Here is a 42,086-nt window from a genome sequence, read left to right on the forward strand (position 1 = left end):
CCCCCGCACTGGTGAAGTAGCGGATCGCCACCCGCCCCGTGCGCCCGGCTCTCAGGTCGGCCAGCGCGGTCTCCGCCTCCGCGACGTGGTTGCCGATGAGGGTCGCGTACTCGTTGAGCAACAGCCCCGCATCAGTCGGCCGCACGCCTCGTCCCGACCGCTCGAGGAGCGTGATCCCGGCCTCCTTCTCCAGTGCCGCCATCTGCTGGCTGACCGCCGAAGGCGTGTAACCGAGATTCCGTGCGGCTGCGGTGACCGACCCGCTGGTGATCACCGCTCGCAGGAGCTGCATGCGTCGCAAGTCAAGCATGTAGTACAGCTTAACGGTCCATGTAAACTTTTTCGCTTGTCTTACCGAAGAGGTCGAGGCACTGTTCAAAGCCGGACATCAGCCAGGAGGCGAACAGTGCTCAGCGGCCAGCGAGGGACCCTCATGCGCATGGCGATTCTCGCCCTGCTGTGGGGGTCGGGATTCCTCTGTATCAAGATCGCCCTGAACGGCGGCCTCTCTCCTCTACACATCACGGTCATCCGATGCGCGCTCGGCGCGGCCGTCCTTCTGGCGCTCGCCCGCTCGGCCCGCCAGCGCTTCCCGCGCGGCCGCAGGACATGGGGCCACCTCCTCGTGGCCGCCTTCTTCTGCAACGTCCTGCCGTTCTTTCTCTTCAGCGTCGGCGAACAGACTGTCGACTCCGGGGTGGCCGGTGTCCTCAATGCCACAACTCCCCTCTGGTCCATGGGAATCGGCCTGGCCCTCGGTACGGAGCGAGGCCGGCACCCGCTCCGCCTGACCGGCCTCCTCCTCGGCTTCGCCGGCGTGCTGCTCGTCTTCGCCCCCTGGCAGGAGAGCGGCCTGACCAGTTGGGGCGCTCTGCTCCTCCTTGCCGCGGCCGTGAGCTACGCCGTCGCCTTCGCCTACATGGCCCGCTACCTCCTGGGCCGGGACGGCGCTCCTCTCGCCCTGTCCGCGGCCCAGCTCGTGGCCGCGACGGGCCTGACCACATTCGCCCTTCCCGCGGGCCCGAGCCTGGCGGTTCCCAGCCTCGGAGCGGTGATCGCCGTCGTCGTCCTGGGCATCTTCGGCACGGGTGTCACGTTCCACCTCAACTCGCGGCTCATCGCCGACGAGGGCCCCACGGCCGCGGCCACCGTCGGATATCTGCTGCCGGTCGTCTCGGTCGCCCTGGGCGCCCTGGTCCTCGACGAGCAGTTGAGCGCCCGCGTCGTCACGGGCATGGCCGTTGTACTCATCGGAGTCGGCCTGACCCGCACTCACCAGCCCGAAGTCCCCGCTGACGGAGCCGACGGACCGCGGCGACGCCTGAGATCAACCACCGGATGAACGGATCATGCAACCCGATTCTCCCTGGCGGAACTCGGACTTCCGCAACCTGTTCACCGCGACCTCCTTCGGGCAGCTCGGCACCAACATCGGCTACGTCGCCGTACCGCTCATCGCCGTGTCCGCTCTCGACGCGAGTCCTGGCCAGGTCGGGGCACTTGCCACCCTGAGCACGGTCGCCTTCCTCCTCATCGGTCTGCCCGCCGGGGCATGGATGGACCGGATGCGTCAGCGGCGGGTGCTGATCGCCGCGGACCTGGCACGGGCGGGGCTGTTCGCCTCCATCCCGTTGGCCTGGTGGCTGGACGCACTCACACTCTGGCAGTTGTACGTGGTCGTCCTGCTGCATGGCTGTGCCACCGTCTTCGCCGACGTCGGATCACAGAGCGTGCTGCCGCAACTGGTCGGCCGCGCCGACCTGGTCCGGGCGAATGCCGCCGTGAACACCCTCATCGCCGCCGGCACCGTGGTCGGACGCGGTGCGGGCGGAGGCCTCGTCCAACTGCTGACGGCACCCGTGGCGGTGGTCTCCGCGGCCGTGGGCTATCTGATCTCCGCACTCCGGCTCACCGCCATCCGTCGCACACCGTCGCCGCCCCCGAATCCACCCGGGCAGGCCGGCCGTCTGGGGCCGCAGATCGCCGAGGGACTGCGCCACGTGTTCGGCAACAAGGAGCTACGGTCCCTCGCACTCACCTCGGCCTGTTCCAACCTCGGCTCCCAGATCCTCAACACCATGCTCCCGGTGCTGTTCGTCCGCGAACTCGGCTTCCCGGAAGGCGTACTGGGCCTGTTCTGGGCGGCGGGCGGCGTCGGCCTTCTCCTGGGCGCCCGCTGCGCCGGCTTCGTCGCACGGCACCTCGGCTACGGCCATGCCCTTGGCGTGGTCGGCCTGTACATGGCACCCGCAGGGCTGCTGGTACCGCTCGTCGACCGTGGCCCCTGGCTGTGGGTTGCGGGAGCGGGCTGGCTGCTGACCATGTTCAAGACGGGTATGCACAACGTGCTCGGCGTGAGTCTGCGCCAGCGCATGACATCCACCGCCCTCCTCGGCCGCATGAACGCCACGTTCCGCTTCCTGCTCACCGGTGCGCTCGCCGTCGGCGCCGCCGTGGCCGGTGTGATCGGCGCACTGGCGGGCGTGCACGCCACGCTCTGGGTGGGCGGCGTCTTCCTGACGCTCTCCTTCCTGCCCGTTCTTCTCTCACCGGTCCGCACCAGGCGCGAACTGCCGCAGCAGAAGGAGGCGCTGGACGTCAGGACCCCGGCAGCGGGGCCCTGACGTCCCATGATCCTGGTTGTGTCACTTGGTGCGATTTCCAACCCGCTACGGCGCCAGCACGCGTGCGCGGTGCCATCGAACGGCTCCGGGCTCATCCAGCAGTCCGCTTCCCAGGCAGCCCAGTTGTCCGGCTTCTCTCCCACGGGCGGCAGACCACCCTCATCAGGCGGACCGCCGTCTGTACCGTTCGCGATCTCAGCCACGACGGTGCGATACGGCTCGTACAACGCCCCGCGCATGCCCGGAGCTTCACCGAAACCTGGGGGCTGTGAACTCATCGCCGGAAGCATCGGCACCGTACGGCAGGACGCTGTGGGGCCGGGCAGTCGGCGTTCTTGCAGGCTCCGCGCTCCGAGAGCGCTGTCAAACCTGATCGAGAGTCAACTACTGTGCCGGGCGAGGCTGTAGACGAGGATCAGCACAGCCGCTGCCATCACCACCAGGTGTAGCCACGCGGGAGCGGCGGAGGCGTCTGCAGCTGTGGTCGTCATGAACGGTTCCATCGCGCTTCTCTCCTTCTTCGCAGGTGTCGAGGTGGGACGGTCAGTAGTAGTCGATGCCGGCGCGCCGGCGCCGTATGTGCGCATCGTCGAACGGCGCCGGGCGAAGTGCCGGCAGCTTGTGGCGACGAGCTGCCGGCCCGTCTGTGACGCGTTCGGCGTCGGCGGCCGGGTCAGCGGGTCAGCGGCGAGCGGTCACCCGTCGGCCCGCTCGCCATCCGCTACCGATGCCTGCGGCGTGCAGGGCCAACAGGCCCAGGCCAAGCAGTATCAGGTTGGCCGAAGCGAGCACTTCGTGGGCCGTCATGTCGGAAGCGTTGATCAGGACAGCGATGGCGAAGAGTACTGCCGCGGTTGGCGCCAGCATGAGATTGACTCCTTCGGTAGTTGAGATCCATGTGCCCCCGTCTGCAGAAATCAGGCCCGGGTAGGCGTTGGCTGCGGAGTACCTGCACGACAGCCCTTAGCCGCGACCCCCGACCGGCGGTTGTGGGCCGGCCCTCGGAGTGCGCCTGTTCCCTGGTCGTAAAGCAGTCCGATCCTGGTGGCGGCGAGAGTGCCGTTCGCAGCAGGATCTTGGGCGAGGGCAGGCCCCTTTCGCCCGAAGGAAGACCTGCGGGCACCCTCGCCCCTCACCTTCGCCGCCCACGGTCAGGCCGGCTTCGGGGAGGCGGTGGGCTCGGTATCGGGATTCCATGGGAGGTGCTCGGCGGGAATACGGCATGCCGGATCGGGTTCGGGCCACTTCAGGAAGCCCGCTGGCGATGGGCGACATACCATGGCAAACCCGGGCGCGGAACTCACCAACGATGCCCGCACGATCCGGCGCGATGCGGTTCGGCCTGGTCCTGCCCTCATTCCAAGTCGTCACAACCGCCGAAACGAATGACACAACCCCGCAGTGCGGCCACGGTAAGGACGGGGCGCAGCGATGATGGGAGGTCCCGGATGACCGCCGCGTACGAAACCATCCAGACCAGGCTCGTCGGCAACGTCCTGAACGCCACATTCAACGCGCCGCCGATGAACCTCATCGGACCTGAGGTCGTGCGGGACCTGGTCACCCTGCTTGAGGACCTGTCGCAGCCGACCGCCCCCCGTGTGGTGGTCTTCGACAGTGCGGACGCCGACTTCTTCCTCCCTCACGTCGATATGACGAAAGTTCTCGAGTACACCGCTGAGGCCGCGAAGGCCGGAGGGCCTGGCGATGCATCCCTGGGCATGCTGTTTCGCAAGCTGAGCCAGCTCCCGGTTGTCACCATCGCCAAACTGCGAGGCCGTGCCCGGGGAGCAGGCAGCGAGTTCCTCCTCGCCTGCGACATGCGTTTCGCTTCCCGTGAGAACGCCATCCTGGGCCAGCCCGAAGTGGGAATCGGAACACCTCCCGGCGCGGGAGCGATTCAGCACCTCACCCGTCTGCTGGGCAGGGCCCGTGCACTCGAAGTTGTGCTGACGTCGGCGGACTTCGACGCCGAACTCGCCGAACGCTACGGATGGGTCAACCGTGCGGTCCCGATGCCGAACTGGACGAGTTCGTAGCAGAGACCGCCGCAAGGATGGGTGGTTTCCCCCGGGAAGCTCTGATCGCAGCCAAGTCGGCGATCAACGCCATCAGTCTGCCAACTCCTGCTGAAGTACGCGCAGACGCAGCACTGTTCCAGCAACTTGTCCGAGGCGAAGGAGTACAGGAGCGCACGGCTGAGCTGTTCGAACAGGGCTTCCAGACCCGTGGTGCCACTGAACTCGGCCTCGGACATGCCTTGGGCCAGTTGAAGGCCGTCGACTGATGAGGAAGCGCCGCGAGACCGGCGGAGCCATTCGGTGGGTGGCCGCCCGGTCCGGCCTTCCTGATTCTCGTCGGGTAACGAAGCGCGGCTACTGGCCTTTGGGCGCCCATGGGCGCTCTGAGGGCTCGGGGCCCTCCAGAGCATGGCGGACCTTTTCCTTGAAGGTTTTGGGCGGGGCCTTCTTCTCCTCCTGCGTGTGCATGAGGCGGGCAGCGGTCACGCGTATGTGGCACTCGCGGTGGTGTTGCCCGAGCCGGACGAGCCAGGCGCCGTCAGAGGTGAGGAAAGCTCTGCGGGCCGGGGTGTCACCGGGTCGGGCATGGCGGGCCAGGACATCCGGCATGTAGTGCAGGGCCGCCTCCTCCGCCGCGGCGAGGGCCTGCTCCTCCGTGCCACTGACGGGGTGCTCGGCCACCAGTGTCCAGCGGTGCAGTTTCAGGTCGATGCCGTCAGCCCGTCGAGTCACACGGGTGTCCTCCTCGATGAGGACATGCCACTGAGCAGTCATGACCGGAGCCTAACCACCCTGGGGTCGAGCGGTGCACGAACCGCTTGAAGCAGTGGTGCTGAAATCGCCACCCGCCAAGAGAGGACAGCGACCATCCACCTGGCAGTACCGCGTGTCGCGGGCAACTTCTTCCGGTCCGCGCGATGACCCGGACGAACGGTCCGGTCGTCAGCGGCGGCGGTGGGGAGGTCGCGGGTGCGTAGGCGCCCGGCGGTCCGGCGTATTCCCCAGGCTCGGGTGCCAGGACGAGTCGGCAACGCCCTCGGCATGTGACCGCCCTGCCCGGCTGTGACGGTGCGAGCCGGGCGGAGACGGTGTAGAGAGGAGGTGTGTCGCAGCGCCTCACAGGACTTCGCCGTTCGGTGCGAGCGGGTCATGCGTGGGTCGCCGTCCCGATCGCGTGGATCGTTGCGGTGTGCGTGGTCGACGTTCTCGCGCCGCCCCACATTCATTTGGGTCCGCTGCTGGTCGCGGCCCCGGCGATCACCACGTCGTTCGGCGGGCCCCGGACAGTGGGACTGGTCGCTGCACTGGCGGTGGTGGCGCAGACGACCATCGGGGTGCTGCGTGATCCGGAGGAGTTGCTCTCGGCCAACCACGAGGCGCAGATCATCGCTTTGGTGCTGGTCGGAACGAGCCTCGTGATCTTCTGCGTGCTGCGGGAGCGACGCGCCAAAGAACTGGCGCAAGTGCGCTACGTGTCCGAGACCGCCCAGCGGGTCGTCCTGCCGCCGCTGCCCAAGCAGCTCGGTCCGCTGCGCGTCGCCTCCCTCTACCTCGCAGCCGAGGCCGAGGCCCAGATCGGCGGGGATCTGTACGCGGCGGTGCGCACCGCCTCCGGCACCCGGCTGATCGTCGGCGACGTGCGGGGCAAGGGGATGACCGCCGTCAGCGACGCGGCCCTGCTGCTCGGAGCGTTCCGCGCCGCGGCCCACCGCCAGGCGAGCCTGGGCGATCTGGTGACCTATCTCGACCGAAGCGTGTGCTGGGACCTGGCGGAGCCGGGCGAGACGGACCGCTCCGGAGAAACGTTCATCACCGCCACAGTCCTGGACATCCCCGACCGGGGTGGCCAGGTCGAAATGATCGCCTGTGGGCACCCCCCGCCGGTCGTCCTGCGCAACGGACGTCCGACGACGATGGACGCCCTTCATCCCGCGCCCCCGCTGGGCCTGGGCGAACTGACGCGGCCGCGCTACCACGTCGACAGCTTCCCGTTCGAGCCGGGAGACCTCCTGCTGCTGTACACGGACGGCGTCACCGAGGCCCGCGACTCCACCGGCGCGTTCTACCCGCTCACCGAGCGCATCACGGGCTGGACCGAGAACGAACCCGAGGCCTTCCTCCGCCGCTTCCGGCGCGACCTGCTGCACCACGTCGGCGGACACCTGGACGACGACGCCGCCATGATCGTCATAGAGTGCGCCGCCACGCCCCGGCCCTGATCACCCAGGCATCGGCTCCCTTGACCCGCTCCGGGCAGGCCGAGTAGCAGACCTTCACCCTCGCCGTCGAAACCCTCCGCGGCCTGCTGTTCGGCCGACCTCGCTGGGCTGTTCGGTCTCCGTCCGCTCGCGATCGAGGATGCCGTCCACGCCCATCAGCGGCCCGGGAGCGGTACGGCGAGATACCGTTCGCCCCCTTCACGACGGTCTGCTGTGTCGACCACGGAAAGAGGCACCGGCCGCCGACTGACGGCAGCTCTATTCGGCGGGCTCCGGTCCGTGACGCAGCAGATGCCCGCCGAGCAGCACCGCGCAGGCCCCGACGGTCAGCAGCCCGCCGGCGAGGAAGGTGCCCTGCACGTCGGCGAGCGGCAGGACCAGACCACCGAGCGCGGCGCCTGCCGCAATCCCGGCGTTGTACGAACCGGAGTTCGCCGCGAGTGCGATATCCGTGCGTCCCGGTGCGCAGTGCAGCATCGCGTTCTGTGTGGTCATGAACACCGGCCCCAGTGCACAGCCCATCAGCACCAGGAACACCACCGCCGCCACCGGATCGGTACCGGCCGCGTACAGGCCGAGCATGCCCACCGCCTGCGTGGCTACCGCTGCGGCCAGCGTGGCGTGCGGAAAGCGGTCCAGCAGCGCCCCGGTGACGCTCACCCCGGTCAGACACGCAACACCGAAAGCCACGAACAGGACGTTGACCGTGCTCGGGGAGAACCGGCTCACGTCGCCCAGGAACTTCACGATGTAGGTAAATCCCGCGAACGCGCCAGTAGCGGCCAGGGCCCCGGCCGCCAGTACGACCCCGAACCGGCGGGCGTCGGGACTGGTTCCGTAGGCGGCGGGCTGTTCCTCCGGACGCGAGGTCGGCAGCAGAACCGCGATCGTCACGAGGGAGATGAGTCCCAGACCGGCCAGCATCGCAACGGGCACCGGCCAGTCGCTCCGCCGGCCGAGCCAGGTTCCGGTGGGAACACCGAGCACGAGGGCGAGCGAACCGGCGACGGACAGCGCTCCGACCACGCGCCCGCGGATCTCGGGCGCGAACAGGCCCACCGCGACCGGCCCCATCACGGCCCAGAACAGCGCCTGGGCGAGCGCGGTCAGCAGCCGTGCCACAAGGAGCAGCCAGTAGGAGGTGGCCAGCGCCGCGACCAGACTGGACACGACCAGCGCAGCCAGTACCCCTGTGAGCACATGACGTCGTGGCACCGACCTCATGACGTGGGCGAGCGGCAAGGACGCGACGGCCACCATCACCCCGTAACCGGTGACCAAGAGGCCGACCGCCGACACTGACACCCGCAGGTTCCCGGAGATGAGTTCCAGGAGGCCGATCGGCAGGTTCTCGGCAGTATTGAAGGTGAAGGCGGCCAGCATCAAGGCCACGAGCACCGCCGACCGGTGCCATGGTGCCGGTCGCACCGTGGCCATCCGGTCTCTTCCCGACCTCGTCCGTTGCGCCTGCTCCGTGGCACTGTCCATGGAGTCACCTCACCGGGCTCACCGACCCCGCCGCAACTGAATTCATCTGCCGTACGGGGGACGACCAGAGGATCGACCAACCTTCGGGGTCGCGGATTCACTCGGGGTTCGAAAGCCTCCAGCCCCCGGATGCGAGTTCTGGCGAGAGAGCGGTCCCTGCTTCCGTCCCGTCGGAGGTCGGAACGGAAGCAGGGACCAGGGACCAGGTATGCGCCCGCAGCACGCGTCGTAGCGGGTCAACGAGTAAGTCAGCGTGGCCTCAGTCGAGTTGTAGGGAGCTGCGGAGCCGGGATGCGGTCCCCGTCGTATCCCTCCACCACACCGAATCGGGTGCCGTGCTCCCAGTCCTCGCGCGCCTGGCTTATGTCTTCGTGCGTACGGCCGACAAAGTTCCACCACATGACGATCTGTTCCTCGAAGGGGGTTCCGCCCACGAGGACGACCCGGGCGGGGGCGTCCGTCTCGTTGGTCAGGGTCACCTTGTCGTTCCCCGGGCCGAGGTAGCCCAGCTCGGCCCCGCGCAGCAGCGTTCCGGCCATACGGACACTGCCCCGGTCGACGAGGAGACCGTGCTCGAAGGCCGGGTCCGTGTCGAGGGTCGTGGTCGCGTGCGGCTCGAGGACGATCTCGGCACCGAGCAGAGGGGTGAAGGTCGGCACCGGCGAGGTGTCTCCGGCGAGAGAACCGAGGAACACCCTGATCACGGCTCCGTCCCGGTGGACCGGGTTCGGCGCATGATGCCGGAAGTCGCGGCCGGTGTCCCGGTGTTCCCCGGGAAGCGCCACCCACAGCTGGACGCCGTGCAGGACGGTGGTGCCGGGAGTGGAGACCTCCGTGTGGCTGATGCCGTGGCCACCGGTCATGAGGTTCAGCTCTCCGGGGCGCACGAAGGCGTGACTGCCCAGGCTGTCGCGGTGCTCGATCTCCCCGCTGAACAGCCAACTGACCGTCTGCAGGCCGATGTGCGGATGTGGGGCCACATCCATCCCGCCCGTCTCGGCGACGTCGTCGGGGCCGTAGTGGTCGATGAAGCACCAGGCCCCGATCAGCGTGCGGGCCCTCTGCGGGAGCGTACGCCGTACCGTCATCGCCCTCGGGCCGCCCAGGGGCACGTCTCTCGCCGTCAGCACGTCCACGCCGGCGTCGGGCTCCGGCGCCTGGCCGTCGCCGCCCGTGTGCGGCGTGTCCCGGCCGGTGTCCACGCCACTCATCGCGGGCCCCCCTGCGCGACAAAGGTGCTTTCATGTTCAACAATCATGCTTGATGATAAGCCGTCGCCCACCCGGGCGCACGGCACGGCGAGGGGCGGCACGTCCCGGTGAGGAGTCCAGGGTGAACGACACGGAGGCGGGCCACGTGGAGAAGCGGGTCTACGTGGACAAGCAGAGTCCCAAGGCCTTCCACGCCATGACCGCCGCGGCCGAAGCGGTACGCACGGTCGCCCAGGAGGCGGGGCTGCACCGCAATCTGGTCGAACTGGTCAACCTCCGGGTGTCACAGATCAACGGCTGCGCCTACTGCCTGGACGTCCACACCCGCGCCGCGCTTCGCGCGGGCGAGACGGCCCAGCGGCTGGGCGTACTTGCCGCCTGGCGCGACACCGAGGTCTTCACGGCGCAGGAGCGTGCCGCACTCGCCCTGGCCGAGGCGACGACGCACCCCGCCGACGGCGTTCTGCAGGAGGACGCCTACGCCACGGCGCGCCGGTCCCTCTCCGAGGACGAGATCTCGGCCGTGGTCTGGGTCGCCATCACCATCAACGCCTTCAACCGGGTCTCGATCATGAGCAAGCACCCCGTGCGCGGTGTGCCCCGGCAGTGACGAGACCTACGGCGTCGGCCGGCTGCGCCGCGCCGTAGCAGCTCCTCGCACAACACCGGTCCCGAGTGCGGCGGGGCGCCCCTGCGCGCTCTTCCGCGGGCGGGCCGGGGCCGCCATGCTGGAGCCGTGACCGAGGACAAGAGAGTCCGTGCGTTCCACTGGGAGATGTTCCGGAACGACCGTCCGCAGCGCAGTGACTGGGGGAGTGGCGTCGTCGTGACTCTCCTGCACCTCTTCGGAGTGGGCGCGGCTTCAGTGGTCGAGCCGCTGGCCGGACTCTTCCTGGGTGTGGTGTTCGCGGTCTTCTGGGGCAGTCTCCTGCTGCCGCCGTGGATACGCGACCGCCGTTCCGTCGTGGCGGCGGACATCCGGCCCGGCCCTCCACCGGTACTGGTGCTGCGCAGGCGCAGCGGCGCCGAGGTCACCCACCCCCTCGACGCGTTGACGGAACTCCGGCCGCTCACCGTGGGCTACCGGTCCGTCGACGGGGGCGGCAGCAAGATCCTGGAGCTGCGGGTCGGCCGCACGGCCTATCGCACGCGGGCCGCGTTCAACCCGCCGGAGAACGACGTGCGGTTGCTGGAGGCGGCACTGCGGAAGGCGCGTCCCCGGGTGAAGGTCCACCGCCACGAGGACCGTACGTCCTGGGTGTCGGACAGCGGCTGAGTCCTCGGCGGGCCGGCACGTACGCACTCCCGCCCAGGGCTGAACCACACGCGTTCCCGCCCGGAGCGGCATCGACCGCATACCGCCCGGGGCGGCCCCGTCGGACAGGCGCCGTCGGGCGGCCCCTGAGCACCGCCGACGCCGTGACGCGCCGCCGCCTGCCCTCGTCCAGGGGAAGGCGGCAGGCACCGGGCTGCCCCGATCCGCTACCGCCCTTCCGTCCGCCGTCCGGGTGAACTCCGCTCCGACCCTGCCGTGCACAGGGCAGGCATAGGCGCATCCGCGGTCCTCGCGGCCGGAAGCACCGGTGGACGCGAAGCGGACAACCGAGCGAAAGGGGCTGTCCATGCTCGGGCCACGGGCGACGCGGGCAGGGACCGGCGCGGGTACCGGCCTCGATCCCGGCGGCGACACGGATGGCGGCCGCGCCCCACGCACGGTCGGTGAAACGGCAGCGGCCGTCGACGTCGTCCTCGAGGAGCACCTGCACAGCAGACTGCGGGAAGCACGGCGGGTGGACGCCGTGTTCGCCGAAGAGGTGGCGTCCCGGGTCGCAGCGTTCGTCCTGCACGGCGGCAAGCGGCTGCGGACGGCGTTCGTCTGGTGCGGGTGGCTGGCGGCAGGAGGTTCCGGCGACCCCGGAACGCCGCTGCGCATCGGCGCCGCTCTGGAACTGCTGCAGGCCTGCGCGCTGGTGCACGACGACGTCATGGACGAATCGCCGGTACGCCGGGGCGCGCCCGCCGTGCACGCGGACTTCGCGCGCGTGCACCGAGCGGCCGGCATGAGCGGTTCCGCCGCGTCCTACTCCGCCACCGCCGCGGTGCTGGCCGGAGACCTGGCGCTGGCGTGGGCCGACGATCTGCTCACCGAGACCGCGCTGGCCTCCCCGTACGGCGAGCAGCTGCACCGGGAATGGCAGGCGATGCGCGGCGAGATGGTCGCAGGGCAGTACCTGGACATGCGGGCGCAGGCGACCGGTTCCTCCGACCCGGCCCAGTCCAGGAAGATCGCCACGCTCAAGAGCGCGCTCTACACCGTGGAGCGGCCGCTCGCCCTGGGCGCGGCCATGGCGGGGGCAGATGCCCGCACCATGGACGGCCTGCGGTCCGCCGGACGGTGCGCGGGACTCGCTTTCCAGCTCCGTGACGACCTGCTGGGCGCGTTCGGGGACCCGGCCGTCACGGGGAAGCCCGCGGACGAGGACCTGCGGGCACGCAAGCTCACCGGCCTCCTCGCGGTCGCTCTCCGGCTCGCCGCCGAATCGGGCGACTCCGACGCTCTGGCCGAACTCGGCCCGCAGGGTGCCGCAGCCGGTGGAGGAACGGTCGACCGGATGCGCGCCGCAATGGAACGTACGGGTGCTCGGGCGGTGGTGGAGGACGAGATCGCCTCTCTGTCCGCGTCGAGCCTCCGTCACTTCGCGGACACCGGGGCGGACGCACCTGCCCGGCGGGAGTTCGCCGTGCTGGTGGCCCGGGCCGTGGGAACCGACCTCTCCCGCGAAGGGGAGGGCCTATGAGGACCGTGTCCGGTCCGACGGACCATGTGGTGGTGGTCGGCGCCGGACTGTCCGGCCTCGCCGCCGCCCTTCATCTGCTCGGCGCGGGCCGCCGGGTGACCGTCGTCGAACGGGACGCCGGGCCCGGAGGCCGTGCGGGAAGGCTGGAACTCGGGGGCTACCGGGTCGACACCGGGCCGACGGTGCTGACCATGCCGCACCTGGCCGACGAGGCCTTCGCCGCCGTCGGGGACAGCCTCCACCGGCGGGTGGAGCTGGTTCCGCTGAACCCGGCCTACCGGGCCCGTTTCGCGGACGGCAGCCAGATCGACGTGCACACGGACGGCGACGCCATGGAGGACGAGGTGCGGCGCTTCGCCGGCTCCGCGGAGGCCGCGGGGTACCGCCGGCTGCGGAGCTGGCTGGAGCGGTTGTACCGGGCACAGATGAGCCGCTTCATCGACACCAACTTCGACTCGCCCTTCCAGCTCCTGCACCCGGACCTCGCCCGGCTGGCGGCCCTGGGGGGCTTCGGGCGGCTCGATCCGCAGATCGGCAGATTCCTCTCGGACCCACGGCTGCGCCGGGTGTTCTCCTTCCAGGCGCTCTACGCGGGAGTCGCCCCGGCCCGTGCCCTCGCCGCCTACGCCGTCATCGCCTACATGGACACGGTCGCGGGCGTCTGGTTCCCGAAGGGCGGCATGTACGCGCTGCCCCGGGCCATGGCCGACGCGGCGTCCGACGCCGGGGGACGGTTCATGTGGTCCGCCGAGGTCAGCGCACTGGAACGGTCCGCGGGGCGGGTGCGTGCCGTCCGCCTGGCGTCGGGGGAACGGATCGCCTGCGACGCGGTCGTCCTGACACCGGATCTGCCCGTCGTCCACCGGCTCCTGGGCCGGGCGCCGCGCCGCCCCGTGCCGCTGCGCCACGCGCCGTCGGCAGTGATCCTGCACGCCGGCACGGACCGCACATGGCCGGAACTGGCGCACCACACGCTCTCCTTCGGCGCGGCATGGGAGCGCACCTTCGACGAACTCACCAGAACCGGCCGGCTCATGAGCGACCCGTCGCTGCTCATCACCCGCCCGACGACGCACGACCCGTCACTCGCACCGCGGGGCAGACATCTGCACTACGTCCTGGCCCCGTGCCCCAACACCACGACCGGCCCCTCGGCGGGCACCTGGCGCGGACTGGGACCGCGCTACCGGGACAGTCTGCTGGCCGAGCTGGAGCGCCGGGGGCTCGACGGCTTCGAGGCGTCCATGGACCGGGAGCTGCTGGTCACCCCGGTGGACTGGACGGCCCAGGGCCATGCGGCGGGCACTCCGTTCTCCGTGTCGCACACCTTCGCGCAGACCGGTCCGTTCAGGCCACGCAACCTCGTACGCGGCTACGACAACGTCGTCCTCGCCGGGTGCGGAACCACACCCGGGGTGGGCGTGCCGACGGTACTCGTGAGCGGCAAGCTCGCCGCCGCCCGCATCACCGGCCTTTCCCGCACGACGGCTGCGCGCCGTCGTCCCGCCGTCCTCGAAGGGCAGAGCCGATGAACCGCCGTGAACTGGATGCCGCCGGGATCACCGGGCCCGCCCTGCGCGCCGCCTACTCCCGGTGCCGGCTGCTCAACGCCCGTCACGGCCGGACGTACTTCCTGGCCACCCGGTTGCTGCCGGTCGAACGCCGCTGCGCCGTGCACGCGCTGTACGGCTTCGCCCGGTGGGCCGACGACATCGTGGACGACCTCGACCGCCGGCAGTCCCCCGAGGAGCGCGACCGCCTGCTGCGACTGCTGGAGAGCGACCTGGCCCACGGACTGCGCACGGGACAGGGCGAGGAGTCCGTGGTCATGGCCGTGGCGGACACCGCCGAGCGCTACGCCATCGATCACGGCCTGTTCACCGACTTCCTGGCATCCATGCGCAGCGACCTGACCGTCACCGACTATCCGACGTACGCCGATCTGCGTGCCTACATGCACGGTTCCGCAGCGGTGATCGGCCTACAGATGCTGCCCGTGCTCGGGACGGTCGTGCCCCGTGAGGAGGCGGCCCCGCACGCGGCCGCACTCGGAGTGGCCTTCCAGCTGACCAACTTCCTGCGGGACGTGGGCGAGGACCTGGGCCGGGGGCGCGTCTACCTGCCGGCGGACCTGCTCGCCGCCCACGGAGTGGAACGGCCCCTGCTGGAGTGGAGCCGCCGTACGGGCCGGCACGACCCGCGCATCCGGGCCGCCTTCGTCGAGGCCGACGCGGTGATCCGGACCGTGTACCGGGAGGCGGAACCGGGCATCGCCATGCTGGAGCCGCGGGTACGGCCCTGCATCCGCACGGCGTTCGTCCTGTACCGGGGGATCCTGGACGCGATCGCCGCCGACGACTACCGGGTGCTGCACCGTCGTGCCGTGGTGCCGCGCCGACGGCGGGCCGTCACCGCGGCGGGCGGGCTCGCACGGATCCTGGGAGCGCGGATGCGGAGCCGGCCACCTGTGACGGAGCCGGGCGCGGTCGCCGGGGCGGAGGGGGTGCTGCGATGAACGCCCCGCGGAGAAGGCCGACATGGACGTCACCCCTGCGGGTGCTGCGGGCCCCCCGCTGGGAGCGCCAGGCCCCGACCTGGCGCGAGGCGAGGCCCACCATGATCGCCGAGGCCCTGAAGCGGGCCGCCGCCCGGCCGTCGGGCAACTGGTACGTCGTCGGGGCGTCCCGTGAGATCGGGGCGCGGGACCGGCCGTACGGCCGGACGGTCGCCGGGGTGGAAGTCGTCCTGTGGCGGACGGAGGCCGGCGCGCTGCGCGCCGGCCCGGGGGAGTGCCCCCACCTGGGAGCCCCGCTGCGCGAAGGCCGGGTGGTGTGCGGGACGCTCCTGTGCCACTGGCACGGTCTGGCCCTGGACGGCGGACCGTTCGCCGGGTGGGAGCCGTATCCGCTGTACGACGACGGGGTGCTGGTCTGGGTGAGACTGGACTCTGCCGGGGGCGAGACCCCGCTGGACCGCCCTGTCGTCCCGGTGAGGCCGGTGCAGGGGGACGCCGTCGACGCGGTGTTCACGGCGGCGGGCCGGTGCGAACCCGAGGATGTGGTCGCCAACAGGCTCGACCCCTGGCACGGTTCCTGGTTCCACCCGTACGCGTTCGTCGGCCTGAAGGTGGCCGGTACCCCCGAGGACGGCGGGGACGACGCGTTCGCCGTCGACGTCTCGTTCAAGGTCGCGGGCCGGCTGGTGGTGCCGGTGCGGGCGGTGTTCACCGCGCCCGGACCGCGCACGGTGGTCATGCGCATCACGGACGGCGAGGGCGCGGGGTCGGTGGTGGAGACCCATGCCACCCCGCTCACCGCCCGCGGCGCCACGGACCCGCGGACGGCGGTGGTCGAGGCCGTCGTCGCGGCCTCGGACCGGCGGGGCTTCGCCCTGGCGCGCGCCGCCGCGCCCGCCCTGCGGCCGCTGATGCGCCGGACGGCAGGACGGCTCTGGCGCGACGATCTGGCGTACGCGGAGCGCCGCTGGTCGCTGCGGAGCACCGGGCGCTTCCCCGGGTGAGCGTCACTGTCGCGCGGCTCGGGCCGCGAGGGCGCGCAGCACCCGGGAGCGCCCGGCGCGCGGGACGGTCCAGAGCACCTGACCCCGGATGCCCCAGTCGGCGAGGAGGGCGTTGGCGGCAAGGAATCCCGAGGTCGCCGCACGCTCCATGAGGGCGACGGGGAGGCCGGTGCGGACCAGGTCGCCCGCCAGCACGACCCGAGGATGAGGCGTGCGTACGGCCGGCCGGCGGTGGTAGCCGCCCACGGAGAAGACGGGGCAGTCGGCGCGCCATTCGTGGCGGGCGTCGACGACTCCGGCGTCGGCGGTCTCGGGATAGATCTCGTGCAGCCGGTCGAGCATCCGGCGCTGGACTTCCTTCGGTTCAGCGCCCTCGTCGACGGCGTAGGCGTGGAGCTCGACCACGGAACCGCCCGTCCGTGCGGCCCAGCGGGCCGATTCGCCTTCCCAGCGGTCGAGGACGCTGATGTTGTCGAGCCCGTCGAAGCCACTGGTTCCCAGGAACCCCGCACGCTCCTCGCGCACGGGTCGGTCGAGCCACAGCCGGGACACGAGGAACGGTGGCGCCGTGCGCAGGGCCGCGACGTCCGCCCGCCAGGATCGGTCCCCCAACTGCTCGGACGCGCCCACGACATGGCGCAGGCCGCGCGTGTCCAGGGCGAGGACCACGGCCTGGTGGCGGTCGGCCGCACCGTCGGTCTCCACGATCAGGTCCCCGCCGGCGGCCGGGCGGACGCGGCGGACCGGAGTGCCGGTGCGCACCTCGGCGCCGAGCCGCCTCAGACAGCCGCCCAGAGGTTCCCAGAGCGCCTGCGGGAACGGCTCGCCGGGCACGTCGAAGAGGAGCCCCTCGGACGACCCGAGGAAGTAGATGTGGAACATCAGCAGCAGCTCGGCGGCGGACAGTTCGCGCGGGTCGGCGAAGAAACTGCGGGAGAACACCTCGAAGGCGAGGTGACGGGCCGCCTCGGGGAAGCCGATCCGCTGCAGGAAGTCCTCGGCGCTGATCCCGTCGAACCGCTCGTACACGTCGGGGACCCGCACGTCGAGGAGGGGCAGCGCCTCGCGGGGGTTCATCGCGGCGAGGTCGCGCCAGCCGAACGACGGGCTGAGCGCGACGAATCCGAGTGCGCTCCACGGCGGCGTCCTCGGCACGCGGGCGAAACTGTCCGCCATGCCGTCGCGGTGCCGGAGCGGGTAGTCGGGCAGTGGCGTGAGCGCCGCGAGTCCGGGATCCGCACGACGCAGGAGTCCGCGCAGGTTGTAGTACTGGCGGAAGAAGGCGTGGAAGCCGCGGCTCATCGTCGCCGCGGACCCGTCGGCGAGGTGGACGGGCCACCCGGCGAGGCGTCCGCCGAGGGACTCGCCCTGTTCGTACAGCGTCACGCCGACACCGCGTTCGGCGAGTGCGGTCGCCGCCGCGAGACCGGCGACACCGCCACCGATCACCGCAGTCGACGGCGCGTCGCCGCTGAAGCGCTCGCGTCCCGGTTCCGGCAGGAGCACCTCGGCTCTGCGGTCGCGTCCGTGCCGGGTGGCGTCGGGGCGGCACCCGCGGATACTCATGACGCCTCGGGCCCGGCGGGTTCCACGCCGCTCCGGGCCAGGAACACGTGGACGATTCCGGTCTGCCAGCCGCCGACGGGAACGGTCCGCACGAAGGGGAACCCGGCCTGGGCGATCCGCTGCGCGAAGACGGGTGCCGTGTCGAACGAGAGGACGCTGCGCCACAGATGGTGATACAGCTCGCGGTCGCCGGTCAGTGTGCCGGCCGGGACGATGACACCCCGGCAGACCGCGTTCCACACGGCCCGGTGCACGGGGGAGCCGCTGAGGCTGTACTCGTGGACCAGCAGGCGTCCGCCGGGACTCAGGAGGGCGCGCACGGCTTCGAGGACCTCGCCGGGTTCGGCGACGTTGCGGAAGAGGTAGGCGGCGAAGACGGCGTCGTAGGTGCTGTCGTCGTCCGTGGTGGGGAGTTCCTCCGCGGACCGGTGAAGGAAGCGGACGTTCGGGGGCCAGCGTTTCGCGCGCGCCCGCCCCAGCATGCCGGCGGAGGCGTCGACCGCCGTGATCCTGGCATACGGGGCCGCCCGAAGCAGTGCCCGCGTGGACGCGCCCGTCCCGCAGCCGAGATCGAGCACCCGCAGCCCCCTTCCGCCGCGGGGCAGCCGGAGGCGGTGCGCCGAGCGCAGGAGGTCGGAGCGGTAGCCCGGGTCGAGCGCGGTGAGCCGGTCGTACGTGAGCGACGCGTGATCGAACGCGCGTGCCAGGTCATGGTCCCGCAGGAGGGTCATCCGGGGCTCTCTTCGGATCGGCCGGTGGCCCGGCGGGCGAGAAAGGGGAGTTCGGCCGCGGTGCGGAGCATCGGGCCCACAGGCGTACGCAGGCCGATCCCGAACTCCTCCCACGGCGTGCTCCCGCCGTCGAGGAAACGCAGCAGCCGCTCCATGGGGATGCTGCGGAAGAGGTCGGTGAAGAAGCGCGGCCCGTCCACGCGACCGGTGTCGAGCGCCCGGAGCAGCACGGCGTCCATGGCCAGAGCCCTGCGGCCGTGCGGCGGCGGCACACCCGGGGGCCCGCGGCGCAGTGCGGTGGCGATGGCCCGGCTCTGACGCTGCACGGCGGCGAACGTGTAACCGGTCGCCGGACGGGTGGCACCCCCGGCGGCCCCGATACGGAAGACGGCGCGGCCGGTCCGGCGGGGGAAGCGCGCGTCGGTCATGGGGATGACGCCCTGCTCGGCCGACTCCACCGCGAACCGGCCGATTCGCAGGACGTCCGCGGTGTACTGCCGCAGAGCGGCCTCGTACGCGTCCGTCGTGAGCGGGGCCCGGGAGAACTCGGTGTACTCCACCAGTGCCCGGTCCGGTGCCAGAGGCAGTACGTAGCCGAATGCGAGACCGTGACGGGGCTGCGGGACCCGGAAGTCCATGAGGTCCGCCACTCCGGGGTCGAAGCGGGGGACAGCGGTGCGCACGAACCAGCCACGGAAGTGCTGCAGCAGCAGTGTGCGGTGCGGCGGTGTGCCTCGCACGGGCCGCGAGTCGAAGACGTATCTGCCGCGCAGGGTGAGCGGTTGTCCGCCGGCCGTCGTGCAGCGCACCTCGGCGCCGTACGGTGCGTCGCGCACCTCGTGGGCGGTGGCCCGCAGGACGCGGGCCGCCGGGGCCGCCGCCAGGCGGGAGTGGACCAGCCGTTCGAAGGGGCCCGAGCGCACCATGCGGTAACGCAGTGGCGCGGGGTCCGACTCGACGACGCCGCCGTCCGGCCCTCGTACCCGCAGCCTCGGCCAGGAGGCGACGACGGCCTCCTCGAACTCGCCGGTGCCCGCCTCCCAGTAGCACCAGGTGCGTTCGCCCGGGCGCAGCGGTCCATCGGGTGCCTCGACCAGCGTCACCCCCGTGCCGGTCCTGGTGAGCCAGTGGGCCAGGCAGAGCCCGGCGGCGCCGCCGCCCACGACGACGGCGTCGTCCACCCGTCCCTGGAAGCGTCCGGTCACGTCCTGGGGGTCCGCGCCGCCGCCCGGTCGGCCAGCACCTCGCGTGCCGCTCTGCTGCCGGAGGCCAGCGCGCCCTGTACCGACCCGGTGGCCCGGTGATCCCCGCAGACGTACCGGTCCGGCGTGAAACGGGTCGTACGGCTCAGCGGCCAGGGAGGCCGCATGGCGGGCAGTGCGCCCTCCACTGTGTAGGCGGCGACCGTCTCCCAGGTGCTCGTGTCCATGTCGTAGAGCTCGGCCAGCCGTGCGCGGACCGTCTTCTCCCCGCCGGGAGGGCCCGCGCCGAGGACGGAGGTCGAGACCAGTGCCGTGCCCGGGGGAGCGTAGGTGGGTGCGACCTCGGTGAGGACACAGCTGTTCAGGACGGCGAGGCCGCTGTCGACGACCAGGGTCGGTTCGGTCAATGGCGACCGGTCGGCCGCGTGGTAGTACGTCGTCACCGTACGGCTGTCCGGTACCGGCAGGCCGGGCAGCAGGCGGGTGGCCGTGGCGGAGTCCGTGGCCACGACGACGGAGGCGGCCGGCCGCTCGGCGCCGTCAGCCAGGAGCACCCCGGAGTCCGTGACCTCGGCGACGGCCGAGTCCAGCCGGAGGGCGCCGTCCGGCAGCCGGGCCGCGAGCTGGGCCGGCACGGCGCCGATGCCGTGGGCGGGCAGACAGAGCGTGCCGCGGGCCATGCTCCGCCAGACCAGGTGCAGGAAGCGTGAGGAGGTCTCCAGCCCCTCCTCCAGGAACACCCCGGACAGGAACGGCCGCAGAAGGTCCTCGATCGCGCGCGGCGACAGCCCGGCGCGGACGAGCGCCTCCGAAGCGGTGCGGTCCGTCATGCGTGCCAGGCGTTTCGCAGGGAGCAGGACGTCGCGGGCGGTGAGTGCGGCTAGGGCCGCGAGGTCACGGGCCGGGAGAACACGTCCCGGCAGCAGACTGCCGGCGTCCTCCGGACGCCGGGTCGGATCGGTGACGCGCACCCGCCCCGAGGGGGTGCGGGCGATGATGCCCGGGGTGAACGGACGCAGGCGCAGTGCGCGCAGGTCGAGGCGCTTCTTCACCTGCGGGTAGGAGGTGTTGAAGACCTGGAAGCCGCGGTCCAGGAGGAAGCCGTCCTGGCGGTCCGTGCGCATCCGGCCCCCCACCGCGTCGGAGGCTTCCAGCAGTTCGACCCGGAGGCCCGCGCCGCTGAGGTCGAGTGCGCATGCCAGCCCCGCCAGACCGGCGCCTACGACGACGGCGTCCGGCCGCGGCGGGTGCTGTCGGTTCGTCATCCGCGTCCTTCGGCTTGGTCCCCCCGTGCGGCTGACGGGTTGTCAACTCGATCACGTTCCGCGCCCGGAAGCCAGCAGCCGCCACGGAAATCGCCTGTTCGTGTGACCCGGGTGCCCAAGGACCGGGCCGGTCGTCCGGCAGGTGGCGCCTCTCGCTCCGCCGCAGATGGCCTGGGCGGTCTCGCACGCACGGGCGACGGCTCGGACGACGTGATGCTCGTGGGTGGCCGCTTTCTCCTTCGGTGACCGGGCGCGAACGCTGCTGCTCGAAGGGCTTCCCGGAGTCATTCACGTACCGGCGGGCACGGCACGGGCCGAAACCCTGCAATGGGCGCTCGCCCAGATCGACCGTGAACTGCAACGCGAGCAGATGGGTGCCGCGCTGGTGGCCGAGCACCTGGAGGTCGTCATGCTCGTCCATGTCCTGCGCCTGCACCTCGCCCGTGATCCGGACGCGGTCTCGGGCTGGCTGCGGGTCACCGGGACCTCGCCCCGGGACTACCGCGACACATTCCGGGCGCCCCGGGTACGTGAGTCGCGCCTCGGCGCCGAGGGCTGATGAGTCCCGTACGCGCCGCGAGCGGCCCGGAGTGTGGCGGCGGTTACGGTCAGGTCGTCAGGTGACGCAGAACCGTCCGCATCGCGCGGTGTACGGCCTCGCGCGATTCGTCGGTCCGGTCGACCGTCTCGAAACCGTGGTGGCCGTTCGGCACGTCGATCACCTCGATGTCGGCCCCGCTCTCGTGGGCAGCGGTCAGGAACTCCTCCACGGTGGCCGCGATCCCGTCCGTCTCCAGCCCGGCCCGGACCAGCACCAGGGGCAGAGAACCCGCGTGGGCGACCGCGTCCGCCGGGTGGAAGCGGCTGTCCAGCCGCCCCCAGCTCGGCAGGGGCGCCATGATGGGGTAGTCGGCCGCCAGGCAGCGCAGCCACGGCGGGGGCTTGCCGATCCAGTCCGCGGTGAGCGGACCGCTGCCCGAGAAGAACCACAGGGCGACCCGGTCCGCGTCCACCCGCGGATCGGCACGGACCCGCTCCACCGCGGCCGCCACATCGTCGGCGGCCGGCTCGTAGTCGGTGACGGCGTGCAGACAGTGGTCGAGGGTGACACCCACCACTCCGTTGTCGGCGGCGTAACGGGCGTATCCCGTCAGCACGGGCCAGTCCCGTGGGGTCGGGCGGGCCTCGCGGGGCACAGGGCCGCCGTGGACGAAGAGCAGCGCGGGGCGGGGGCCCTGGGCGGAGGGCGGCAGGTACAGGTCGACGTTGCCGGTGCGCTCACGGGGGAGCTCGGGCACGTCCAGCAGGAACGGCTCCGGCTGTGCGGCGCCCGCCGGAGTCAGGCGGTGCCCCCTTCCGGCCGCGGCTTCGAGCAGGGTGTCAGCGAGTGCGGTGGGGTCGGACAGCATCGGCCAGTGCCCTGTGGGCAGTTCGAAGAAGGTCACTCGAGGGTCTGTCAGCGCCTGCAGGGCGGGTTCGCCGAAGTCCACGCGGGCCTGCACCATCGCGATGCTCGCTCCGCCGCCGGTACACAGCACTCCGGCCATGGGCACCGTGGCCGCCGCACCGGTCAGTTCCATCGGCTGGAGCAGCGTGCCCAGCGGCTGCGGCGAGGCGAGGGCGGTGAGCCGGTCGAGCGCCGTGTCGGGGACGCCCGCGGTGCTGCCCCAGAGCTGCCATGCGTCGCGTGCCGGAGGCGGCAGCACCGCGCCCGACCCCCGCGCCCTCCCTCCGGCGACCCGCAGCACCTCCTCGCGCAGGCCCTGGTCGGCCACGGCGGCCAGGGCCGGGACACCGTCCTGGGGCAGTCCCGAGTCCAGGTAGACGATCCGGGCGACCGACTCTGCCCGCCGGTCGGCGGCGCCCAGCACCGGATGGATGCCGTAGTCGTGGCCGACCAGCACGATCTCCCGGCCGGCCGATCCCGCGACCGGGTCGATCACCGCGAGGACGTCCGCGATGTGCGTCTCCAGATCGATGTCCTCACCGGTGGAAGCGCGGGTTCCGTCGAGTCCGGTCAGGGACACCGCATGGACCTCGGCACCCGCCGCGGTCAGCCGCGAGGCCGTGTCGTCCCACACGTACGGGCCGGTGAACACACCGGGCACCAGGATGAACGCGATCATGGTCGCTCCTCGTCACGCCGTCGTTCCGGACCGGCCCGATCGCCGGCCCTCTCCCGGGTACCGTAGGAACTCCCCCTGAGGGAGGTTCAAGTGTTCTCTTCGCCCGACGGACTGTGCGGCATCGGCGAACTCGCCGAGCGGGCGGGAGTCAGCGTCAAGACGGTCCGCTTCTACTCCGACAGCGGTCTGCTGCCCGAGGCGTCCCGCAGCGCCGGCGGCCACCGCAGGTACGGTCCCGACTCGCTCGAACGGCTGAGGATGATCCGCTCCCTGCGCACCATGGACCTGCCGGTCTCCGCGGTGCGCCGCATCCTGGACGAGGAGGACACCGCGGGTCGCGCGGGCGGCGCTCTGGAGGACGCCGTAGCCGGGCAGCTGAGCACACTCGGCTCCCAGCTGACGGCACTGCGCTGGAGAGAGGCGGCGCTCCGCTCGGTGCAGGAGTGTCCGGCGCCGGAACGCGCCGCCCGACTGCGCCTGATCGGATCGGTGACCGCGCCGCCGAGCACCGCGCCCCTGGCCCGGTTCTGGCGCGCCTGGCTGCCGCCGCGGATGCCGGCCCGCTCCGTGGGGGCGTTCCTGGAGGCCGCGGTCCCGCAGCCCCCCGAGGATCCCGAGCCGGTCCAGGTGCTCGCCTTCGCCCGGCTCTCCGCCCTGGTGTCCCGCCCCTGCGACGGGAACGAGGCCACGCAGCCGCACGCGCACCGGGCTGCCGGTGCCCGCGCGTCGGCCGTGCTGTACGCGGGCCTGGCCGAGGCGTACGACCTGGCGAGCACCGAGATGCGCCAGGACAGGGAGCCGTTTCCGGGGGAGGCGCTGGACGGGTTCGTGGACGCGTACGCGAGCGCCCACGGCACCGCGGACACCACGGACTTCCGTCTCGCGCTCGCCCGACAGCTCGCGGCCGATCCGCGCATCGACCGTTACTGGGAACTGACGGCCGAGCTGGTCAGTCGGCCCGTCGGCCCGCCCGAGCCGACGCCCGGGTCGGCGCACGACTGGCTTCTCGCCGCGCTGAACGTCCAGCTGGGGACGGCGCTGCCCGCATAGGACAGCGCCGGGTGCCGGACGCGTCCCCCAGGGGCGGCGAGAGAGGAAGCCGACTGCCCGCCACAGCAGCAGACAGCCGACGGACCGGTCTGGCGTGCGCCCGTCGGCTGTCGCCCTACACGCTTCCTGTCACTGCGGCCGTCCCAGCGCCCACCCGGACACATCGGCCAGACGTCCGCGCCACAGAGGCAGTCGCAGGGATCCCGTGCCGCCGAAGACCAGTGTGGCGTCCCTGAGGTGAATCCAGCGCGGGAGCTGTGTCGTTCCGTCCCCGGCCCCCAGCTCCCTGATGCCCTGGTCCACCGTCTCCGGGAACTCCGCGATCAGGTTCGCACCCTCACCCTCGACCTGGCGGAGGCTTCGCGCCCAGTCCGCCTTCCACGCCTCGTGGCCGATCACGTCTCCGTGGAGTACGCCACCGGCCAGAGCGAGGGTGATCGGCAGGCTGGAGCGCTGTTCTCTGTCCAGCAGTTGGATCAGCAGCTGAAGCTGCAGATCGGGCACGGGCTCCGTCACCACCGCAGTCGTCTCCGGCCGTGTCTCGACAGACTCGCTCATGAAGCACTCCCTTCACCTGACAAGCGGCAGGTGACAGCCCGTATGCCCCGGTCCGGAGCCGTCACACCCCCGGGAATCGGGTGATTGGGGCATGGGAAGAGGGGCACCCGCAATTCACCGAGCACCACCCGCATTTCACCAAGCACACAGCACGATGAACCGACGGGAGAAAGTGATGTCGCACTACGACAGTTCGTCCATGGCCACTCCCAGGTCCGGGACCAACGGTCTCGCTGTCGCAAGCCTGGTCTGCGGAATCGTGGGCCTCGTCTTCTTCAGCGTGATCCTGGGGCCGGTCGCCATCGTTCTCGGCGCCGTCGGCCTGCGCAAGGTGCCCGCGAAGGGCGGTGCCGGGATGGCGAAGGCCGGACTCGTCCTCGGCATCATCGACGTGATCCTCTTCGTCGTCCTGATGGCCGTGGCCGCCTCGTCCGGCGGCTTCAGCTGGTACGTCGGCGGCTGACCGACCGCGTGAGAAGCACGGGTGCGCCACCACTCCTCGTGGTGGCGCATTCGCCTGTACGCGTCACAGCCAGCGGCGGATCGGCAGGACCGCCGCCTCCCGGATCCTCTGCACGGGTGAACGGCGCTTCCACCGGCCCGCCTCGATCGGCGTGCTCTGCTCCACGTCCTTCTCGAAGTGACCGTCCAGTGTGGCGGTGAACTCCCGGTCGAGGACGGCGAGCATCACCTCTTCGTCGTGTTCGAGCGAGCGGCGGTTGAAGTTCGTCGAGCCGATCAGCGAGCCGACACCGTCCACCGTCAGCGCCTTCGTGTGGAGCATGGTCGGCTGGTACTGGTAGATCTTCACGCCGCAGGCGTTGAGCTCCTCGTAGTGGTGCTGCCCGGCCAGCTGGCACACCCGCTTGTCCGTGTGCGGCCCGGGGAGCAGGATTTCCACGGAGACGCCCCGGCGGGCCGCGTCGCACAGCAGCCCGATGAAGTACGCGTCGGGCGCGAAGTACGCCGTGGTGAGCCGGATCCGCTCCTCGGCGGACTCCAGGACGACGCGGAGCAGGGTCTGCATGTCCTGCCAGCCGAAGCCGGCCGACCCGCGCACCACCTGGACGACCGACTCGCCGTGATGCGTCGCGTTGACGAACCTGTCACGTTCGGTGAACAGCTCGTCGTGGCACTCTGCCCAGTTCTGCGCGAACGCGGCGGCCAGACCGTCCACCGCCGGACCCTGCACCCGCACATGGGTGTCCCGCCACTCGGTCTCGTCGCGGGCGTCACCGCACCACTCCTCGGCTATCCCGACGCCGCCGGTGAACGCCGTCACCTCATCCGTGATGAGGACCTTGCGATGACAGCGGTGGTTCTGCTTGAGCGGCGAGAGGTACAGGGGCTTGCGGAACCACGCCACCTCCACCCCGGCCTCGTCCATCAAGGCCAGCTGGTCCTTCTCGATGAGCCGGGATCCGAACCCGTCCAGCAGCAGCCGCACCCGCACACCGGAGCGGGCCCGCTCCGACAGCGCCTCGGCGAACTCGCGGGCGATGTCCCCTCGCCAGTACACGAACGTCATCATGTCCACGGTGTGCTCGGCACCCCGGATGGAGTCCAGCATCGAGGCGAAGATCTGGTCCCCGTTGCGGAGGGGGACGACCTTGTTGCCCTCGGTCGCGGCGATGCCGATCAGGCGCTCCAGCCGCCGCCGCAGCCGTTGCGCGCGCTCCGCGTAAAGAAGGGCGTCGTCGGGTCTGGCGTGGCTGGATCGCTGATCCATGTGGCTGGACATCTCTCACCTGGTGTACTGGGGGCTACGGGGCAGGGGGAGACTGTACTCCCGGGACGTCACGGGCTCCGGAGCAGGTCCAGCCACCTTTCGGCCGCTCGGTGGTTCCCGGGCCGGCGCCGGACCACAGTGCGGCGCCGCCTCTAGGATGCGTCCATGCCGGACGCCCAGCCCCGCCCAGAGCCGTTCATCCAGCAGACCGCTCCCGCGGCGCTGGAAGACCTGCGCGCGCGGCTGCGCGCGACGCGCTGGCCGGACACGCCTGAGGACGCCGGATGGTCGCTCGGGACCGACCTGGCCTATCTCCGTGGGCTCGTCGAGTACTGGGCGGAGAGCTTCGACTGGCCGGCGCAGGAGGCGGCGCTCGCCCGGCTGCCCCGCTTCCGGGTCCCGCTGGGCGGCCTCGGAGTCCATTTCGTGCACGCCCGGGCCGTCGCACCGGCCGGACCCGTCCTGCCGCTGGTCCTCAGCCACGGATGGCCGGACTCCTTCTGGCGCTACTCGAAGGTGATCCCCCTCCTCACGGACCCCGGCGCACACGGCGGCGATCCGGCCGACGCGTTCGACGTGGTCGTGCCCGACATGCCGGGTTACGGGTATTCCGACCGGCCACTCGGCCCGCCCCTCGACTCCATCGCCGTCGCCGCTCTGTGGGCCGACCTCATGACCGTCCTCGGTTACGAGAGGTTCGGCGCGGCGGGCGGGGACATCGGCAGCCATGTGAGCCGCTACCTCGGCCTCGACCACCCCCACCGGGTCGTTGCCGTCCACCGCACCGACGGTGGCCTGCCCGTCTTCACCGGCGACCCGGCGGACCTCGCGCCGGAGGAGCGGTCCTGGATGGAAGGTGCGGCGGCCTGGGGCGCGACCGAGGGCGCCTATGCCGCGATCCACCGCACGAAGCCCCAGACCGCCGCCGTCGGGCTCAACGACTCACCGGCCGGGCTCGCGGCGTGGATGGTGGAGAAGCTCCGGGCCTGGAGCGACTGCGACGGCGACGTCGAGCGGAGCTTCACGAAGGACGAGATCCTCACGAACATCACGCTGTACTGGCTGACCGGGACGATCGGCTCATCCATGCGCATGTACCGTGCGAACGCCGCGATCCCGCCCGCACAGCTCGCCCGGCGGGTCGAGGTGCCGTCCGGCTTCTCGCTCTTCCCCGGCGACATCGTCCGCCCTCCGCAGGCGTGGCTGGAGCGCACGACGAACATGGTGCGCGTGACCGAGCCCCCGCGTGGCGGGCATTTCGCGGCCTTCGAGGAGCCCGAGCTCTACGCGGAGGAACTCCGTGCCTTCTTCCGCCCCTACCGCGCGGCGGCGACGGGCTGAGACCGCCGCCGGCCCGCAAGGGCGGGCCGAACAGGGCTTGTGGCGGGGCTTCGTGACGCGACGCGGCGACCGGGACACAACGCGGCGGAACGGACGTGCGCGTGGCGGCGCGACCCTCCTGGCCGGAAGTGACGCAGAGCATGCGCGTCGCCGGGAACTACCGGTCGCTCCGCTCCGACTACTCGACCGGCCGACCACGGTCTGCCCGCCCCGTCCCGCGCGCGTTAAGGAGACCAGCCATGTCCGTCGAGCAAGCGGTGCTCACTTCCGGTGATCCGGAGGAGACCCGACAGCCCGATCCACCCGGAGGGCGTACCGCATGGGCGTCCCTCCGGCCGCTGGTGCTGAGACTGCACTTCTACGCCGGTGTGCTCATCGCGCCGTTCCTGCTGGTCGCCGCCACGACGGGGCTCCTCTACGCGGGTTCGTACCAGGCCGAGAAAATCGTGTACGCGGATCAGCTGCGAGTGCCCGTGGGCGAGAGCGAGCTGCCGGTCTCGCGACAGGTGGCGGCAGCTCGCGAGGCCCATCCCGAGGGGGAGGTCAGCGCGGTCAGGCCGTCGCCGGAGGACGGCGCGACCACACGTGTCCTGCTGTCCGGAGTGCCGGGGGTGAACGCCGACCATACGCTCGCCGTGTTCGTGAACCCGTACACGGGCGAACTGACCGGCGCGCTGGAGCAGTACGGGTCCTCCGGCGCGCTGCCCCTGCGCACCTGGATCGACGAACTCCATCGCGACCTGCACCTGGGCCAGACGGGCCGCCTCTACAGCGAACTCGCCGCCAGCTGGCTGTGGGTGATAGCCGCAGGTGGTCTCGTGCTGTGGTTCGGACGCCGACGGGCACGTCGGAAGGTGCGTGGGGCGACCGGGCGTCGGCGTACCCTCTCGTTGCACGGCACGGTGGGCGTCTGGGTGGCGATCGGCCTCTTCTTCCTATCGGCCACGGGCCTGACCTGGTCGACGTATGCGGGGCAGAGCGTCGCGGACCTGCGTGAGGCCATCGGCCAGACGACGCCGGTCCTCACAGCGGGCGTGGCCTCCGGTGGCGAGCACGCCGAACACATGCCGGTAGGTGGGCCCGCGGGGGCGAAGGGCGAGGACATCGGAATCGACGCCGCACTGAGTACGGCTCGCGCCGAGCGTCTCTCGAACCCGGTGGAGATCGTGCCCCCTGCCGACCCCTCGTCGGCGTACGTCGTGCGCCAGATCCAGCGGAGCTGGCCCGAGAAGCAGGACGCGGTCGCCATCGATCCGGCCACCGGCGAGGTCACCGACGTGGTGCGGTTCGCCGACTACCCGTTGCTCGCCAAACTGACCCGCTGGGGTATCGACGCCCATACCGGCGTCCTGTTCGGACCCGTCAACCAGATCGTGCTCATCGCCCTCGCCTTCGGTCTGATCCTCCAGATCGTGCTGGGGTACAGGATGTGGTGGCAGCGCGGGCGGGGCGCCGCCTTCGGCCGTCCGCTGCCTCGGGGCGCGTGGCAGAAGGTCCCTCCCCACGTGCTGGTTCCGCTGATGGCGGTCGTGGCCGCCCTGGGGTACTTCGTGCCGCTGCTCGGCATCCCGCTGGCGGCGTTCCTCGTCCTGGACATCCTGCTCGGCGAGTTCGCCTACCGGCGCGGGAAGCGCACGTACGCCGCCGACTGACCGGGACGCGTGGGCCCTGCGCCCTGGCGCGGGGCCCTGGCGCGGGCCCCGATGGAGCCGGGCCCTCAGATGCCTTGGTGCAGCGGGCTCTTCACAGGCACCTGCGCCCCGGCGTCCCCGCCGGACGCGACCTGCGACAGGATGGAGCCGTGCCTACCGACCCGGACACGATCGAGCTGAGCGAAGACGAACTCCGTGAGATCGCGGGCTATGCGGCTGACTGCGCGCGCAGGGCGCTGTCGGTCTTCGAAGACGTCCTTCCTTCCGACACGCGCCCGCGCGACGCCATCGACGCGGCACACGCCTTCGCCGGGGGCGGCCGTCGCACGGGCGCTCTGCGGCAGAGTGCATGGGCGGCGTACAAGGCGGCGGGAGAAGCCGATTCACCCGCCGCGGCCGACGCGGCACGAGCGGCGAGTCATGCGGCCGCCGCTGCCTTCCTCCATCCCAAGGCCAGCGCTCATCAGGTGAAGCACATCCTCGGCGCGGCAGCGCATGCGGCACGAGCGGAAGAGCTGGCCGCCGGAGAGGGACCACCGGTGACGGCGGGGATCCTCGACTGGGCGTGTCATCACGCGCCGCCGGCGGTCACCGCGGTGCTGGGCCGTCTGCCCGGCGCGCCTCCCGGGGGCGGGCGCGTGGGGGAGTTCATCCGCGATCTCGACGCCGCTCTCCGCGCCTGAGGGCGGATCAGGTACCGGAGGCCGGCACGGGGAACCCCGTGTGACGACGCCGGACGGCATCAGATGTCCTTCTGTCACGAACCCACGCATCCCGCTTCCCACCTGCGCCGGGCCGACCGTCGGTGCGAGGATGGGGCCGCCATGGATTCAGGCCGGTGTTCCCGAGCTGTGCGGGCTGCGTTGTTCGCAGTCGTCTGTGTGCTGCTCGCGGCGACGGGCCATGTCCTCATGTCGGGCACTCCGGTTTCCGGGCGGGCGATGTCCGCGGCGTTCGCGAGCACGGTTGCCGCCGCCTGGGTCCTCGCGGGCCGTGAGAGGGGGCTGCTCGCCGTCACTTCGGCAGCCGTCGTGGCACAGACCGCGCTCCATGCGGGCTTCACATTCGCCCAGCCACCGCCGGCCCCGCCGGTGTCCTTCGCCCGCCAGTGGGCCGAGAAGCTGCTGTGCGGAGACGGCGCGTCCCTGCTCTCCGAGCGGGAGGCGGTCGCGATCGTCACGGACGCCGGGCTGGGGAACCTCATCTCCCGCCCTCCTCCCGGCACCCTCGCAACCGCGGCGGCCGATCCGGGCGGTCACGGCCTCCACGCGCTGCACGGCATGACCACCGACGCGGCGGCCGGCATGGGGTCGGCCGTGCACGGCGGCCAGGGCATGGCCGCCGTGGTTCCGGGAGGAATGCTCGCGGCTCACCTGCTGGCCGCCGTGCTGTGCGGCCTGTGGCTCGCATACGGGGAGCGAGCCCTCTTCCGGGTACTGCGTGCGTTCGCGGGGCGGCTCTGGACGCCGCTCCAGCTCCTGCTCCGCCTCGCCGTGCACCCACAGCGTCCGCGCCCGCGCGTTCGACGCCGGCGCACGGAGCAGACGCCCGCGCGGCTCCTGCTCGTTCACAGCATCACCTCGCGTGGCCCGCCGACGGGACCGGCTGTCGTATAGCGACAGCGGCTTCCCCGAGCGCGCGCGGAGCACCTTGCGGCGCCTCGGGCATCGGCGCTGCCTTCCGGCAGGCCGTTCCCCTCACCGGCGCGCCTCGCGCGGCGCCGGACACCACGCGCCTGTAAGGACCTTGTGGCGATGACTCATGCCCAGTACCCACCTGCCGGGAGAACACCGGCGCCGGCACGGCACACCTCTTCGCCCGAAGCGGCGCCGACACGGCACACCAGTACGTCCGATGCCACGGCTACACGGCTCGCGCTGGCGGCACGTGACGGGGACCCCGCGAAGGCGGACCGTTTCGTCCGCGCACTTCACCGCGACGTCTGGCGTTACGTCGCCTACCTCAGCGCGGACACCCAGGCGGCCGACGACCTCACCCAGGACGTATTCCTCCGGGCGCTCACCAGCCTGCCCGGATTCGAAGGCCGATCGTCCGCCCGCACATGGCTTCTCTCCATCGCCCGCCGAACCGTGGCGGACAGCTTCCGCCATGCCGCCGCCAGGCCCAGGCTCGCGGACCGGGACGACTGGCAGAGCGCGGCGGAGCATGCCCAGCAGTACGACGTGCCCGGCTTCGAGGAGGGGGTCGCCCTGGCCGAACTGCTGTCCTCGATCCCGGAAGAACGCCGCGAGGCATTCGTGCTCACCCAACTTCTCGGCTTCCCCTACGCGGAGGCCGCCGCGGCCATCGGCTGTCCCATCGGGACCGTACGCTCACGCGTCGCGCGGGCACGCGCCGTACTGATCGAACTGCTCACGGATGTGTCGGCGGACGCCTCGGCCGGCGACAGTGGCCTACGACTACCTGGGAGGGGTCTTCTTCGAGCCGAGCCGGGTCTCCTGACGCGGAGCCGCACGCAGCAGCAGGCCCGGCCGCGCTGCGTGGCACGATTTCCGGCCGGGGCCGGGCCGACGCTTGACCTCAAGCGTGCCTGAGGTCTCAGAGTGGTGTGCATGAATACCGAAGCCGCAGACGTCAAGGCCATCGAACAGGTGGTCGCCGCCGTGGAACACGCCCAGCGAGCCAGGGATGCCGAAGGTTTCCTCGCGCTCTTTCACCCCGATGCCCTCTGGACGACCGCCCACGGCAAGGTACTGATCGGCTTCGAGGCGATCGCCGAGTTCACCCGTGCCGTACTGCCCGCCGCCGAGTGGGACGGCGATGTCACCTACGAGGCCGTGCACACACAGTTCCTGCGGCCCGACGTGGCGGCAGTCAAGGTCCGTCAGGTCTATCGCTCGGCGGAAGGCGAATCGGAGGGTGCCCCGCTCTACGTCATGACGAAGAGGGACGACGGGACCTGGCTGCTGCACGCCTGCCAGAACACCGAAGTCCGCGCCGGGTAACGAAAGTGAGGGTCCGTCAGGAGGCCGGGTAGGCGCTGCCGTTGAGCAGGCGCGCCAGATGGGTCGCGTTGACGGCGAGGGTGCGCGTCGTCGAGGCGACTGCCTCCGGCGGGCCGTCCAGGTCCTTGTAGTCCGTCCCCTGCATGGCCTCGCCGACCCAGTAGGTGACGGCTCCCGGAGCCAGTGAGAACCCCAGGTCGTTGAGACCCTGAAACAGATCGGAGCTCACCTTGTGGGCGCCGTCCTCGTTTCCCACCACCGCTGCGACGGCGACCTTGCCGTAGGTCAGCAGCCGGCCCTGCTCGTCGGTCTCGGACAGTTCGGCATCCAGTCGTTCCAGGACACGCTGGCAGATGCTTGACGGGTGGCCGAGCCAGATGGGAGTGGTGATGAGGAGGATGTCGGCTTCGATGACCTTCTCGCGCAGGGCCGGCCAGGCGTCCCCGTCACCCATGTCGAGCGCCACTCCCGGCCGGATGTCGTGGTCCGCCACCCGGACCACCTCGCCGCTCACCCCGAGGCCCTCGAACTCGGCCATCACCTGGTCGGCGATGAGATGGCTGCTGGAGGGGGTGGGCGAGGAGTTCAGGGTGCAGACGAAAGCGAGGGCGCGCATCGCGAGGACACTCCTTCGGGCCGAAGACTTGCACGTGGGGCTCGGCGCCACTGTGCCCCTCGCGGGCCCGGCCTACTCGGTACGGCTCCAGGAATGCCCCGTACGGCGCTCGATGGCGCCCTCGTACGCTGCCGCTCCGTGCATGGCGGCCTCAACGCGAACGGCGAAGACTCAGAATTCGACGTTCGCGGCCTTTCGGATCGACGCGTTCATGTTGCGCTCCATCATCCGGAGGGACGCCTGCGCCAAGTCCCGGTGGATATGGGCCACTGCGTCTTCGGGAACAGTCACCTTCAGGTGGCGGATATGTGCGTCGAGGGCCGAATACAGGACGCATTGCTCGGTGACCTGACCACAGAGGACCACACGGTCCACATCCAACTGAGACAGAAGGTAGCTGAGTGGCGTCTCGTAGAAGATCGAGTGCCTGGCCTTGACGACGAACAGGGACTCGTCGTCCGGAAGCACGGGCTCCACCAGGTCACTGTGAGGCCCCGACAACGTCGTCTCGATGATCTCGCCGTGGTGGGACCGCCACTCCCCGAAATTGTCGTTCACATAGATCACCGGTACGCCGTCGTCCCGGGCCCGTTCGACGAGAGCCACGATGCGGGGGAGCGCCTGGCGCACGGAGGGGATGAGGATCTCGGCATCCGGGTGGCTGTACGTGTTGAGCATGTCGATGACAATGAGGGCGCTTCGGCTCATGGTTCCCCATTCTCATCGCGCCATGACGTGAGGCGCGAGGACGACACGGCTCGTCGGGGCCACGGTGTGCGAGAGGCCGCCCTCGGCGGACGGCCACCCCGCACACACCGCGGGCCGGAAGGTCAATGCCAGCAGAGGCAGAACGGATGCCCGGCCGGGTCGGCGAACACACGGAACTTGCGCTCGCCGCCCTGGTCGTCGAGATCCAGCGGTGTGGCACCGAGCGCCAGCACCTCCTCCTGCGCACGCTCGATGTCCGTCACGTCGAAGTCCAGGTGCTCCTGCTGCGAATTGCGGTCCGCGCGGGGCCACTCCGGCGGCCTGTGGTCCGCTGCCCTCTGGAACGCGATGCGCGCGCCGCCCGGGACGTAGAGGTCGTACCAGTCCGGGTAGTCGTTCTTGACCTCGCCGCCCAGTACGCCCTGGTAGAACGCTGCCAGAGACCTGGGGTCCGGGCAGTCGAGAGCGACAAGGCTGTAGGTGGCGATCGGCATGTCGGGATCCTTTCGTCAGGTGCCGCGTAGATCTCCGTGTTCCCTGCGGTCACGCTCCAGTGCAGGCAGCCAGCGCATCGAGAACGGGTGCTTCATGATGATCTGCACGCATTAACGGCGCCTTCCCTTGGATCCGCCGGGGCAATCACGGTCAGCGCAGCGGAGCACAGCCGGCGGCACCAGCGGGCGGTCATCGGCGTCTTCCTCTCCGCCGTCGGCTGAGGGGCACGCACTGCATGCGCCGCCGGGTTCCCCGTGGGCGATTGGCCAATCATCACGGGCGGATGAACTGCGGGCATGTCGAGCGGGGCGGCCCCGTCAGAAGCACCGAGACGGTAAATTCGAACAATGAGTTCTCCGACCGGGCCCGCCCCCAACCCGCCGAACGGTGGCGGCCGGCTCCTCGCAGTCAGCGATCTCCATGTCGGGATCGCAGACAACCGTCCCGTCGCCGACCGGATGCACCCGTCCAGCGACGCGGACTGGCTCATCGTCGCAGGGGACGTGGCGGAGCAGGCGGAAGAGGTCGAACGGGCGCTGGAACTGCTCGCGGGGAGATTCGCCCATGTGGTGTGGACCCCCGGGAACCACGAGCTCTGGACGGTGGACAAGGACCCCGTACGACTGCGTGGCCAGGCGCGGTACGAGCACCTCGTCCAGGTGTGCCGCGAGCTCGGCGTGACCACGCCCGAGGACCCCTACCCCCGGTGGCAGGGCGAGGACGGTCCCGTGGCCGTGGCCCCCGTGTTCCTCCTGTACGACTACTCCTTCAGGGTTCCGGGCACGTCGACGAAGGAGGAATCCCTCGCCCGTGCCCACGAGGCGGGCGTCGTCTGCACCGACGAGTACCTGCTGCACCCGGACCCCTACGCGACCCGGGACGACTGGTGCCGGGCACGGGTGGCACTCACCGAACAGCGGCTGGCCGCGCACGACCCGGACGTTCCCCTTGTGATCGCCGGGCACTGGCCTCTGCTGCGCGAACCCACCTCCGTGATGTGGTACCCGGAGTTCGCCCAGTGGTGCGGTACTGAACTCACCGCCGACTGGCACCGCCGCTTCAACGTCGCCGCCGTCGTCTACGGCCATCTCCACATCCCGCGTACGACCTGGCACGACGGCGTACGGTTCGAGGAGGTCTCGATCGGCTACCCCAGGGAGTGGCGCAAGCGGGGCCATCCGCGCGGGCTGTTGCGGCAGATCCTTCCGTACGAGGGACAGCAGCCCCCGGCCGAGAAGGGCGACGCGTCGTGATCGAACGCCTTCTTCCCGCGCACGTCGCCTGCGCGGACACCTACGAGACGGATGCCCCGGCGGGCAGCCTGTACCCGGAGGAGGTGCAGCTGGTGGCAACAAGCGTGGACCGGCGCAGACATGAATTCGCGGCTGTACGCGCCTGCGCGAGACGGGCCATGGCCGCCCTGGGGCTTCCCCCCGCGCCGGTGTTGCGTGGCCATCGCGGCATGCCGCTGTGGCCCGACGGGACCGTGGGCAGCATGACGCACTGCGATGGATATCGAGCGGCGGTCCTGGCCAGGGCGTCCGAGGTACGCGCGGTCGGTATCGACGCCGAACCGAACGAACCGCTTCCGCCCGACGTGTGGGAGGCGATATCACTGCCTTCGGAACGGGCCAGGAGGCCCCTGGGCGCGGACAGCCGGGCGATCCACTGGGACCGGCTGCTGTTCAGCGCCAAGGAGAGCGTCTTCAAGACTTGGTACCCGCTCACCCGGCTCGAACTCGACTTCTACGAGGCGGACATCAGCTTCCGCACCAGCCAGGTCGGCGCCACCGAAGGCACGTTCACCGCGGAGCTCTCGCTGACGGCGCCCGGAATGCCGAGGTCGTACGAGGGCAAGTGGCTGATCGACGACGGCTTCGCGGTGACCGCGATCGTGCTCCCCGCGAGCCATTCCACCTGACGCCGGTCGCAGCAACGGCATCATGCCGTGATGCGGCCTCGGCGTTCCGTGGCGGCGGAGAGCCGCCCGGTTGCCCCGGGGCGTTCCGCTTCATCGGGTCACCTCATCGGGTCGCGGTCCACTGACGAGATGCCGCGCCAGTCGACACGGAAGTGCTTCAGCCGGGCGTCCACGGCCACCAGTCGCATGCCTGCCGACGCCATGACGCGGTGGGACCCGATGTTGTCCAGATCGGCGTCGCCCTTCACGGACAGGACACCCTGGGACCGCGCGAAGGCCAGTAGTGCCCTGAGCGCCTCGGAGGCGTACCCCTGGCCGCGTGCCGAGCTGATCAGGCCGTATCCGACGGTGACCTGGCCGGCGGCGTCCGGTCTGCCGTGGAAGGCCACGCCGCCGATCGCCGGTCCGTCCGTCGCGGATCCGTCCGCACGCAGTCGTACCTCGTACGGGCCGAAGGGCTGGGGGCTGCCCGCGCTCGCGCACGTCGCCAGGAACCGACGGGCGCCCGCCCGGTCGCCGTCGTCGGGATAGCCGGGCGCCCAGCACACACCGTCCGGAGGGGCGGCCGAATCGCCGGTCTCCACAAGCGCTGCCTCCGCGGCGGTCAGCGGATGAAGGGTGAGCCGGGCCGTCACGAGGCTGTCCATACCGGCCTGACTATCACCGGGCGAACGGCCGGCGCATCCGAGTTTCCGCACCGAGCCCAGGTCGGCGGAGGGGGGCGCTGCCCCGATCCTGCGGTAGCGTCGATAACGCAATGGCGGTAACGTTGATTCTGACAGGGTTCGCGGAACCGACGGCAACGTCTTTGCCACAGGAGCAACGTCATGACCGAGCAGCACACCACAGGCGCACGCAGGGTCGCTCTTGTCACCGGGGGCTCGCGAGGTATCGGCCGCGAGAGTGCCGAGCGGCTGGCGTCGGACGGGTTCGCGGTCGTCATCAACTACGCGGGAAACAGGACCGAGGCCGAAGCGGCGGTCGCGGCCGTCGTCGCCGCGGGCGGCGAGGCCGTCGCGCACCAGGCGGACGTCGCCGACGAGGTGGCGGTCGCCGCCCTCTTCGATGCGGCCGAGGAGGCCTTCGGCGGAGTCGACGTGGTCGTTCACGCCGCAGGCGTCATGTCGCTCTCCCCGCTGGTCGACCTCGACCTGGACGCGCTGGACAGGATGTACCGCACCAATATCCGCGGCACCTTCGTCGTCGACCAGCAGGCGGCGCGACGTCTGCGTGACGGCGGGGCGATCATCAACTTCTCGAGCTCGGTGCTGGCGCTGGCCATTCCCGGATACACCGCCTACGCCGCGACCAAGGGGGCCGTGGAGGCGATGACGCTGATCCTCGCCCGTGAGCTGCGTGGCCGGGACATCACGGTCAACGCCGTCGCCCCCGGGCCGACCGCCACCGCGTTGTTCCTGGACGGCAAGGACGAGGAGACCATCGCGAGAATGGCCGCGCAGCCTCCGCTCGAGCGGCTCGGCGCCCCCCAGGACATCGCGGAGGTCGTCGCCTTCCTCGCCGGTCCGGCCCGCTGGGTCAACGGCCAGGTGCTGCGCGCCAACGGCGGCATCATCTGACCGCCGCCGTCTGTCACTGCGCCGATCCGCCGACCGGGAGAGGGGGTGCGACCATGCGCAAGGTTGCCGTGCGCGCGTTTGCCGACGCGCCGCGAGGCCGGTCCCGAAGGGCGGACCGGTCATGCCGCCACCGTCCGATCCGTGCCGCACACGCCTTGATAGCGTCCCTCCGATGAGTACACGAGCGCGCATCCTCGAAGTCGCGGCCCGGCTGGTCGCGGAGTCTCCTGACGGGGACATCTCCACGCGCGCCGTGTGCGGGGCGGCACAGGTCGGAGCGCCGGCCCTCTACAGGCACTTCGGGGACAAGGAAGGTCTGCTGTCGGCCGTCGTCGATCACGGCTTCGACGCCTACCTGGCGACGAAGCGGGAGCGGGGCGACACCACCGATCCCGTCGAGGATCTCTGTAACGGATGGGACAGTCATGTCGATTTCGCTCTACGGAATCCCAATCTGTACCGGCTGATGAACTCCCCGGCGATGCGGACACCGCCGGCGGCCGCCATCGAGTCGCACCGCATCCTGACGCGCGACCTGGAGCGGGCGGCTGAGCAGGGGAAGCTGCGTGTCGCCCCCGATCTGGCCGCCCAGATGATCATGTCGGCCACGACGGGCGTCGCGCTGATGCTGGTCTCCCGGCCCGCGACCTTCTCGGACGCCGGGGTGTCGGTGCGTGTGCGCGATGCCGTACATGCCGCCGTCCTCACGCCGGACATGCGCGCGAGCGGGCCGGTGGACACCGAAGTGCCTTCCGCGGCGGCGAGGCTGGGCGCCCTGTTGCGCCGGTCCCACGGGTCCGGGCTCAGCACGGCTGAATCGGCACTGATGACCGAATGGCTGGACCGGGTGTCGAACGCGGAAAGCTGAGCCGGCGAAGGGGCGGGCGCGGGGAGCGGTGCCTCTGCTTCCCTTCCCCGCGCCCTCCGCCGGCGTGCGTGTCACCCCTGGTTCCGCTGCTCCTGTGCAAGAAGCTCCGGGCCGAGGTCCCCGGCCATCGCGTGAACCATCCGCAGATGCGTGTCGGCCTCGGCCTGCCGGCCCTGGCGTTCGAGGGTGCGCCCGAGCATCAGCCGGGCGTAGTCCTCGACGGGGTTGCGCTCCAGCACCTCACGCAGCTCCGTCTCGGCCTTGGCGAGCCGGGCCGAGTGGTAGTAGGCCCGCGCCAGCAGCAGCCGCGGCGCCACCTGCTCCGGCACCTCCTGCACCAGCCCGCCGAGGATCCGCGCCGCGGTCAGGTACTCCTTCGCCTCGAAGAACAGCTGCGCCCGGTCCCAGCGGTCGGCGGGCGTGCCGAACTCGTAGTAGGTGTCGTCCACTTCTCCTCCTCGGCCGGAATGTTTACAGCCGCGTCAACACACCGAGGTAGTTAAACATTCCACTAAATTTTCGGCGTGGGGACCGGCGCGCCACGGCCGTACGGGAATAGGTTGTGCGCCATGAGCAATCTCGATCGCCAGGCCGCTCTCTCCGTCTGCGGAGGACGTGGCTTCGTCGTCGCCGAGCCGGTACGTGAACTCCTCACCCCGCGCCACGTCCAGCTCGGCGAGTCCACCGAGGTGCGCAGGCTCCTTCCCAACCTGGGACGACGCATGGTCGGAGCCTGGGCATTCGTGGATCACTACGGCCCCGACGACATCTCCGACGAGCCCGGGATGCAGGTGCCGCCGCACCCTCACATGGGCCTGCAGACGGTCAGCTGGCTGCACGAGGGTGAGGTCCTGCACCGTGACAGCCTGGGCAGCCTCCAGCAGATCCGTCCGCGCGAACTGGGCCTGATGACTTCCGGCAGGGCCATCAGCCACTCCGAGGAGAGCCCGAAGCCCCACGCCAGGTTTCTGCACGGCGCCCAGCTCTGGGTGGCGCTGCCCGACTCCGACCGCTACGTCGAGCCGCACTTCCAGCACCACACCGACCTGCCCACCGTCACGGCGCCGGGCCTCACCGCCACCGTGATCCTGGGTGAACTCGACGGAGCCGTGTCGCCCGGCAGGGCCTATACCCCGATCGTCGGAGCCGACCTGGCCCTGACGGCCGGCGCCGGGGCCCGGCTGCCGCTGGACCCCGACTTCGAGTACGCGGTGCTGTCGATGTCCGGCGAGGCCGAGGTCGACGGCGTCCCGGTCCTGCCCGGATCGATGCTCTACCTCGGCTGTGGCCGCACCGACCTGCCGTTGCGCGCCGCCTCCGACGCAGGACTGATGCTTCTCGGCGGCGAGCCGTTCGAGGAGGAGATCGTCATGTGGTGGAACTTCATCGGGCGGTCGCAGGAGGAGATCGAGGCGGCCCGTCTGGACTGGATGGAGGGTCCCCGCTTCGGTGAGGTGAAGGGCTACGACGGCGGCCGTCTGCCCGCTCCGGCACTGCCGCCGGTGGCGCTGAAACCGCGTGGAAGGGTGCGCTGACCTGCATTGATGTGGCTGGGGTGCGGGCCGCCGCCGGTCGCGGCACCTTGACCTCGTGCCGGGAGCCGGAGCCGGCCTGGCGCCTCCCGCCGCTGTCCGCGGGTCGATCGGCCGCCCGGCTGCGGTTGATGAGCCCTTGCGGGCCCGCTCGGCAGAGGTCGCCGGCCCACGCGCCTTCCTCCCGCAGACCAGGCCGTCAGGTGCAGGCGGTGCCAGGATGTTCTCATGGACGTGCGGAAGAGGAACCGGGTGTTGGTGACGGGCCGGGAGGGCGGCCCGGTGGTGATGCTCGCCCATGGTTTCGGATGCGACCAGAATCTGTGGCGTCTCGTCGTGCCCGCGCTTGAGGAACGCTTCCGGGTGGTCCGCTTCGATCATGTGGGGGCGGGTCGTTCCGATGCGTCCGCCTGGAGCCCCGAGAAATACTCCACCCTGGAAGGCTATGCGCAGGACGTGATCGAGATCTGCCAAGAGCTCGGTCTCGGACCCGTGACCTTCGTCGGGCATTCGGTCAGTTCCATGATCGGTGTTCTCGCCGCAGTGCGGGAGCCCGGGCTCTTCGACAGGCTGGTCCTCCTCACCCCCTCGCCGTCGTACATCGATGACGGCGACTACCGCGGCGGATTCAGTGCGGAGGACATCAGCGAACTGCTCGAGTCGCTGGACAGCAACTACCTGGGCTGGTCCGCGACGATGGCACCGGTGATCATGGGGAACCCGGAGCGTCCCGAACTGGGTGAGGAGCTGACCAACAGCTTCTGCCGAACAAATCCGGAGATCGCCCGGGTCTTCGCGAGGGCGACCTTCCTGTCCGACAACCGGGCGGATCTCGCCGAGGTGACGGTTCCGACGCTCATCGCCGAGAGTGCGCGCGACACGATCGCTCCACGCGAGGTGGGCGCCTTCGTCCACGCACAGATCCCCGGCAGCGAACTGGTCACTCTTGACTCGACGGGCCACTGCCCCCAGCTGAGCGCCCCCGAGGAGACGGCCGAAGCGATCATCGCCTTCGTGCAGGGGCCATGACGGTGCACCCGGGCGGCGATGAGACCGGCGGGTCGTGGTCGGCTGGGGACCGTGACCAGGAACAGCTGTCGTTCGCCGCTCTGCTGGAGGACAGCGTCGAGGACCTCTACGAGAACGCGCCGTGCGGCTACCTCTCCACACTGATGGACGGACGGATCGCCAAGGTCAATGGAACGCTGTTGAAATGGCTCGGCTACCGTCGCGAGGAACTGGTCGGCCACAAACAGTTCTCCGACCTGCTGACCATCGGCGGCAGGCTGTATCACGAGACGCACTTCTCACCACTTCTGCGGATGCAGGGCGAGGTCAGCGGCATCGCCCTGGAGCTCAAGGCCGCGGACGGCAGTCGGCTGCCCGTCCTGGTCACCTCCACCGTCAAGCAGGACGACGACGGCGAACCCTTGCTGATCCGCACCACTCTCCTTGACGCCGGGGACAGGCGTACCTACGAACGTGAACTCCTGCGAGCCCGGCAGGAGGCAGAGCGCGACCGTGAGCGCCTGCAGCGCCTTGCCACGACCCTGCAGCGCACCCTGATCCCGCCGGCCCTCGAACCGGTTCCGGGCCTGGAAGTCGCCGCGCACTACCACTTCGCATCCCCTGACGAGGTGGGCGGGGACTTCTACGATCTGTTCCCGCTGACCGCCGGACGCTGGGGGTTCTTCATGGGGGACGTGCGTGGCAAGGGCGCGGACGCGGCCGTGGTGACGTCGTTGGCGCGGTACACCCTGCGAGCCGCAGCGGTCTCCGATCCCGTACCGGCCACGGTCCTGGCCAACCTCAACACCGCGCTCAACCACCGGTCCCAGGAAGACGAACCGCCCTTCTGCACGGTGATCTTCGGCCTGCTCACACCCGAAGCGAACGGCATGGGATTCCATGTCGTCCTGGCCGGCGGAGGCCATCCCCCTGCCGCGCTGCTGCGAGCCGACGGCAGTGCCGACTACCTGCCCACACCAGGCGGCCAGTTGCTCGGGGTCGTGCCGGACGCGCAGTTCACCACAGTCACCCTGGACCTGGGGCCCGGCGACACTCTGCTGCTCTACACCGACGGTCTGACCGAGGCACGTACCAGGAACGCGGGTGAACGCTACGGCGACGAAGCGCTCCTGGATTTCGCACGGGCCCTCGCGCCCACCTCGGCACCTGGTGCCGTCGAGGCTCTCACCGGACTCCTGGACTCGTTCGGCGAGGGACTCGACGATGACACCGCGCTCCTGGCGATGAGCGTTTCCCCGGGCGAGCACTGAGGGCACCGCAGCTGCGGGAAGTGG

General features: G+C 70.8%; 44 protein-coding genes. 28 read left to right on the forward strand and 16 right to left on the reverse strand.

The genetic code is table 11. The annotated features are described in order from the left end of the window. A partial coding sequence (locus tag ACFWFI_RS10765; RefSeq protein ID WP_387387810.1) for a LysR family transcriptional regulator occupies positions 1–310 on the reverse strand: 310 nt, incomplete at its 3' end. Between the two features lie 123 nt (positions 311–433). Between ACFWFI_RS10765 and ACFWFI_RS10770 the strand changes: the two genes are divergently transcribed. The 5 genes from ACFWFI_RS10770 (at position 434) to ACFWFI_RS10790 (ending at position 4,911) form a co-directional block, all read left to right on the forward strand. After that, positions 434–1,342, forward strand: coding sequence for a DMT family transporter (locus ACFWFI_RS10770; protein WP_387387812.1), 909 nt, complete (start codon positions 434–436; stop codon positions 1,340–1,342). 7 nt (positions 1,343–1,349) lie between these two features. Further along, positions 1,350–2,624, forward strand: coding sequence for an MFS transporter (locus ACFWFI_RS10775; protein ID WP_387387814.1), 1,275 nt, complete (start codon positions 1,350–1,352; stop codon positions 2,622–2,624). A 489-nt stretch (positions 2,625–3,113) separates the two neighbouring features. Next, positions 3,114–3,515, forward strand: coding sequence for a hypothetical protein (locus ACFWFI_RS10780; protein WP_387387816.1), 402 nt, complete (start codon positions 3,114–3,116; stop codon positions 3,513–3,515). 557 nt (positions 3,516–4,072) lie between these two features. After that, positions 4,073–4,663: an enoyl-CoA hydratase/isomerase family protein gene (locus ACFWFI_RS10785; RefSeq protein WP_387387817.1), complete on the forward strand. Its 591-nt coding sequence runs from the start codon at positions 4,073–4,075 to the stop codon at positions 4,661–4,663. A gap of 17 nt (positions 4,664–4,680) precedes the next feature. Beyond that, complete coding sequence (locus ACFWFI_RS10790) at positions 4,681–4,911, forward strand: hypothetical protein (RefSeq protein ID WP_387387819.1); 231 nt, start codon at positions 4,681–4,683, stop codon at positions 4,909–4,911. 88 nt (positions 4,912–4,999) lie between these two features. Here the strand turns inward: ACFWFI_RS10790 and ACFWFI_RS10795 are convergent, their stop codons facing one another. Continuing rightward, on the reverse strand, positions 5,000–5,419 hold the full coding sequence (locus tag ACFWFI_RS10795) for a hypothetical protein (protein WP_387387820.1): 420 nt from the start codon (positions 5,417–5,419) through the stop codon (positions 5,000–5,002). A 329-nt stretch (positions 5,420–5,748) separates the two neighbouring features. Between ACFWFI_RS10795 and ACFWFI_RS10800 the strand changes: the two genes are divergently transcribed. Next, on the forward strand, positions 5,749–6,864 hold the full coding sequence (locus ACFWFI_RS10800; protein WP_387387821.1) for a PP2C family protein-serine/threonine phosphatase: 1,116 nt from the start codon (positions 5,749–5,751) through the stop codon (positions 6,862–6,864). 258 nt (positions 6,865–7,122) lie between these two features. Here ACFWFI_RS10800 and ACFWFI_RS10805 read toward each other — a convergent pair whose 3' ends face one another. Together ACFWFI_RS10805 and ACFWFI_RS10810 are read right to left on the reverse strand one after the other, a co-directional pair. Further along, a complete protein-coding gene (locus tag ACFWFI_RS10805) occupies positions 7,123–8,301 on the reverse strand; it encodes an MFS transporter (RefSeq protein WP_387387822.1) in 1,179 nt (392 codons plus the stop codon). 299 nt (positions 8,302–8,600) lie between these two features. Beyond that, the gene (locus ACFWFI_RS10810) at positions 8,601–9,563 is read right to left on the reverse strand and encodes a pirin family protein (protein WP_387387823.1); all 963 of its coding nucleotides are present in this window, start codon (positions 9,561–9,563) and stop codon (positions 8,601–8,603) included. Positions 9,564–9,684: 121 nt separating this feature from the next. On the opposite strand from ACFWFI_RS10810, the gene ACFWFI_RS10815 reads away from it, so the two are divergent. The 6 genes from ACFWFI_RS10815 to ACFWFI_RS10840 all read left to right on the forward strand — a co-directional run bounded on the left by ACFWFI_RS10815 (position 9,685) and on the right by ACFWFI_RS10840 (position 15,880). After that, the gene (locus tag ACFWFI_RS10815) at positions 9,685–10,173 is read left to right on the forward strand and encodes a carboxymuconolactone decarboxylase family protein (RefSeq protein ID WP_387387825.1); all 489 of its coding nucleotides are present in this window, start codon (positions 9,685–9,687) and stop codon (positions 10,171–10,173) included. A gap of 126 nt (positions 10,174–10,299) precedes the next feature. After that, positions 10,300–10,839 carry a hypothetical protein gene (locus tag ACFWFI_RS10820; protein WP_387387827.1) on the forward strand — a complete coding sequence of 180 codons (540 nt, stop codon included), beginning with the start codon at positions 10,300–10,302 and terminating at the stop codon, positions 10,837–10,839. A 346-nt stretch (positions 10,840–11,185) separates the two neighbouring features. After that, positions 11,186–12,361, forward strand: a complete 1,176-nt coding sequence (locus tag ACFWFI_RS10825) for a polyprenyl synthetase family protein (protein ID WP_387387829.1) — start codon at positions 11,186–11,188, stop codon at positions 12,359–12,361. Continuing rightward, the gene (gene crtI / locus ACFWFI_RS10830; protein WP_387387830.1) at positions 12,358–13,893 is read left to right on the forward strand and encodes a phytoene desaturase family protein; all 1,536 of its coding nucleotides are present in this window, start codon (positions 12,358–12,360) and stop codon (positions 13,891–13,893) included. The genes ACFWFI_RS10825 and crtI overlap by 4 nt, the downstream gene beginning before the upstream one ends. After that, positions 13,890–14,876 (forward strand): phytoene/squalene synthase family protein, encoded by a 987-nt coding sequence (locus tag ACFWFI_RS10835; RefSeq protein WP_387387832.1) that lies wholly within the window; start codon positions 13,890–13,892, stop codon positions 14,874–14,876. Before crtI ends, ACFWFI_RS10835 begins: the two co-directional genes overlap by 4 nt. Next, positions 14,873–15,880 (forward strand): DUF5914 domain-containing protein, encoded by a 1,008-nt coding sequence (locus ACFWFI_RS10840; RefSeq protein WP_387387833.1) that lies wholly within the window; start codon positions 14,873–14,875, stop codon positions 15,878–15,880. Before ACFWFI_RS10835 ends, ACFWFI_RS10840 begins: the two co-directional genes overlap by 4 nt. Before the next feature lie 3 nt (positions 15,881–15,883). On the opposite strand, the gene ACFWFI_RS10845 is transcribed toward ACFWFI_RS10840, so the two are convergent. Genes ACFWFI_RS10845 through ACFWFI_RS10860 form a run of 4 tightly spaced genes read right to left on the reverse strand, consistent with a single transcriptional unit; the run spans position 15,884 to position 20,644 of the window. Beyond that, entirely contained in the window at positions 15,884–17,446 is a 1,563-nt protein-coding gene (locus ACFWFI_RS10845; protein WP_387387834.1) for an FAD-dependent oxidoreductase, read from the reverse strand. Beyond that, positions 17,443–18,177 (reverse strand): class I SAM-dependent methyltransferase, encoded by a 735-nt coding sequence (locus ACFWFI_RS10850; RefSeq protein ID WP_387387836.1) that lies wholly within the window; start codon positions 18,175–18,177, stop codon positions 17,443–17,445. Before ACFWFI_RS10850 ends, ACFWFI_RS10845 begins: the two co-directional genes overlap by 4 nt. Further along, positions 18,174–19,382, reverse strand: coding sequence for a lycopene cyclase family protein (locus ACFWFI_RS10855; RefSeq protein ID WP_387387838.1), 1,209 nt, complete (start codon positions 19,380–19,382; stop codon positions 18,174–18,176). Before ACFWFI_RS10855 ends, ACFWFI_RS10850 begins: the two co-directional genes overlap by 4 nt. Beyond that, a complete protein-coding gene (locus ACFWFI_RS10860) occupies positions 19,379–20,644 on the reverse strand; it encodes an NAD(P)/FAD-dependent oxidoreductase (protein ID WP_387387839.1) in 1,266 nt (421 codons plus the stop codon). The genes ACFWFI_RS10855 and ACFWFI_RS10860 overlap by 4 nt, the downstream gene beginning before the upstream one ends. Before the next feature lie 223 nt (positions 20,645–20,867). Here ACFWFI_RS10860 and ACFWFI_RS10865 point away from each other — a divergent pair, with 223 nt between their 5' ends. Next, positions 20,868–21,203 (forward strand): cupin domain-containing protein, encoded by a 336-nt coding sequence (locus tag ACFWFI_RS10865; protein WP_387387841.1) that lies wholly within the window; start codon positions 20,868–20,870, stop codon positions 21,201–21,203. Positions 21,204–21,252: 49 nt separating this feature from the next. On the opposite strand, the gene ACFWFI_RS10870 is transcribed toward ACFWFI_RS10865, so the two are convergent. Next, positions 21,253–22,770 (reverse strand): alpha/beta hydrolase, encoded by a 1,518-nt coding sequence (locus ACFWFI_RS10870; RefSeq protein WP_387387842.1) that lies wholly within the window; start codon positions 22,768–22,770, stop codon positions 21,253–21,255. A gap of 90 nt (positions 22,771–22,860) precedes the next feature. Between ACFWFI_RS10870 and ACFWFI_RS10875 the strand changes: the two genes are divergently transcribed. Continuing rightward, a complete protein-coding gene (locus ACFWFI_RS10875; RefSeq protein ID WP_387387844.1) occupies positions 22,861–23,820 on the forward strand; it encodes a MerR family transcriptional regulator in 960 nt (319 codons plus the stop codon). A gap of 129 nt (positions 23,821–23,949) precedes the next feature. Here ACFWFI_RS10875 and ACFWFI_RS10880 read toward each other — a convergent pair whose 3' ends face one another. Then, entirely contained in the window at positions 23,950–24,378 is a 429-nt protein-coding gene (locus tag ACFWFI_RS10880) for a hypothetical protein (protein ID WP_387387845.1), read from the reverse strand. A 175-nt stretch (positions 24,379–24,553) separates the two neighbouring features. Here ACFWFI_RS10880 and ACFWFI_RS10885 point away from each other — a divergent pair, with 175 nt between their 5' ends. Beyond that, positions 24,554–24,841: a DUF4190 domain-containing protein gene (locus ACFWFI_RS10885; protein ID WP_387387847.1), complete on the forward strand. Its 288-nt coding sequence runs from the start codon at positions 24,554–24,556 to the stop codon at positions 24,839–24,841. A 63-nt stretch (positions 24,842–24,904) separates the two neighbouring features. Here the strand turns inward: ACFWFI_RS10885 and ACFWFI_RS10890 are convergent, their stop codons facing one another. Next, entirely contained in the window at positions 24,905–26,107 is a 1,203-nt protein-coding gene (locus ACFWFI_RS10890; RefSeq protein WP_387387849.1) for a phospholipase D-like domain-containing protein, read from the reverse strand. Positions 26,108–26,272: 165 nt separating this feature from the next. On the opposite strand from ACFWFI_RS10890, the gene ACFWFI_RS10895 reads away from it, so the two are divergent. The 6 genes from ACFWFI_RS10895 to ACFWFI_RS10920 all read left to right on the forward strand — a co-directional run bounded on the left by ACFWFI_RS10895 (position 26,273) and on the right by ACFWFI_RS10920 (position 32,066). Then, a complete protein-coding gene (locus ACFWFI_RS10895) occupies positions 26,273–27,448 on the forward strand; it encodes an epoxide hydrolase family protein (RefSeq protein ID WP_387387851.1) in 1,176 nt (391 codons plus the stop codon). Positions 27,449–27,687: 239 nt separating this feature from the next. Beyond that, positions 27,688–29,100 carry a PepSY-associated TM helix domain-containing protein gene (locus tag ACFWFI_RS10900; protein WP_387387853.1) on the forward strand — a complete coding sequence of 471 codons (1,413 nt, stop codon included), beginning with the start codon at positions 27,688–27,690 and terminating at the stop codon, positions 29,098–29,100. A 149-nt stretch (positions 29,101–29,249) separates the two neighbouring features. Next, a complete protein-coding gene (locus ACFWFI_RS10905; RefSeq protein WP_387387854.1) occupies positions 29,250–29,783 on the forward strand; it encodes a putative immunity protein in 534 nt (177 codons plus the stop codon). A gap of 168 nt (positions 29,784–29,951) precedes the next feature. Beyond that, a complete protein-coding gene (locus ACFWFI_RS10910) occupies positions 29,952–30,716 on the forward strand; it encodes a hypothetical protein (protein WP_387387855.1) in 765 nt (254 codons plus the stop codon). A gap of 138 nt (positions 30,717–30,854) precedes the next feature. Then, positions 30,855–31,655, forward strand: a complete 801-nt coding sequence (locus ACFWFI_RS10915) for a sigma-70 family RNA polymerase sigma factor (RefSeq protein ID WP_387387856.1) — start codon at positions 30,855–30,857, stop codon at positions 31,653–31,655. An 18-nt stretch (positions 31,656–31,673) separates the two neighbouring features. Continuing rightward, positions 31,674–32,066 (forward strand): SgcJ/EcaC family oxidoreductase, encoded by a 393-nt coding sequence (locus ACFWFI_RS10920; RefSeq protein WP_387387857.1) that lies wholly within the window; start codon positions 31,674–31,676, stop codon positions 32,064–32,066. Positions 32,067–32,082: 16 nt separating this feature from the next. Here the strand turns inward: ACFWFI_RS10920 and ACFWFI_RS10925 are convergent, their stop codons facing one another. The 3 genes from ACFWFI_RS10925 to ACFWFI_RS10935 all read right to left on the reverse strand — a co-directional run bounded on the left by ACFWFI_RS10925 (position 32,083) and on the right by ACFWFI_RS10935 (position 33,884). Then, positions 32,083–32,682, reverse strand: a complete 600-nt coding sequence (locus ACFWFI_RS10925; RefSeq protein ID WP_387387859.1) for a flavodoxin family protein — start codon at positions 32,680–32,682, stop codon at positions 32,083–32,085. A 171-nt stretch (positions 32,683–32,853) separates the two neighbouring features. Beyond that, positions 32,854–33,390, reverse strand: coding sequence for a cysteine hydrolase family protein (locus ACFWFI_RS10930; protein ID WP_387387860.1), 537 nt, complete (start codon positions 33,388–33,390; stop codon positions 32,854–32,856). Between the two features lie 122 nt (positions 33,391–33,512). Then, on the reverse strand, positions 33,513–33,884 hold the full coding sequence (locus ACFWFI_RS10935) for a VOC family protein (protein ID WP_387387862.1): 372 nt from the start codon (positions 33,882–33,884) through the stop codon (positions 33,513–33,515). Between the two features lie 348 nt (positions 33,885–34,232). On the opposite strand from ACFWFI_RS10935, the gene ACFWFI_RS10940 reads away from it, so the two are divergent. Both ACFWFI_RS10940 and ACFWFI_RS10945 read left to right on the forward strand, forming a co-directional pair. Beyond that, entirely contained in the window at positions 34,233–35,138 is a 906-nt protein-coding gene (locus ACFWFI_RS10940) for a metallophosphoesterase family protein (RefSeq protein ID WP_387387864.1), read from the forward strand. Beyond that, on the forward strand, positions 35,135–35,806 hold the full coding sequence (locus ACFWFI_RS10945) for a 4'-phosphopantetheinyl transferase family protein (RefSeq protein WP_387387865.1): 672 nt from the start codon (positions 35,135–35,137) through the stop codon (positions 35,804–35,806). The genes ACFWFI_RS10940 and ACFWFI_RS10945 overlap by 4 nt, the downstream gene beginning before the upstream one ends. 98 nt (positions 35,807–35,904) lie before the next feature. Here ACFWFI_RS10945 and ACFWFI_RS10950 read toward each other — a convergent pair whose 3' ends face one another. Continuing rightward, complete coding sequence (locus tag ACFWFI_RS10950; protein WP_387387866.1) at positions 35,905–36,453, reverse strand: GNAT family N-acetyltransferase; 549 nt, start codon at positions 36,451–36,453, stop codon at positions 35,905–35,907. A 180-nt stretch (positions 36,454–36,633) separates the two neighbouring features. On the opposite strand from ACFWFI_RS10950, the gene ACFWFI_RS10955 reads away from it, so the two are divergent. Next, positions 36,634–37,383: an SDR family oxidoreductase gene (locus ACFWFI_RS10955; RefSeq protein ID WP_387387868.1), complete on the forward strand. Its 750-nt coding sequence runs from the start codon at positions 36,634–36,636 to the stop codon at positions 37,381–37,383. A gap of 172 nt (positions 37,384–37,555) precedes the next feature. Continuing rightward, positions 37,556–38,251, forward strand: a complete 696-nt coding sequence (locus tag ACFWFI_RS10960) for a TetR/AcrR family transcriptional regulator (protein WP_387387869.1) — start codon at positions 37,556–37,558, stop codon at positions 38,249–38,251. Between the two features lie 71 nt (positions 38,252–38,322). Here the strand turns inward: ACFWFI_RS10960 and ACFWFI_RS10965 are convergent, their stop codons facing one another. Beyond that, positions 38,323–38,700 (reverse strand): tetratricopeptide repeat protein, encoded by a 378-nt coding sequence (locus ACFWFI_RS10965; RefSeq protein ID WP_387387870.1) that lies wholly within the window; start codon positions 38,698–38,700, stop codon positions 38,323–38,325. A 120-nt stretch (positions 38,701–38,820) separates the two neighbouring features. On the opposite strand from ACFWFI_RS10965, the gene ACFWFI_RS10970 reads away from it, so the two are divergent. The 3 genes from ACFWFI_RS10970 (at position 38,821) to ACFWFI_RS10980 (ending at position 42,062) form a co-directional block, all read left to right on the forward strand. Then, positions 38,821–39,786, forward strand: coding sequence for a pirin family protein (locus ACFWFI_RS10970; RefSeq protein WP_387387871.1), 966 nt, complete (start codon positions 38,821–38,823; stop codon positions 39,784–39,786). 225 nt (positions 39,787–40,011) lie between these two features. Then, positions 40,012–40,812 (forward strand): alpha/beta fold hydrolase, encoded by an 801-nt coding sequence (locus ACFWFI_RS10975; RefSeq protein ID WP_387387872.1) that lies wholly within the window; start codon positions 40,012–40,014, stop codon positions 40,810–40,812. After that, a complete protein-coding gene (locus ACFWFI_RS10980; protein WP_387387873.1) occupies positions 40,809–42,062 on the forward strand; it encodes a PP2C family protein-serine/threonine phosphatase in 1,254 nt (417 codons plus the stop codon). The genes ACFWFI_RS10975 and ACFWFI_RS10980 overlap by 4 nt, the downstream gene beginning before the upstream one ends. Positions 42,063–42,086: the final 24 nt, after the last annotated feature.

The organism is Streptomyces sp. NPDC060209, assembly GCF_042728155.1.
In the GTDB taxonomy this organism is placed as follows: Bacteria; Actinomycetota; Actinomycetes; order Streptomycetales; family Streptomycetaceae; genus Streptomyces.

Coding starts and splice junctions, on each gene's coding strand:
- ACFWFI_RS10870 (WP_387387842.1), bottom strand. CDS start 22,770: ATGATCGCGTTCATCCTGGTGCCCGGTGTGTTCACCGGCCCGTACGTG.
- ACFWFI_RS10805 (WP_387387822.1), bottom strand. CDS start 8,301: ATGGCCACGGTGCGACCGGCACCATGGCACCGGTCGGCGGTGCTCGTG.
- crtI (WP_387387830.1), top strand. CDS start 12,358: ATGAGGACCGTGTCCGGTCCGACGGACCATGTGGTGGTGGTCGGCGCC.
- ACFWFI_RS10825 (WP_387387829.1), top strand. CDS start 11,186: ATGCTCGGGCCACGGGCGACGCGGGCAGGGACCGGCGCGGGTACCGGC.
- ACFWFI_RS10775 (WP_387387814.1), top strand. CDS start 1,350: ATGCAACCCGATTCTCCCTGGCGGAACTCGGACTTCCGCAACCTGTTC.
- ACFWFI_RS10925 (WP_387387859.1), bottom strand. CDS start 32,682: ATGCGCGCCCTCGCTTTCGTCTGCACCCTGAACTCCTCGCCCACCCCC.
- ACFWFI_RS10795 (WP_387387820.1), bottom strand. CDS start 5,419: ATGACTGCTCAGTGGCATGTCCTCATCGAGGAGGACACCCGTGTGACT.
- ACFWFI_RS10790 (WP_387387819.1), top strand. CDS start 4,681: ATGGGTGGTTTCCCCCGGGAAGCTCTGATCGCAGCCAAGTCGGCGATC.
- ACFWFI_RS10920 (WP_387387857.1), top strand. CDS start 31,674: ATGAATACCGAAGCCGCAGACGTCAAGGCCATCGAACAGGTGGTCGCC.
- ACFWFI_RS10930 (WP_387387860.1), bottom strand. CDS start 33,390: ATGAGCCGAAGCGCCCTCATTGTCATCGACATGCTCAACACGTACAGC.
- ACFWFI_RS10785 (WP_387387817.1), top strand. CDS start 4,073: ATGACCGCCGCGTACGAAACCATCCAGACCAGGCTCGTCGGCAACGTC.
- ACFWFI_RS10885 (WP_387387847.1), top strand. CDS start 24,554: ATGTCGCACTACGACAGTTCGTCCATGGCCACTCCCAGGTCCGGGACC.
- ACFWFI_RS10960 (WP_387387869.1), top strand. CDS start 37,556: ATGAGTACACGAGCGCGCATCCTCGAAGTCGCGGCCCGGCTGGTCGCG.
- ACFWFI_RS10935 (WP_387387862.1), bottom strand. CDS start 33,884: ATGCCGATCGCCACCTACAGCCTTGTCGCTCTCGACTGCCCGGACCCC.
- ACFWFI_RS10780 (WP_387387816.1), top strand. CDS start 3,114: ATGAACGGTTCCATCGCGCTTCTCTCCTTCTTCGCAGGTGTCGAGGTG.
- ACFWFI_RS10850 (WP_387387836.1), bottom strand. CDS start 18,177: ATGACCCTCCTGCGGGACCATGACCTGGCACGCGCGTTCGATCACGCG.
- ACFWFI_RS10900 (WP_387387853.1), top strand. CDS start 27,688: ATGTCCGTCGAGCAAGCGGTGCTCACTTCCGGTGATCCGGAGGAGACC.
- ACFWFI_RS10975 (WP_387387872.1), top strand. CDS start 40,012: ATGGACGTGCGGAAGAGGAACCGGGTGTTGGTGACGGGCCGGGAGGGC.
- ACFWFI_RS10950 (WP_387387866.1), bottom strand. CDS start 36,453: ATGGACAGCCTCGTGACGGCCCGGCTCACCCTTCATCCGCTGACCGCC.
- ACFWFI_RS10970 (WP_387387871.1), top strand. CDS start 38,821: ATGAGCAATCTCGATCGCCAGGCCGCTCTCTCCGTCTGCGGAGGACGT.
- ACFWFI_RS10940 (WP_387387864.1), top strand. CDS start 34,233: ATGAGTTCTCCGACCGGGCCCGCCCCCAACCCGCCGAACGGTGGCGGC.
- ACFWFI_RS10890 (WP_387387849.1), bottom strand. CDS start 26,107: ATGGATCAGCGATCCAGCCACGCCAGACCCGACGACGCCCTTCTTTAC.
- ACFWFI_RS10770 (WP_387387812.1), top strand. CDS start 434: ATGCGCATGGCGATTCTCGCCCTGCTGTGGGGGTCGGGATTCCTCTGT.
- ACFWFI_RS10845 (WP_387387834.1), bottom strand. CDS start 17,446: ATGAGTATCCGCGGGTGCCGCCCCGACGCCACCCGGCACGGACGCGAC.
- ACFWFI_RS10880 (WP_387387845.1), bottom strand. CDS start 24,378: ATGAGCGAGTCTGTCGAGACACGGCCGGAGACGACTGCGGTGGTGACG.
- ACFWFI_RS10835 (WP_387387832.1), top strand. CDS start 13,890: ATGAACCGCCGTGAACTGGATGCCGCCGGGATCACCGGGCCCGCCCTG.
- ACFWFI_RS10860 (WP_387387839.1), bottom strand. CDS start 20,644: ATGACGAACCGACAGCACCCGCCGCGGCCGGACGCCGTCGTCGTAGGC.
- ACFWFI_RS10915 (WP_387387856.1), top strand. CDS start 30,855: ATGACTCATGCCCAGTACCCACCTGCCGGGAGAACACCGGCGCCGGCA.
- ACFWFI_RS10840 (WP_387387833.1), top strand. CDS start 14,873: ATGAACGCCCCGCGGAGAAGGCCGACATGGACGTCACCCCTGCGGGTG.
- ACFWFI_RS10955 (WP_387387868.1), top strand. CDS start 36,634: ATGACCGAGCAGCACACCACAGGCGCACGCAGGGTCGCTCTTGTCACC.
- ACFWFI_RS10810 (WP_387387823.1), bottom strand. CDS start 9,563: ATGAGTGGCGTGGACACCGGCCGGGACACGCCGCACACGGGCGGCGAC.
- ACFWFI_RS10980 (WP_387387873.1), top strand. CDS start 40,809: ATGACGGTGCACCCGGGCGGCGATGAGACCGGCGGGTCGTGGTCGGCT.
- ACFWFI_RS10895 (WP_387387851.1), top strand. CDS start 26,273: ATGCCGGACGCCCAGCCCCGCCCAGAGCCGTTCATCCAGCAGACCGCT.